The following is a 56,187-nucleotide window of genomic DNA, read 5'->3' as shown; positions in this document are numbered from 1 at the left end:
GCGTGTTCGTCGGCACGCCTCGCTATCTCGGCCAGGAAAGTTGCGAGATCAGCTTTCGTTCATATCTGCGCGAGCATGCACCAGGATTGCGCGTGCTCGACACGCAAATCAATCTCGAGGACAAGCAACTCGCGTATGAAGCGACGCTCGCCATGCTCGCGCGTCATGCGGATCTCGCCGGGCTCTACATTCCCGGCGGCGGCGTGGGCGGGGTAATCCGCGCGCTGCGCGAGGAAGGCGCGGGACGGCGGATCGTGACCGTATGCAGCGATCTCATGCCTGATCGCTACGAAGCGCTCGTCGAAGGCGTGATCGATCTCGTCATCGACACGCCGCTTCAGCGCATCGCGGAGACCGCGATCCAGGCGATGCTGCGGGCACTGCAGGCGCTGCCCGGCGAGTCCGCACTGGCGAGCCAGTATCCGCTTCCCGCGCCGCTCTATACACCCGAGAACGTCTGAACAAGCCTCACGATCTTCTAATTTTTCGCGTCTAGTCTCGTGAACGTAGTCCAACCGTTCAAGGAGAACGATCGTGAAGAAGATCCTGGCATTGATGTGCGCGTTCGCTTTCATGGCCCCCATGCTTTCATTTGCACAAGCCGTACCGCTGACGCGCACCGAATCGGCGCAGCCGGCCGCGCAAGCGAACCACGATGGCGTTTCCCATCAGCCCGACGCCTATCGTCCCCAGACGAACCTGGATCATATGGATCGGGATTACGGAGCGAGCACGGACAGCGTCGTGCAAAGCGGATGGGCCACGCAACCGTCCCCGCAAGCGCTCGGGCAATCCCTCTTCGTCCATCATTAATGGAAGATTTCGCATGAAGCCTTCGATCGTTGTCCGAACAGCGCGCGGCGAAAATAGCGATTCGGAAGAGGACAACGATCGATGGCATCGCAATTGCTCAAGGACTCGGGCAGCAAGCACGCGCAAGAAAGTTTCGGCAAGGACTCTGTTCCCTCACGGAGGCGAACTTTTTTCATCTCACCCGTGTCAGACCGCGTTCGATATGAAAAATGTGCTGCATCACAAGGGAAATATTTGCATCTTGAAACTGTTTGTCACGATTCAGCGCCTAAGATATCCCTGTCGTGTGTCTGAGCGCACGGAGCCCGCTACACCGCGTCCGGACCATATTGTTCACAGCAATACCGCTGCAATGCGGCTGTCGTGAGCAAGTTTCGTGTTTTGAATCGCATCGCCGGGATACACGGGTGTCACGCTTCGTTTTTTTGGATGGCTAACATGCAACCCACGCAGACGGCTTCTTCGACTAATTGCGCCGAATCTGCGTTTTCGCATTGCCTCGCCTATCATTCGAGCTGGGAGACCGGCGTTCGCATGAATGCGTGACGCCAGGGAACCTGCTCCGACGAAGCCACTCTATTTGCGTTTGTTCTGCTTTTTCGACCGACATGCACGTCAGGCCGGGCATCCGGGGCCGGCCAGATGATGTGACATGCGCCAACTATAAGCGTGGCAAGACCTTTCATGCGGAGTGCCCGAGCGGCCGTTTCGCGTGAATGCTTGCATCGCACGGCAATTCGAATGGCTCTTCCCCGTCGCCTATTCGGTGATCGAGCCAGCCGCATTCCAAAGACCATAGCGTGACCCGCCGTGCCGCGTGTCGCACGAGCCTTGGCGCATTCGCGCGCGGCACGCGCATTCGCGGCATGCCAGGACATACACGACGGCTCTTCGCATTCAGCATGCGAAGAGACAGAGCCCAATCATCGACGGAGAGCGTCATATATGCCGTTTGAGAGTGACTCCTTGCGAGACACGAGCCCGCTGCTCAGCATCGTCGTGGCGGCGTACAACATCGAGGGATACATCGAGGAAGCACTCGAATCGTTGCTGTCCCAGCCTTATATCGACGCGATCAAGATCATCGTCGTGGACGACGGTTCGCGCGACGAGACTTACGCCGCAGCGCGCGCGATCGCCGAACGCGACCATGGCGCGCACATCGAACTGCTGCGTCAGGAAAACGGTGGCCTGAGCGCGGCGCGCAATACCGGCATGGCTGCCGTGCGCACGCCCTATGTCGGCTTTCTCGATGGCGACGACATTTACCTCAAGGGCTTCACCGACGCCGTGATTCCCCTGCTGGCGGAAGGCGTGTGGGATCTGGTCGAATACAACGTCAAGATCATCGACGACGATGGCCGTGAACTCGACGAGATCGATGTCGCGAACTCGGTCGCGAGCGGTGGCCGGCCGATGAGTCGCGCGGCGCTCCAGCAGTTCGCGGATGGTTTCCACACCTTCGCATGGGCGCGCGTGTATCGCACCGAACTGTTCGACGAGGCACCTTTCCCCGTGGGCCGTCACTACGAGGATATGGCGGTCGTGCCCTCGACCTACCTTCGCGCAAACAGCATCTATCACATTCCGACGCCATTGATCGGCTATCGGCGGCGCTTCGGCAGCATCACGCAAATGGCGTCGCTGCAGGATGTGGAAGACTTGCGCATCAACGGCACGGAAGCGCTCGCGCGTTGCGATGGCGGCGAGATGGACGACTACTGGCTCACCGTGTTCGACAAGCTGTTTCACCGCGCCTGCTTCGTCTGCGCGCGGGTTGATCGCGGCGCGTTCAAGCAGGCGTCGGAAACGCTTTCGGCCATGGCGACAGATCACCGCAAGGCGCGCATGCGTCTCGCCGAGGGCGGCGGACGTGAGGTCGTGGAACTCAAGCCGTTCGATCTGAACGTGCGTGCGGACCGCTCGATCCACTTCCTGAAGGGGCTCGTGAAGAAGATGTTGAGGCGTAGCCTCGATCATCATCAGCGCGCGCGACGGCCCGGTACGTCGAATCAACTAAGCGGGTGAGGGTGCAGGTGCAGGGTCACGCTTCTTCGATCGCTCGCAGGCTCATGCGCTTATAGGCGTCGACCAGCAACGCACCTTCGCCCCGCTTGTGCGCGACGGCGAGCCGCATCGTCTCCTCGCCTAACTGCCAGATCAGAAACGCAAGCGCGTTCACGCGCTTGCTGTCCACCCGAGGCATCACGCGGCGAATGGCCGCCGCGAGCAGCGCGCCGCAAGCGCGGCTCTCCGCAATCTCGATGTTCATCAACTCCTTGTCCGAGCGCAGCGCCGACGAGATGTCGCGCATGACGGGCTTGTCAATCACGATCTCATAGTACTGGTCGACCAGCGCGGCGAATGCGTCGAGTAGTTGCGCCTTGCTCTGCACGGCCTCGAAAGCCTCACGCACGCAGCGGCGGCTCTCGGCCGCATACAACTCCGCGAGCGTGCGCACGATCGCCCGCTTGTCGGGGAAGTATTGATATAGCGAACCGATCGAGATTTCCGCCAGTTCGGCGATCTCGCTCATCTTCACGTGCTCGCTGCCCTTCTCCGCGATCAGCTGCTGCGCGACTTCCAGAATGCGATCCAGACGCTCGCGGCTGCGTTGCTGCGCGGGTTGCCTGCGCGCGACGCTTTTATCCGTGCCCGGTCTTGGCGGCTTCTCTTGCATCACGCTCTCCTTCGAATTTCCTTGACAGCCAAATGTGAGTATCTATCATGTTTAAAACGTGAGCAACTCTCACGTTTTAACTTCAGGAGACGGTCATGGCTCATTTGGATTTCGACGACGCGCCCATCCTCGTTCTGGGCGCGCATGGCAAGACGGGACGTCGCGTGGCGGAGCGGCTGCACGCGCAAGGTCTCGACGTACGCGCTTGCGCGCGCTCGACGCAGCCGCGTTTCGACTGGAACGATCGAACGAGCTGGCCTGCGGCGCTCGCCGGCGTGAAGCGTGTCTATGTCACCTACCAGCCGGATCTCGCGATACCCGGCGCGCTCGACACGGTCCGCGCATTCTTCGACGCGGCGACGACGCAAGGCGCCAATCGCATCGTGCTGCTTTCCGGACGCGGCGAGGAAGAGGCCGAGGCAGCCGAACACGCGCTGCAACGCTCGGGAGCAACGTGGACGATCCTCCGGTGCAGCTGGTTCATGCAGAACTTCAGCGAAAGCTTCCTGCTCGATCCGGTTCGCGACGGCACGATCGCGCTGCCGGTCGGCGATATCGAGGAACCGTTCGTCGATGCCGAGGATATCGCCGATGCCGCCGTCGCCGCACTGACGCAAGCGGGTCATGAGAATGCGCTTTATGAACTCACCGGGCCTCGCGCGATCTCGTTCGCCGAAGCGATCGCTTGCATCGCGCGCGAGACGAGACGCGATCTGCGTCTCGTGCCCGTGCCGCCCGATGCGTTTCGTGCCGGCTTGCTCCAGGCCGGCGTGTCCAGCCCCGAGGTTGATCTGATCATGTATCTCTTCACGACCGTACTCGACGGACGCAACGAGAAGCCCGCCAACGGCGTGCGCCTGGCGTTGAAGCGCGAAGCGCGCTCGTTCGAGGATTATGCGCGGCGCACCGCATCGGACGGCGTGTGGGATGTCTGACGCACGCGAGAGCCGCCACGGTTTCGCGGTAGACTTGATGGATGGAAAAATGTCCCTACTGTGAGCGAATCCGTGACGAATGGGATTGTCACGGGCAGGAATGCCGCACCAACATCGCCCGCGCATTGCGCCGGCAGCGCATGGGCCTGCCCATGGTGCCGAAGGTCATCCGCAACGAAATTCCGCCCGGCGCCTCGACTGGCGAAGTGATCGCCCAGTTGTCGCGTCAGCGGCTGCGCGCGCGTCGCGCCAATGAAGAACGTCGCGCGCGCAAGGCGGCCGATGATCTCGATCTTTAGGTCGGCGGCCTACACCTGCGCGGGCGGATCGGCATTCGATCCCCCCGCGCGCCATTCCCGCCGCGAATCCCGCATCTTCATGAGCGCCATTCGCGCGACCTTGAGCCAGCCATAAGGACGTGGATCGGCGACCATGCTGAGCGCGCGTGCATAGTCGAGCGTGAGGCCGGGCGTCCAGGCCATCGTCACGGCACGCTTGCGAATCTGCGCCGCGACCCAGAGCTCGGGCGTGACGATCATCCGCAACAGCGCGCCCCAGCCGGCGCGCGCGCCGTACAGCCTTCCCGCCGCGCCCTCGAGCGCCGCTTCGAGCGCGCGCGACACACTGCTCGAACAATTGCGATACGTGAGGTTATAAGTCTTGTCCTCGCGATAGGTGCTCCAGAATCGGGCGAGACGAAGCGCATCGTAATTGCGGATCCGCACGCGCACGGTGGATGGACACCACGCCTTCGATTCGATCGCATAGCTCGGCTGAAACAGACCCGGCACGTCGTTCTCGCGCGTGGCGCGCAAGAGGCGCGCGAAATCATCGGGCGAGCGGTCGATCTCGACCGCCGGATACAGGCTCACATAGGTGCCATCGGGCGCTTCGAGCGCGGCATGACCCGTGGAGATCACGCCGTTGCGGTCGACCGCCGCGATGTAGCGATCCACGATCGGATGCCATTGCGTCTGTGCCTTCGACGATCCCACCGGCGTCCATACATGCACGGTGAGCGCGGGTTCATCGTCCGCGGGCGGCCCGTCCCATTCGCGCGTCTGCAGGGCGTGACGTGGCTCGTCGCCAGCATTGCCCGCTACGCTCGCCGCTTCCGCGCTGGGGTCGCCCCATACGGCCGGGTTGCTCGCCAGCTTGCGCACGCGCGAGGCGACCACGATCAGGTTCCATCCGGCGAAGATGAAGAACGCGCCCACGCAATACGGCACCGTGCCCTTGTAGTGCGTCGGGTACGGCTGAATCATGAACACGCCCAGAAGAATCTCGAAGACCGCAAAGCCGAGTGCGACCTGATAACGCCGGTAACGCACCACGAGAGCGGAGGTCGCCTGCAGCAGACCATCGAGCACGAAAGCGATGCCGATCAGGATCGACAAGATGAAGTGGCCATGATGATTGCCCTCGAAAATCAGCGCCGCCGCGAGCGCGAACGCGATGCCCTTCGCGTGACGCAGCCTGCGCTGCCCGCCCACGCCCGCCCACGCGACCGCGAGCGTGAGCGCGCTTTCGATCAGCAGCAGCCAGCCGACCAGCGTAATGGGAAAGCCGAGTGCGCCGTCGAGCGCATCGATGAACACGCCCATGCCGACGACGAGCAGCAGCCAGCCGACCGCCATCAGGCTGCGCCAGCGATTGCGCAGATACTCGACGCCCAGCAGGATCATCATCAGCCTGACCATCGTTCTCCCTTTCCAAAAAACAGGACGACACGTGTTCGTTCATGTTAGTGCAGCCGCCGCATAAAACCATCTCGTATGCGCACTCAACTCGCTGCGCCGCATCATGACGACGCATGGCGCCGTGCCATACTGGCGCACCATCCACGCGACGGAGACGCCATGTTCGAGCAATGCCGATGGATCAACGAGCCCGCGCAATGGCGCGTCGAGAACGAGACGCTCCACGTCACCACCGACACGAACACGGATTTCTGGCGCAAGACGCACTACGGTTTCGTGCGCGACAACGGCCATGTCTTCGCGGTCAGCGTGGACGGCGACTTCACCGCCGAAGTGGCGGTCGATGGCGATTTCGCCTCGCTCTATGATCAGGCCGGCCTGATGGTGCGCGAGAGCGCCGAACGCTGGATCAAGGCCGGCGCCGAATACAGCGACGGCGCGCTCAGCTTCAGCACGGTGCTGACGAACGACCTCTCCGACTGGTCGCCCGGCGCGCGCGCTGACACGAACCGCTTCCGCCTGCGCATGACCGTCGCACAAGGCGTGCTCAAAGCGCAATGCAGCGCCGATGAACGCCACTGGACGCTGATGCGCCTCGCGCCCTTCTCCACGAACACGCGCCTGCTCGTCGGACCGATGTGCTGCACGCCCGAACGCGGCGGGCTGACCGTGCGCTTCTCGGACTTCAGGATCGGCCCGCCCATCGTCAAGGATCTCCACGACACCTCGATGTAAGACGCGCACGGGCTCGGTAAAAACACTCACTTGCCCGACGGGTCCGCGCTTTCTAATATTCTGAAACGTTTCAGAATATCGACGATATCGCGCCTTGGACTCACGAAAAAAATCGACCACCACGCTCAAGGATGTCGCGAATGCGGCAGGCGTGTCGCTTGGAACCGCATCGAAGGTCATGGCGGGCGCGGAAGGCGTGAGTCCGGCGCGGCGTCAACAAGTGTGGGATGCGGCGCGCCAGCTCGGCTACCGGCGCAACAGTCTCGCGGCAGAGTTGCGCAGCAGCCGCTCGACCTCCATCGGCTTCGTCGTGCCCGATCTGACGAACTCGTTCTTCATCGAGCTGCTGTGCGTGGTCGAGGATCACGCGCTCGCGAGCGGCTATCGCCTGCTGCTCGCGCACGCGCAGGAAGACCCCGAGCGCGAGGCCGAACGCATTCGCTTCGTGCTGTCGCGGCAGGTGGCGGGCATGATCATCATTCCGTGTCACGGCTACGCGCATGCGATCGACGAGCTGCGCGAATGCGACGTGCCGCTCGTCATGGCCGACCGCGTCGATAACAGCTTTCCCGCGAACACGGTAACGACCGACAGCCGCCGCGCCGCGCGCGACGGCACCGATCATCTGATCGCGCTGGGGCACAAGCGCATCACGTTCATCGTCAATGCGCTCGATCTCGTCAACAGCCGCGAGCGCGCGGACGGCTACATGGACGCGATGAAACGCGCGGGGCTCGAGCGTCACGCGCGCGTCGTCGTGTGCGGCATGACCGATACCGAAAGTCACGCCGCGACGCTCGGGCTGCTGTCCGAGCGCGAGCGTCCGACGGCGCTGTTCACCGGCGCGAACGTCGCGACGCTCGGCGCATTGCGCGCGATACGCGATGCCGAACTGCGCCTGCCCGACGACGTCTCGCTGCTGTCCTTCGACGACGCGCCGTGGATGTCCGTGCTGCATCCGCGCATCAGCTCGATTCATCAGCCGGTGGAAGCGGTGGGGCGCGCGATCTGGCAACTGCTGCACAAGCAGCTCGAGGGTGAAGCCTCGGAGCCCGTGCATCTGCGAATGAAAGCCGATTTGCGCGTGCGCGAAAGCACCGCGCCGCCAGGCAGGACGACGGGCAAAGGCAGCAAGGACACCGCCACCGCGCAACAGAACGCCGGACGCGCGCGCAAGCGGACCGCGCTCGCGGAGCGCGAGTGAACGACTGACGAAGCGCACTGTAACGTTTTATTTTTCATCGATCAGAAACGATCAGAACCAGCGAGAGCAACACGAAACCCGAAAGCCGAATCCGAAGCTGGCAACCAAAACAGGAGAGACGCAATGGACAGCAAACGACGCATCATCACCGCGAGTCTCATCGCCGCCCCGCTGGCGGGTGCGGTCGGCACCTTCTCGGCGCTCATCGCCCAGCCGGCGTTCGCGCAGCAGAAGAAATATCGCTTCGGGTTCTCGCAGGTCACGACGGTCGAGCCGTGGCGCGTACAGTTCAACAAGGACATGAAGGCCGAGGCCGCGAAGCATCCCGAGGTCGAACTGATCATCGCGGATGCGGGAGATCGCACCGACAAGCAGAACGCCGACATGGAGAACTTCATCACGCAGAAGATGGACGCGATCTTCATTTCGCCCAAGGAGTCGGCGGGTCTGACGGGTGTCGTCGAAAAGGCCTACAAGGCGGGCATTCCGGTGTTCGTGCTGGATCGCGAAGTGAACGGCGATCAGTTCACGCAGTTCATCGGCGGCGACAACGTGCAGATCGGCGAGGAAGCGGGCAACTTCATCGTCAAGCTGATGGGTGGCCCGGGCAAGGCGCAGGGCAATCTGGTCGAGATCTGGGGCGGCTTCGGCGCGCAGCCCGCGCACGACCGTCACGACGGCGCTGACAAGGTCATCAGCAAGGAGAAAGGCATCAAGCGCGTGGGCGAGCGCGTGGACTGCGACTGGAAACAGGACAAGGCCTACGACTATATGAAGACCGTGCTGCGCGTGCAGCCGAAGATCGACGTGGTCTACGGCCACAACGATCCGATGGCCTATGGCGCGTATCTTGCCGCCAAGGACGCGGGCCGCGACAAGAGCATCAAATTCGTCGGCATCGACGGGCTGCCGCAGGAAGGCGCGACCTGGGTCGAGCAAGGTCTGCTCGCGGGCACGTTCATGTATCCGACGCCGGGCGCCGAAGGCATCCGCCAGTCGCTCAAGGTGCTGCACGGCGACAAGGTGCCGAAGAAAGTGACGCTGCCGACGCAGGGCATCTTCGCGGACAACGCGAAGCAATACATCGCGAGTCACTGAGCCACGGGCCAGGCACGAGATGGCAACCGTCATCGCGCCGCTCATCGAAGCCTCGGGCCTGTCGATTTCGTTCAACGGCAGCGCCGCGCTGTCGGGCGTCGACTTCGATGTGGCCTCGGGCGAGGTTCATGCGCTCGTCGGCGAGAACGGCGCGGGCAAGTCGAGCCTGATGAAGATACTCGGCGGCCTCTATTCGCCCGATGCGGGCAGCATCCGCGTGCGCGGCGAGACCACGCGCATGTCGAGCGTGAACGACGCCGCGCGCGCGGGCATCGCGACCATTCATCAGGAACTGAATCTCGTCGATACGCTGTCCGCCGTCGACAACATCTTTCTCGGCAAGGAAGTGCGCACGCGCATGGGCTTTCCCGATCGCCGCGCGATGCGGGCGGCGGCGGCGAAAGTGCTCGCGCAGCTCGGCTTTCGCGCCACGCCGGACGTGCTCGTGGGCGCCCTGCGTGTCGGCGAGAAACAGCTCGTCGAGATCGCCAAGGCGCTGCTCGCGGACGCACGCGTGCTCATCATGGACGAACCGACCTCCGCGCTTTCCGACACCGAAACGCAGGCGCTGCTCACGCTCACGAAAGACCTGCGCGAACGCGGCATGGGCATCGTGCTGATCAGTCACCGGCTGGGCGAAGTGTTCGCGGTCGCGGACCGCGTGACCGTGTTGCGCGACGGACGGCGCATTGCGACGTTGCCTATGCGGCAGGTCGAGTCATCGTCGGCGCTCGTCTCGATGATGATCGGAAAGGACTTCGCGCCGCCCGAGCGCACCGAAGCCGACGCGCCGCAGGAACGTCCCCTCGCCGTCGACGTGCGCGCCCTCACGTTGCGGGGACCGGCGCGCCCGCTGGTGTGGGACGTATCGTTCGCCGTGCAGCAGGGCGAAGTGTTCGGCATTTCCGGGCTGCTCGGCGCGGGCAAGACGGAGATTCTGGAAGCGATCTTCGGCGTGTCGCCGTATCGGCGCGAGGGCGAGATTCATGTCGCGGGACACTCGCGCACCATCGATTCGCCCGATCGCGCGGCCGCCGCGGGACTCGCGTTCGTCACCGAAGACCGCAAGAAGGACGGGCTCGTGCTCGATCAGTCGCTCGAAGCGAATCTGGTTTTGCCTTCGCTGTCGCGCGCGCCGGGCTTTCCTTTTTATCGGCGCGCTCGCATGCGTGCGTGGGCGGATCGCCAGGCGCGCGCATCGAACGTGAAGCATCGCAGCCTCGCACAGGATTCGAGCACGTTATCGGGCGGCAACCAGCAGAAGCTCATCATCGGCAAATGGCTGATGACGAAGCCGCGCATTCTGCTGCTCGACGAACCCACGCGCGGCGTCGATGTCGCAGCGAAAGCCGAGATCTATCGGCAAATTCTCGCGGCGGCTCGCGAGGGCGTGACGGTGATCGTCGCGAGTTCGGAGATCGACGAACTGATGCTGCTGTCCGACCGCATCCTCGTGATGTGCGAAGGTCGCGCGCGCGGCGTGCTGACGCGCGAGCGGTTTTCGGGCGCTGTGCTGATCAGAATGGCGTCGCCCTGAAGCGATAAACGGAGACTCGAATCATGCTGCAAGCGCAGGACCAACTCGCCGAGCACGCGGCCACCGCACGCCAGCGACACCTGAGCACGTTTCTCACCTATCTCAAGTATTACCTCGGGCTCATCGTGCTGCTCGTGGTGGGCGCGCTCACGTCGCCGCACGCAGCGGACGGCGGCAACATCTTTCTGTCGAGCGCGAACATCTCGGACGTGTTCCGGCAGGTCGCGAACGTCGGCGTGATTTCCATCGGCATGACGCTCGTGATCATCACGGCGGGCATCGATCTGTCGGTCGGCGCGATCATGGGGCTCGGCAGCGTGCTGGCCGCGATGCTGCTCACGACCGACGGCTGGAATCGCGCGACATATGCATCGCTCGTGCTCGATGCGATCGCCGTGTTCGCGATCGTGTTCGCCGCGCTCGGCGTCGTGCGCGGCATCATGCGTGCGCGCGAAACGCAAGCGGCGCGCGTTGCGAATCGCGGACCCGTGGCGCTGCAGGCGGGCGTCGCGGTCGTGATCGCGACGCTCGCGTGCGCGTATGTCGCGTTGCATGGCGGGCATCGCATGCCGCTACTCGCGGTGTTGTGGATCGTGCCGCTCGCGGGCTTCACGCTCGGCGCGCTCAACGGCTGGATCATCACGCGCGGACGCATGCAGCCCTTCATCGTCACGCTCGCCGCGATGGTCGGCGTGCTCGGCGCGGCGCGCCTGATCGCGGGCCAGGACACGGCCGTCTACTCGATCTACAGCGGCACCAACGCCACCACCGACATCGAAGCGCTGCGCGCGCTGCTGTTCAACGTGGTGCCGGTGCCCGCCCTCTTCTTTCTGGTGATCGCGATCGTCGTCGGCTTCGTGATGAACCGCACCGTGTTCGGCAAGTATCTCTATGCGATCGGCGGCAACGAGAAGTGCGCGGTGGTGTCGGGTCTCGATGTCGCGCGTCACAAGATGGCCGCATATGCGATCTCGGGGCTGCTGTCGGCGCTGGTGGGCGTGCTGTATGCGGCGCAGTACCGGCAAGGCAAGGCCGACGCCGGCATGGGCTGGGAGCTGGATGCTATCGCCGCCGTGGTGATCGGCGGCACGAGTCTTTCGGGCGGCGTCGGGCGCGTGTCAGGCACGGTCGCGGGCGTGCTGATCTTCGGCTTTCTGAGCAATATCCTGCTGCTCAACGATATCGACAGCAACACGCAGCTCGTGCTCAAGGGGCTGATCATCGTGATCGCCGTGTTTCTGCAGCAGACCGACATGGGCAAGCGCGGCTGGTTCAGGCGTCCCGGAGGGCGCAAGTAGTCACGCCTCGAACCGGATGCCCTTTGCGCTCAACTGCCGCATGCCGCTCGCCAGATGCGCCCGTGCGCTCTCTGCATCGCCCGCGCGCATCTGCTCGTAAGTGCGCTGCGCGATCTCGTGCGGCACGGCCCTGAGCGGCCGGTTCGCGCTCATCGCGCGCAATTGCACTTCGGCGGCGCGCTCCAGATAGTAGAGATCGTCCCAAGCTTCCGCGATGCTCGCGCCCGCCACCATCACGCCGTGGTTCTTGAGAAAGAGGATATCGGCGTCGCCCATCGTGCGGGCGATGCGATCGCCTTCGGCGGCATCGAGCGCGAGTCCGTTGTAATCCTCGTCGACGGCAGTACGGCCGTAGAACTTGAGCGCCGTCTGGCCGGCCCAGACGAGCGGCGGCCCCTCGAGCAGGCACAGCGCGGTGGCGTTCGGCATATGCGTGTGAAAAGCCGCCTTCACGCGCGGCATCTGCTTGTGCAGGCGCGCGTGAATATAGAAGGCGGTGGCTTCGGGCTCGCCTTCTCCATCGATCACATTGCCGTCGAAATCGCAGATCAGGAGACGCGGCGCCGTGATCTCGCTGAACGCATAGCCATACGGGTTGACGAAGAACAGATCGTCGTGGCCCGGCACCGTCGCCGAGAAATGATTGCAGACGCCTTCCTCGAAGCCATGCAATGCCGCGAGCCGAAAACAGGCGGCCAGTTCGCGGCGAGCCTGCCTGATGGCCGGCGTATCCAGCAGTCGAGCCCCCTGCGCAGCGCGTGAGGCGGTGTTGGAGAGCGTGTGTGCCATGTTTTTTATCCGTCGTGTGCGGGTGTCAACGTCGAGGATAATGGAAGGCGTGAGAAGATAAATGTCCCGGTCAAAAACAATTCGGCCGGCGCAGCAGCGGCGACACGAGTATGACGCGCGTATGTCGCGTCTCTTAGCAAAAACGCTTATTTGAACTCTGCGTTCTGGCATGGTAAAACTCTGTGTCGCTTGAACTTCAAAGCGCAACTTCAACGAAATTCGTCTCAAAAGGGTTTGGAAAAATGGCAACAGGTACGGTCAAGTGGTTCAACGATGCAAAGGGTTTTGGTTTCATCACGCCGGATGACGGCGGCGAGGACCTGTTTGCACATTTCTCCGAAATCCAGTCCAAGGGTTTCAAGTCGCTCCAGGAGAACCAGAAGGTGAGCTTCGAAGTCAAGCAAGGCCCGAAGGGCAAGCAAGCTTCGACGATCCAGCCGCTGTAAGACCAGCGTCTAGCCTTCAGGCAGGAAACGGCCCTCACGGGCCGTTTTTGCGTTGTATGCACCAAAAGCGTTCATGTATTATTCGCCCGCTTAATCGCCGGTTCTCTTTCGAATGCGAACATGGCTTTACCGCGACCGGCCACTTAAAACAGTAGAATCGATGCCGGTTTAAATGCCAGACGAATTCGAAACGACGCGAAATTATTTCCTCCCCATTCGTGTGAACACGGTCTGCAATAGTAAAAAGTGCCGCGCGAGCGTCCGGCGCAAAATAAATGCGTTGTTCGTTTCATTCTGGTTTCTGATCGGCGATGCACATGCGCAATCGTTTGCGCCGAATGCGAAAGCGGCGCGCTTCGTCGCCGCCGTCGTCATGAACGATTTTCATACGGCGCAGGCGGGGGGCGGCTACGTCTTTTCGTACGACAGCCACGAGACCGAAGCCTCGCTTTCGGCGAGGCTGGACCGCTGGCTCTCCGGCGCCGATCCACAAGCCATCTCGATGGACCCGGCCGAAAAGCAGGCGCTCTTCGGCTTCTACTGGGCCGCCACCGTGATGTCCGCGAATTCCGTGTGTTTCCGCGATATCGCCGACCCTGCTTGCGGCGACGATCTTTCGAAGTGGATGGCGCGCGAACTCAACGACGATCCCCGCTTCGTGCGCGCCTACGAGTCCGCACGGAAGCCGCTCGGCCTGCCGCCACTCGAACGCGACGCGCACGAGAGCGGACACTGAACCGCGCGCAAACGACCCTTCACGCCCGGCTGCGCGTACGCGTGGATTGCGGTTTCCGGAGCGCGTGGTCGACCCGTCCGGCAACGCATCGCGCGCGGCGCTCCCGGTGATGGACTTCGTGCAGGCGCCCGGCGTCGCCTGACCGCTGCTTTTGCCGGCAGCACGCGGCGCACGCATGCCGAACCGGCGCATCGGCCTCGCTGTCTTCATCGAGCGCAACGCGCAACAACGCGACCTTCGCCACGACGCTCACCAGCAGCGACAGCGCACCGATCGTTTCGAGCAAGGCGGGAATCATGGTGGTGTCTCCGGGCAACGCTCCGTGGCGCTTCGCGCATCATCGATTCGCCAGCATGGGCCCGTAGGTCTTCACAAAGAATGCAATCGTGATGCCCGCACTGACGAGCAAGGTGCCGGTGCGTATCCAGTGCGTCGGCGCGCGCCGGCCGATTTGCGCGCCGCTGTATCCGCCCACGATCGCCGCCAGCAGCATGACGATCGTCTCGGGCCAGCGCACCGCCTGCGCCGCCGCGAAGGTCAGCACGGCCACCGAATTGGCGGCGCTCACGAGCAGCGTGCGCGGCGCGTTCAGGCTCTTCAGGTCGCGCGCGTCGAGCAGGCCCCACACGGCCATCATCATGATGCCGACCGCGCCGCCGAAGTAGCCGCCGTAGACACCGAGCACGAACTGGATCGACAGCACGGCCGCCGCGCCGATATGCCAGCGCCGCCGCAGCGCCTCACCCAGCTTGCGGCCGAAGGCGAGCGTGAAACTCGCGCACAGCAGCAGCCAGGGCAGCACGAAGGAAAACGTCTTAGACGACGTGGACAACAACAGCGCCGCGCCGACGAATCCGCCGATGAGCGTCGTCACGAGCATCTTGCGAATCGACACCGAGCCGACCGGACCGAGCCCGTCGCGATAGGCCCACGCACTGACGACGCCGCCCGGAAACAGCGCGACGGTGCTCGAAGCATTCGCCTGAACCGGTGGCAAGCCGGCGGCGATCATCGCGGGCAGGCTCACGAACGAGCCGCCGCCGGCCAGCGCATTCATCGCGCCTGCCAGAAAACCCGCGCCAATGACGAGAAGAAAGGGTTGCATCCGACAGATGCTAACGACGCCGCAGCCCGCTTACAATCTGGCATTTCCAATGCGAGGCTTCGGCTCAGCCGAAGGATGCGGCATGCGATTCGATCTGACCGACATGCGGCTCTTTCTGACGGTGATCGAGCGCGGCAGCATCACGGCGGGCGCGCAGGCGATGCATCTGGCGCTGGCCTCGGCAAGCGAGCGCATCGCCGGAATGGAAGCCGCGCTAGGCGCGCCGCTGCTCGAGCGCAACCGGCGCGGCGTGCAGGCCACCGCCGCCGGCGACGCCTTCGTGCGCCACGCGCGCGCGATCCTGGGTCAGGTCGAGCAGATGCGCGGCGAGTTGCGCTCCTTCGCGACCGGCCTCAAGGGGCGAATCCGGCTGCTGTCGAATACGGCGGCGCTCGCGGCCTTTCTGCCGCCCCGTCTCGCGCGCTTTCTCGCGGCCCACCCTGATTTGTCGATCGATCTCGACGAGCGCCCGAGCGTGGACATCGTGCAGGCGATCGCGGAGGGCCGCGCCGATCTCGGCGTCGTCTCGGACACGGCCGACCTCGGCCGGCTGAAAACGCATCTGCTCGCGCAGGATCAACTCGTCGTGGTGGCGAGCTGCGCGCATCGCGTGGCGGAGGAAAGCGCGGTGGCGTTCGCGGAAGTGGTCGGCGAGCCGTTCGTCGGACTCTCCGACGCCGCTCTCGAAATGCATCTGGCCGAACGCGCGTCGCGGCTCGGCAGGCAGATCAGTTACCGCATTCGCATGCGCAGCGTCGACAACGTGGGCATGCTCGTGGAGGCGGGAATCGGGCTCGCGATTCTGTCGGAGGCTTCGGCGCGCGTGCTGGCGCGCCCCGGCCTTGCGATCCTGCCGCTGTCCGAGCCTTGGGCGACGCGCCGCCTGCATCTGTGTGCGCGCGACTTCGACACCCTCACACCGCACGCGCGCCTGCTCGCGCAGGCGCTGATGGCCGCCGGCACAAGCGAGAACTAGAACGTTCCGCCCGACGATGAACGGCTCGACTGGGCCGATCGCTTTCGGATCGCGATTGGCGTAAGGAAGCGTGTGCAGCACGTAGCGCAACGCGTTGAGCCGCGCGCGCTTCTTGCAATCTGAGCGCACGAAGGTCCAGGGCGTCCCGGCGCTGTTGGCGTGGGCGAACCTCGCTTTTTTCGCTTCGCCGCCTGTAACCGATATTCTTCTCTCTCGTAGCTACGGCGCGCCGTCAGATCTTCAGACGGCGGTGTCTGCCTTGCGCAAGACGGCGTAGAGCTTGTCCTTCAACAGCAACTTTTCCTTCTTGAGCGATTCGATCGCGAACGCATCGGCGGGCGTCACGCCCGTCTCCATGTTGTGTACCTCGTGATCGAGTTCGTTGTGACGCTCGAAGAGTCGTGCAAAGTGCGCGTCTTCGGACTTGAGGCGGGAGATGAGATCGCGGTATTCGGGAAACATGCTTGCGGTCCTCGCAAATAGATCAAATGAGTGGTGCGATGCACATATTACCGATCGAACCCGAGAAATTTCTGGGTAAGTTCCAAAGATTACAATCAGGTCGCTGGATGTCTGGACGTCCGGACAAACCCTCTTTCTCGCAGGCACCATCCTTGCGCACAATGAGGTGATCCATTGCATAAAAAGGGAGGCCGTCATGCAGAAGAATCGAAATCGCGCGCTATGCGCGGCGCTCGTCACAGGCATTGCCGGCTTGTGCTTCGCCACGGCGGCCAGCGCGGACAGTCAGGCCGCGAAGAAGATGGGGCAGATGGGCGTCATCAATCAGACGCTTCAGTCGAAACCCGCCCGGTCGTCCAACGCGTACTCCAATTCGAACAACGCCAATACCGCGAATCCGAGCTACAACGCCAATTCGACCTATAACCCGAACGCGGCCAATGCCGCGGACGCCAACACCAATGCCGGAGCCACAGGCGCCAAAAAGTAGTTTCCCAAGCCAATACCTTCGATATCGCGCCTGTGCTGCATGCGTCCGGCACAGGCGCGATTGCTTTTACCGCACCACGCACCTACCCACGTCCGACCACTTTCGATCTTTTATACTCTGGCTCAAGTCCCAGCATCACGCGCCCAAAAAACTGAGCCCATGAAAAAGATCAAGCCCGGTCTCGTGCTCGAACTCGTCGCCAATCTGCTGCTACCGTGGCTCGCGTATCGGCTGGCGCTGCCGTATTGGGGCGATGTCGGCGCGCTGTACGCGTCGGCGGCGCCGCCGCTCGTCTGGAGTCTCGTCGAATTCGCGCGCTCGCGCCGCGTCGATGCGCTTTCCGCACTCGTGCTGTTCGGCATCGCGCTGTCGATCGTGATGCTCGCGATGGGCGGCAGCCCGCGCATCCTGCTCGTGCGAGAGTCGCTCGCGGCGGGCGCGACGGGCATCGTGTTCCTATGCTCGCTGCTGTTCGAGCGCCCGCTCGTCTTCTATCTCGCGCGCGCGACCGTCACGCGCGAGCAGGAAGGCGGCGCGGAACGCTTCGAGGCGTACTGGAGCGAGAGTGCGTCGCTGAGAGCGTCGTTGCGGCTCATGACGCTTGTATGGGGTGTCGGCCTCACGATCGAAACCGTGCTGCGTTTCTGGTTCGCGTGGACGTGGCCGGTCGAGCGTTATCTGGTGCTCTCGCCGGTCGTCAGCTACGTGATCTACGGCGGGCTGCTTGCGTGGACGTTCTGGTTTCGCGCGCGGCTTATCGAACGTCAGGGCGGGTCGGGCGAGCGCGCGCCCTCGCGCGACGGCTTACCCGGTTAGGGTCTCGTCCGCGCGCGAATCGCACGCTTCGATATGCCGCGCGATCGCCGCGTTCACCGCGTGCGCGTGCGTGAGCGGCCCCATGTGTCCCGCATCCGGCACGACGATCAGCTGCGCCGACGGCAACAGAGCGGGCAGCGTCTCGGCGATCAGGCGCGTCGGCGCGGGCGCATGCTCGCCGCGCATCACGAGCGTCGGAATGCGCAGGTCGGCATATGCGCTCGCAGGCGTCGGCTCGTGAATCAGCGCGCGAAAATCGAGTGGTGCTTTCGGCACCCAGCGCGTCAGCATGGCCTGCACGGAAGGCCGCAGCGCCGACCAAGCGCCCCGCCCGCCCCAATAGTCGACGAACGAACTCGCCGCGCCGCGCAGATCGCCCGCCACCACGCCTTCCGCCGTCAGCGAAGCGATCGCGAGAATCTCCGCGAATTCCGCGGCGCCGCGCGCACCCATGCCCTTCAGCAAATGAAACGCCGACGGCTCGTAGAGCGTGATGCTGGCGACGCCGTGCGGCCGTTCCAGCGCCGCGCGCAGCGCGACGCCACCGCCATATGAATGGCCGACGAGATGCACCTTGCCGCGCTGTTCGTCGATGATCGCGACGGTCCGCGCCGCTTCGTCCGCAAGTGTGAATGCGCGCTCGCCGCTCCACGGCCCGACGCTGTCGCAGCCGTAATGCTCGGGCGCGATGAGCGCGTAGCGGCCGCTCAACGAGTCGAGCGTTTCGCCGAGTTGACGCCATTGATTCGCGCCCGCGCCCGAGCAATGCAGCGCAATGACCGGGGCGGCGCGGCTTTCATCATCGAGAGTCGTCATCGTTCGTTCTCGCTGTTCGTTAACACGTACCGCTCAGAAATCGAACTCGCACGCGCGCATGCGCCGCTCGAGTTCGCCGATATCCGCGCTCGAAGCCAGATAGGCGTCACGCCGGCCATGTTCCGCGCGATCCAGCATCAATTCGGTCCAGCAGACCAGCAGCGGCAAGAAGATGTCCTTGGCCATATTGATCAGGTATCCCAACATGATTCGCTCCACATGCACCATCGATCGTTCAATGACATGCCGGCTGAGCGATCCAGTGTGTCGGGCAACTTGCGCAATTCGCTGAGGCGGCGGGTAGCGGCTTGCAACGCAGCGACCGTGCCAGTTGCCCGTGCGCCTTGTCAGGCAAGGCTTGGCGCGAGTTCAGCCGCGTGCCGTACGACACGGATGTCGGGCGCGAGCCAACGCTTTCGATGACGAAAGACGGTGCGACGCGAACAGCACGGCCGCCGCGTCCGCTGCCGGGCATCTGCCATCGATACGGCCGGCAACATGGAAATATTCCGCGGCGCGGGGTCAAGCTCGCGCGCGGCTGCGCCGTTAAACAGGGCTGACCGGCACGCAAGGCGCCGCGCAGCGGCTTGCCGATGGCGCGATAAGATACGGCAGCGTTCGATTCCCGCGCCCCGCCGGGCGCCTCGCAATCGCTCATTCGGAGACCAACGGCGTGCTCAATCGCCAATCGCTCACCTTCAGGATGACGGTGTTCATCGTCGTCGTCTGCGTGCTGCTGGTCAGCACGGACGTGTGGCGCAGCGTCGCCGCGCGCCGCGTGCAGATCGACGAGATGACCACGGCGACCTCGAATCTCTCGCGCGCGATGGCGCAACACGCGAACGACACCTTCAAGGAAGCCGATACGACGCTGATCGGCATGGTCGAGCGCATCGAGGAGGACGGCACGTCGCCGGAGGCGCTCGTACGGCTGCATCGCTCGCTCGCGACGCGCGTCGCGCAGTTGCCGCAGTTGAACGGCCTCTTCGTCTACGACAGGGACGGCGCGTGGGTCGTCAACTCGCAGCCGGCGCTCGAATCGCGCTTCAACAACTCCGATCGCGAATACTTCGAATATCACCGCACGCACACGGATCAGGGCACGCATATCGGCCCGCCGGTGCAGAGCCGCTCCACCGGCAGATGGATCGTGCCGGTGTCGCGACGCATCGACGCGCCCGATGGCAGCTTCGCGGGCGTCGCGCTCGCGACCATCGACATCGAATTTTTCTCGCGCTTTTACGACAGCCTCGATCTCGGGCAATCCGGCGCGGCGGTGCTGGTGCTGAACACAGGCGTGATGGTGGTGCGCCGGCCGTTCGAGGACCGCTTCGTCGGCAAGAACGTGATCCACACCACGCTCTTTCGCGCTCATCTCGAACCGGGCCGCGCGGGCATCTTCACGACGAACTCCTCGCAGGACCACATCACGCGCCTGAACAGCGTGCGCGAGTTGCAGGACTATCCGCTGTTCGTCGCGGCCGCGCTCGCCGAGGACGAAATCCTCGGGCCGTGGTGGCGCGACACCCTCTGGCACGCGTGCGTGACCGGATTGCTCGCGCTCGTGCTGGCGCTGTTCGGCGCGTCGCTCGTGCGCCAGGTCACCGCGCGCACGCGCGTCGAGCAGGAACTCGCGCGCAGTCTCGCTACAACCCAGACCGTGCTCGACACCGCGATCAGCCCGATCATCACCGTGGACGAACGCGGCGCGATCCGCTCGTTCAATTCGGCCGGCGAGAAAGTGTTCGGCTACAAGGCGAACGAGGTGATCGGACAGAACATCCGGATTCTCGTGCCACCGCCGCATCTGGATGCGTACAACGAATACATAATGCAATTCAAGTGGGACAACCGGGCGACTGCGGAATGCGAGCTGGCGGGCTTGCGCAAGGACGGCACGTCGTTTCCCGCGCACGTATCCACCGGCGCGATGTATCTGGATGGCGCTTTGCATTTTGTATCGGTAATTACGGATATTTCGCGCCAGAAGAAGGAGCGCAGCGAGCTCGCCGACGCGCGCGACCAGTTGCTGCTCGCGGCCGATATCGCCGAACTGGGCATCTGGTCGTGGGACCTCGCGACGGGCAAGCTGCACTGGAACGCGCGCATGTTCGAGATCTATCAGTACCCGCACGAGCTGCTCGACAACGGCCTGCATATCGAGCACTGGCGGCTGCGCGTTCACCCGGAAGATCGCGACGCCACTTTTACGGGTCTGCGCGAAGCGGTCGCCGGACGCACCGGCGACTTGCCTCCGTTTCGCATCGTCCTGCCGGACGGCACGACGCGGCGCATCCAGAGCGGCATGCGCACACAGCGCGATGCCAACGGCACGGCCGTCGTCATGACGGGCGTGAATTACGACATCACGGATCAATACGAGCTCGAGTTCCATCTGCGCAACGCGAAGGAACAGGCCGACGAGGCCAGCGCGGCGAAGTCGTCGTTCCTCGCGAACATGAGCCACGAAATCCGCACGCCGATGAACGCGGTGCTCGGCATGCTGCATCTCGTGCAACTGACGACGCTCGACGGCCGTCAGCATGACTACGTGAGCAAGGCCGAGACGGCCGCGAAGTCGCTCCTGAATCTGCTCAACGACATCCTCGATTATTCGAAAATCGAAGCGGGCAAGCTGCAGCTCGACAGTCATCCGTTCGAGCCGGAAAAGCTGATGGAGGAGCTGGCCGTCGTGCTCTCGGGCAATCAGGGCGAGAAGGACGTTGAAGTGCTGTTCGACCTCGATCCTTCCCTGCCCGCCGTCCTTATCGGCGACGGCTTCCGGCTGCAGCAGGTGCTCATCAATCTCGCGGGCAATGCACTCAAGTTCACTTCGACCGGGCAGATCGTCGTGAGCGTGCAGCGGCTGGACACGTCGAACGATGCGGTGCGCGTGCGTATTTGCGTGAGCGACAGCGGTATCGGCATCAGCGAAGAACAGCTCGAACGCATCTTCGAGGGCTTCACGCAGGCGGAAGCGTCGACATCGCGGCGCTACGGCGGCTCGGGCCTCGGGCTCGTGATCTCGAAGCGCCTCGTCGCGATGATGGGCGGACAGCTCGAAGTGCAAAGCCGCATGGGCGAAGGCAGCCGCTTCTGGTTCGACATCACGCTCGGCGTGGACGCAAGCCAGCCGCGTATGCATGACGAAGGCGCGATTCCCGGACAGGGCGCGCGCATTCTCATCGCGGACGACAATGCCATTGCCGGCGAGATCATGTCGCGCACGGTGCGCTCGCTCGGCTGGCAGGCCGATGTCGTGACCAACGGCGTCGCGGCGATCGAGCGTATCGACGCCGCGGCGCGCGGCGGTGCGCCCTATGATGTGGCGCTGCTCGACTGGCGCATGCCAGTTCTCGACGGTCTCGACACCGCGCGGTTGATCGGCACGATGACCAGCTCGCAGAGCCTCTTAGCGCCACCGCTCGTGCTGCTCGTCACGGCGTTCGGGCGCGAGGTGCTGAACGATTCGCAGGAAGCCGGCGACGCGCCTTTTGCCGGCTTCCTGACCAAGCCCGTGACGCCGAAGCAGCTCACGGCCGCGATCCGCGCGGCGGTTCCCGGTCATGGAGGCGCGCTGCCCGCCGACGCACGGCCATCGCTACGGAAAGCGCGGCGGCTCGCCGGACTCTCCCTGCTCGTCGTCGAGGACAACGCGCTCAACCGGCAGGTCGCGGAAGGCGTGCTGCTCGCGGAAGGCGCGCACGTGACCTTGGCCGATGGCGGCCGCGAAGGCGTCGATATGGTGCTCGCAGGCGCCGCGCGCTTCGACGCCGTGCTCATGGACGTGCAGATGCCCGATCTCGACGGACTCGAAGCAACGCGCATGATTCGCGCGGACGGCCGTTTCGCCGCGCTGCCGATCGTCGCGATGACCGCGAATGCTTCGGGCTCCGATCGCGACGCGTGCATCGAAGCAGGAATGAACGATCACGTGGGCAAGCCGATCGACGTCGAACGGCTGGTTACCGTGCTGCGCGCGCGTACCGGGCGCATGCCAGCCGACGCGCACGCGCAGGAAGCAGGCGCGCATGACGCGGCGGCTTCATCGACGACCGAGGCGCGGGATTCGATCGTCGCGCGCTTTGGCGGCAATCTCGAACTGATCCGCAACGTGGTGGATGGCTTCGGCGCCCAGACCGAAAAGCAGCTGACCAGGCTCGCCGCGAAACTCGCGGCGCAGGACGTGAAAGGCGCGGCGTCGGTGCTGCACGCTATCAAGGGCAGCGCGGGCACGGTCGGCGCGGCGGCGCTCGCGAAGCTTGCAAGCGCACTCGAAAGCGACCTGCTGAGCGGCGAGCACGACGCGCGCGGCCTCGCCACGAGCAGCGCGAACGTGCCGCGCATGCAGCAGTTGCTTGCATCGAGCGTCACGCAACTCACGCAGGAATTCGCGCGGAGGCCGTCGATACCAGCGACACGGTCGAACGAAACGCCGCTCGACGACGAGGACTGGCGCGTGCGCCTCAGCGACATCGTCACGCTGCTCGATGCGTCGAATCTGCAGGCGATCGCCCTATCTGAAAATTTGTCGCCGCATGCGCCCGCCGGGCATCGCGAGGACTTCGAGCAATTTCTCGCGCGCGTGCGTGCGCTCGACTTCGCGCGCGCATCCGAGATCGCGCGCGAGATGCTGGAGCAAGCCTGAAGCGCGCGTGGCGCGCAGGCGGCCGAAAGCGATTCAGTCGTTGCGCGTGTCGCGAGCGAACACCGGAAATTGATGCACGCTCGCACCGGGTTGCGCCTCCAGCCACGCGCGCAACTCTTCCCGCGCACGGCGCGCCGAATCCAGCGCCGCCCGCACACGCGCCTGCAGGACAGCGGGCCGCGCCGGCTTCGCGATGACATCCGCCGCGCCGGCATCGAGCGTGGACTGCTCGGTCTGAATGTCGCGTGAATCGGCGAGCACGACGATAGGTACGAGCGGATGACGCGCGAGCAATGCGCCCACGACAGCGCAAGACTCCGTGCAGCAGCCTGCATCCAGCACGATGACGGCGGGCTCATTGCGTTCGGCCGCGCGCAGCGCCGCCTCGCAATCGGTCACGAGTTCGAGCGCGCCAATGGCTTCGAGCGCGTGACGATGCGCATCGGCCGTGTCGTTCGCGAGAATGCCGAGCACCCGCACGCCCGTCGCCTTCGGCGTCGCCGGTTGAGCGCCCTGCTGTTGCAGGCGCGCATGCGCTTCCAGCAAACGGCTCTTCACGCGCAACTGCGCGCGCACGCGCGCCTGCAGTCGCGGCGCGACGAGCGGCTTGATCACGTAATCGGCCGCGCCCATGCGGAACGCGTCGACTTCGAGCGCGGGCGCGTCGTGACTCGTGACGAAGATCACCGGCACGCGCGCGAGTTGTTCATCGCGCTTGAGGAGCTCGCAGACATCGAAGCCCGTCATGTTCGGCAGATTCGCGTCGAGCAGAATCAGGTCCGGCGTCGATTCACGCGCCAGTGCGAGCGCGGCCTCGCCGGTGGTGGCAAAGCGCTGATTGGGGAATTCGGCCAGCATCTCGCCGATGATGCGGATCATCGCAGGATCGTCGTCGACGAGAAGCAAACGCGGCTGATAAGTTGAAGTGGAGTTTTCTGCCTGGTCCATGTTCGAACTGTTATTCATCTGACGATACGTATCTGCGGACTCTACACCCGCGCTGCCCGCATCGCACAATGTACATGAAGGTATTAATTATCTGATATTTCACGGCCCGCCAATTTTGAATGTACAGATAGTTCCGCGCCGAATCATATTCATAAGCGGATAAGTAATTCATTCCGATATCCTCAAATGGTCTGGGCTCCTTGCGCCGCAACGGGCAAGCCCTTGAAGCACGGGCGTTCGCTCGAGGATTCGAACGAACGTGTCGCAAAAAATTCTCTGACGTTTTTAATCGGAATCACCCGATCAATGTAAACATTCAAAATCGGCTTATCGTTTGCGGGGCTTCTTGCGGCGACATATCCGGGCGCATACTTGTCGCTACACTTAAAAAGCCGGGAAAAAGCCATGTACGGGGATACCAGAACACTCTACTTCGTCGGGCGCGCGGTGTCCGAGGATCTGGCCGAGCGATTGCACGCTCGCGGCTGGTCCATCGAGCGCATCGATCCGGCCAAACCCGGCAAGTCCGCAAAGCACGCAAGACGCGCCGCCGCGGGGATCGTCGATCTGACGAGCCGTGGCTTCGCGAACGTGGCGGCCACGCTCACCGAATTGCTCGCGAGCTACCCGATCGGCTGGGTTGCGACGGTCGATGCCGAGCATGTCGAGAATCCCGAGATCTGCCGTCTCATCCGCGATTTCTGCTTCGACTTCGTGACGGTGCCGTCCACGGCGGATCGCATCGTCGATGCGGTCGGGCATGCGTACGGCATGGTGTCCCTGCACGACACGGCTTGCAACGATCCGCGCAAGGACGATTGCAAGGAAGGCAGCATGGTGGGTTCCTGCGACGCGATGCAGGCCCTGTACCGGTCGATCCGCAAGGTCGCGATGACCGATGCGCCCGTGTTCATCTCCGGCGAGTCGGGCACCGGCAAGGAACTCACCGCGGTCGCCATTCACGAGCGTTCGGTGCGGCGTGAACAACCGTTCGTCGCGATCAACTGCGGCGCGATTCCACCGCACCTGCTGCAATCCGAACTCTTCGGCTATGAGCGCGGCGCATTCACCGGCGCGAACCAGCGCAAGATCGGCCGCGTGGAAGCCGCCGATGGCGGCACGCTTTTTCTCGATGAAATCGGCGATTTGCCGCTCGAAAGCCAGGCGAGCCTGCTGCGCTTCCTGCAGGAACGCAAGATCGAGCGCCTGGGCGGACAAGGCTCGACATCGGTCGATGTGCGCATCATTTCCGCGACCCACGTCGACATGCAGACCGCGATGCTCGAAGGACGTTTCCGCGCGGACTTGTACCATCGTCTGTGCGTATTGCAGATCGATGAGCCGCCGCTGCGCGTGCGCGGCAAGGATATCGAGCTGCTGGCCAATCACATGCTCGAGCGCTTCAGAAAGGATGCGAGCCGGCGCCTGCGCGGCTTCGCGCCGTGCGCCATTGCCGCGATCCATAACTATGGATGGCCCGGCAATGTGCGCGAACTGATCAATCGAGTGCGGCGCGCAATCGTCATGTCGGAAGGCCGGCAGATTCTCGCCAGCGATCTCGAACTCGGCGAATACGCCGAAGCCGCGCCGATGACGCTCGCGCAAGCGCGTGAGGCGGCGGAGCGCCAGGCTATCGAAGTGGCTTTGCTGCGCCATCGCGGACGCCTGGGTGAAGCGGCCGATGAACTCGGCATCTCGCGCGTCACGCTGTATCGCATGTTGACGGCTTATGGATTGCGCAAGGCGGACCGGCCGCTGGAGGCATCGGGTACATAAGCGCGCGGTGCGTGCGTGAATCATGATTCGCTTAACAGCGATTCGACGGAACCTCCCTTCACGTTCCGCGCTCCAACCCTCGCATCGCAATCGATGCAGCGTGAAATCCTGAAGCGCCGTTCGCGCATCATGCGCCGATAGCCCGTCATGCATTTCTTCTCGTAGCCCGCTGGCGTATTCTCGCGCCGCCAGATCGCGCGCTACGCAGTCTCGTTTCGATCTTTGCGCTCATGTCGCTTCTTATAGCGCTCATGCGCCATGCCATGCGTTCGACTCGCACGCCCTATAACATTGCGTGCCCGTATTGGCGTGTTCAGCGAGTAACGTGGGGTTTGTAGTCCATGCTTTCGAATAATAATGCTTCCCTCTTCCGCCAGTTCTCAGGCTATGCCGTGCCGACCGTGCTCGCCGCATGGGTTTATTGCATGCATTCGGTCATCAGCGGCATTTTCATTGGCCGCCATGTCGGCGCCGATGCGCTCGCCGCGCTGAACCTGCTCGTCCCTCTGCTCTATTTGCCTTATGCATTCAGCGTGATGATCGGCGTCGGCGGTTCGACGCTGGTATCGCGGCTCCTCGGCGAACGGCGCGAGCGCGACGCCGCCGCCGCTTTCACGCAGGCGTTATGGCTGCTGGCGGCCTGTGGAATCGCGTTCGCGCTGGGCATTTTTTGTTATGCCGACACCTTCGTGCAATGGACCGGCGCGCGCGGCGAGCTCGCGATTCTCGCCCGCGAATTCCTGCATGCCTATGCGCCTTTCGTGTTGTTTCCAACGGCGTGTTACGCGCTCGAACTCTTCCTGCGGATCGAAGGCGCGGCGAAGTTCGGACTCGCCTGCCTGATCGCGGGCGGTATCGCCGATATTGCATTGACATGGTGGATGGTCGGCCACATGCAATGGGGCATGCGTGGCGCGGCGCTCGCGTCGGGCATCAGCCAGGCGTTGGCGTGCATGCCGATGCTGGCTTATCACTTCGTCAAGGCGCGTCGAGTGCGGCCCATTGCTCATGCGTTCGCCCGACCCGACCACGCGTGGCGCATGGCGTATAACGGCGTGTCGGAATTCTTCGGCGAGATCGCCCCGAGCGTCACGCTTTTCGCGTTCAATCATGCGGTTTTACGCTGGCTGGGCGACACGGGTCTCGTCGCGTTCGCGGTCGTCGAATACATGACGATGATCGCCTCGGTCACGATGGTCGCGCTCGTGCAGAGCATGCAGCCGATCGTGAGTTTCGAGCGCGGCGCGGGCAACGCGCAAGCGGTTGCTTCCTCGTTCAGGATCGGCATCGCCGTTACGGCGGGATTCGCGCTCGCGGCATCCGGCGCCATCCTCACGCTCGCGCAACCGCTCGGCGCGCTCTTCGTCCCGGACAGCGGCGCCGCGCAGGCACTATTGCGCGAGGCCTTGCCGTGGTGCGCGCTCGCGTTCATGCCCGCCGCGCTCAACCTCGCGATCAGCGGATATCTGACCGCGATCGAGGCGCCGCTCGCCTCGATGATCGTCGCGTTGCTGCGTAGCTGGCTCCTGCTGCTGGTAATGCTCTGGCTGCTGACGGAATGGCTCGGGCCGCGCGGCATCTGGATGACCGTCGCGGTGACGGAACTGGCGACTCTCATCGCGAGCATCGTGCTGTATCGCACGCGCGGCAGACGCCTCTATCCGCCTGCATCCGCGACGGCGAGCCCGGCACAGCCGCTCTTGTAGGCGATGCTCGCGACTACGCGTCGCGCGTCAGGTGAAAGCGACGATCGACCGATGCCAGAAGACGCCTCGACAATCGCGTGGCGCGTCCTTGTATCAGCCGGTCAGAGACGCGCGAAAGACCATAAGACACGAACAGCACCGCGATCAGCGTCGCGCCGAACAGCGCAATCGACGTCTCGCCGTTCTTTTCTCCAAAGCTATGGTCGAAGAAATGGAACGTCATATAAACGCAGATGAAGTGCCACAGATAAATTCCATAGCTTTCGCGGCCGAGCGCGGCGGCGCAACGTCGAATAAAGGTGCTGCGCGAAGCGGCGGGCAGCCTGATCCGATGCTTGCGCGCATGACACGAGCACACGAACAACAGAAACGAAACCGCGCTGCATGCGGCGAAAATCGGCGCGAACACGTGCGCCTTGTCGAGCCAGACGCCGAGCGCGCCCGTCATCAACGCAAAACCCAGCGCGAGCGACAGATACAGCCACGACACGCGCTTCGTCACATCGGACGCGCCCAGCAGATGCGAACGGAACGCATACCACGCCCACATGCCGACGATGAAGCACGGCCCTTGCACCGGCGGCCAGAAGTAGCTGAAGGTGTTATTCGCGACATTGCAGTCGAGCGTGCCGTTGCAATCGCTCATCGACGTGACGGCGAGCGACAGGCCGAGCAGCAGAATCGTGGCCAGCAACAGACGCGCGCGATTCATGGCCAGGAAGAAAAGCAGCGGCGCGATCATGTAGAAGAGCATTTCCACGCCGATCGACCAGCCTCCCGGCACCACGTTATTGATCGCCGTGGGCGACAGCGCGTGAAGAAAGAAGATGTTGAGCAGCACGTCCATCGGGCCATGCGCGCCGAGGACCCACGCGCGCTCGACGCCTGAGCGCATTGCGCCATAGCTGATCAGCCCGTACACGGCGATCGCCGCGTAATACATGGGCGCGATGCGAAAGAAGCGTTTGATATAGAAACGCAACGTCACGTGCCGCGCATCCGCACAGCGCGCGTGATCCATTTCGAGCGTCATGAAGATCGTGATGGCGCTGATCACGAAAAACAGCTGGACGCCGTACTGGCCCATGCGCGCAAGCAGCGTCACGGCGCCGGGCAGATTGGGGAACTGAAACGACAGGTGCACAGCGACGACCCCGACGATCGCGAGCGCCCGGCCTGCGTCGAGCGCGGCAACACGTCCTTTTTCCATCGATACTCTCCTCGCGGTTCATTCCGACCATCAAAGGCCGCGAGGCCCGTGGACAAAAAGCGGTCCGGCAAAGTTCCGCGAACGCAGCGTGTGCAAACCAACAATTACAAGAAGAAACTTCATACACGTAAAGATACACTTTCGTGTTTGCTTGCCGCATCTCGAATAGATCGGGATCAAATAACGTTTGCGCGAATTCCGTCGAGCCGATGGCTGATTCGATTCTCGGAATCGAAAGCGATTTTTTATTCTTCTAGCTTGAAAAAGCCTTCTAATTCGCTGATATCCGCCAAGCTAAAAAAGTTGGTGGAATAGCTAACAGTGCAGCGCTCTTCATGGTCAAATATGAAAGCTTTCTGTATGATTTGATCATTAGACTGTTGCTGAAGTTGGCAAAATAACGCTTAAAACAAGTGGTTTTCCCGGAAATTTGCGCAGAATTCACGCGTTCCGTGGCGTCTTTCCGCGCTGCACGCAATATACCGACACCGCGTGAAAGCTGTGCACCACAGCTTTTCCAGCCTCGCTGCGTTAAAGAACCAGATTAAATAGCGAATTGGCGGAATTGCCGATGTATTCGAAGTAAGGGGCGGCGTAATGTGCGAAATCGTACATTGCGTTGATTTGTGTGCTGTTCCACTTGGCCGGATTAATCATTTCCCGGTCCAGCGGGAATCCTTTTAAACGGGCGACAGGGGAAATGACAACAATATCCCAATCGCAATGCGGAAGCTTCTGGAAAGATGGGTTTCTCCGTCTGCCGGATGTCGCTACGCATTCGGAAGTACAGACCTTGCGCAGTGTGGGTGACCGCCTTCTGCGCGAGAAGGCCGGTTTCACCGAAGGCCTGCTGTTCGATTTCTACCCCGAGGGAGAGGGACCGGACAAGCCGAAGCTTGCGCAATTGCATCATCCTTCGCATTTCGAGCGCAGCTTGCTGGAATCGGAACTCGTTCATCGCGTACAGCGCGTGGCCATGCAACTGCTCGGCCCCAAAGCGCGCTTCGTCAGCGACAGCTTCTTCCACAAGCCCGCACATACGGACGCCGTCACGCCCTGGCATCAGGACGAGGCTTTCACCGATCCGCGCATCGAGCATCGTGAAGTCAACTTCTGGTTCCCGCTGCAACCGGTATCGCTCGTCAACGGCTGCATGCAGTTCATTCCAGGCTCGCATCTGGGCCCGGTTCTGCAACACGGACCGATTGGCGGCGACCCGACGACGCACGGTCTGGAATGCGTGAACGGCTTCGACCTGAAGGAAGCGGTGGTGTGTCCGCTCGAACTCGGCGATTGCACCATTCACGCGGGCCGCACGCTGCATTTCGCGGGACCGAACAACTCGGACGCGCCACGTTACGCGTATTCGCTCGTGTTCGGCTTGCCGCGCCGCGCATCGCGCGAAGTTCGCACGTTCCCGTGGAACGATAATCGGCATCTGTCGCGCGATGAACGCGTGCATGATTCGCGCCGCGCGCAACGCAATTTCTGGCCGTATCTATATCGCAAGGTGCGCGAGTTCGATTACACGAACCCGTATGAATGGCGTCTGGGCGCTCATCGTGTGGCACGTCTCATCAAGGGACGCACCACAGCGAAGTGACTACGCAAGGGGGTGTTCCGCCAGCGGGCGGGCGCGTCCCGTCTCAGGAATCCTGTCTCAGGAACCGAAGGATGCGGCTGACCACCGTGACCGGCTGTTCCTGTTGCACCCAATGCCCTGCTCCTTCGATCACGTGCGCGGCGCGAAAGTCCGTGCAGGCCAGCCTGCGCATCGCTTCGAAATCGCCTGGACGCTGGTAATAGCCCCAGTCGCTCGCGCCCGCGATGAAGCATGAAGGCACATCGATCGTGCGCCCGGACCACGTTCGCAACGCATCCGAACATGCCGGGTCCGTCATGCAGCGATACCAGTTCAGGCCGCCCTGAAAACCTGTGCGTCCGTATTCGCTCACATAGACGTTCAATGCCTGATCGGGCAGCCACGTGCAGGCCGCAATTTCATCGCCGCCCGGCATATGTTCGGCGACGGTCTGCGCCATCGTCGCGTCCTGATTCATCACGTAATAGGTCGGCAGCAGCGCGAGTTGCTCTGCCGTGACGGACGTGAGCGGATGCGGGCGATTGCCCGCCCAGTCCGCGCTCTTGACGTGGTAATACGCACGCATGAAAGCCGCGAGCCCTTGCGGCGCGCACCACATGTCCTCGTTGGCCTGCGCGCCCGAGTAATACCACTGATAGTGCTTGCGCGGCGGATCGAGCGACGCGAGCGCGTTCACGGCCTCGCTCATCAACGACGAAGCAGTCTCGACCCGCGCGAGACTCGCATCGTGGGTTGCGGTATTGAACGGGAACGAGGGCGGTCCCGCGAAAGGCGCGCTCATCATGACGACGGAGGCGAACACGTCGGGACGGATCAACGCGCACCACGCGGCGACCGTCGAACCGAAGTCGTGTCCGATCACCGCCGCGACGCTGCGATAGCCCAAAGCCGACACCAGACCCAGCACATCGCGCACGAGATTCGGGAACGTGAATTCGTGCAGGTCGACATCGAACGCGGCAGCGCCGCCGATAGTGCGGCCATAACCGCGCTGGTCCGGCGCGATGACATGAAAGCCCGCGTCCGCGAGCGGCAACATGGTCTTGCGCCAACTGAAGGCCAGTTCCGGGAAGCCGTGCAGCAGCACGACGCAGGGCCGTCCCGGCGTATCGAATCCGGCTTCGAGCACGTGCATCGACAAGCCATTGCCGTTATCGATCATGCGCGCGCGAATGCCGTCGGGCAAAGGCAGATCGTGCAGCGGTTCGTTCATGTGCTGCTCCTGATTGATGATGACTTCATCTTGCGGGGGATCATGCTTCGAGCAAGGCCGCGAAGCGATCCGCGAGTGTCGGGCGCGAACGCATCGGCCATATCGCGCTGAGTTCGAACGGCGGCAGGTTGTCGCCGTCGCGCACGTCGCAGAAGCGCACGCCCGCGAATTGCAGCGCGGTGACCGATTGCGGCAGCAACGACGCGCCACATCCCGCGGCAACGCACGCAAGCACCGTCAACGAACGATTCGCGTCCTGCACGACATTCGCCTCGCAACCGGCCTTGCGAAACGCGCTCAGAATGCCCGCGCGCACCACCGGCAACTGATCGCCGGGAAACCACACGAGACCCGCCTCCGAGAGATCGCGCAAGCCGACCTTGCCGTCGTCGCCGAGAGGAAACGACAGCGGCAGCACCGCGAGCAAACGTTCGCGCACGATCAGCTTCTCGCGCATGCGTCCTCCGACAGCGACGGGCGTATGCAGCAGCCCGATGTCGATGGAACCCTTCTCCAGCGCGCTCGCCTGCTCCGCATTGCTCATTTCCCTGAGCATGAGTTCGACATTAGGCACTTCATCGCGCAATGCCGCGATCGCACGCGGCAAAAGATTGAAGAGCGCCGCCGATGCGAAGCCGATGGTCAGCCGCCCGCCTCGCTGCGCGCCGATCTCTCGAGCGCGATGCGATGCGGCGTCGATGCGCGCGACGCTCAGACGTATGTCCTCGACGATGGCCTCGCCCGCCGCCGTCAGTTGCGCGCCGCGTCGCGTGCGCTCGAAGAGCTTGACGCCGAGATCGCGCTCCATGCGCGAAAGCGCCTGACTCAGCGCGGGTTGCGCGATGTCGAGAACTTCGGCCGCGCGCGTGACGCTGCCTGCATCGACTACCGCCAGAAAGTATTTGAGGTTGCGCGTCTCCATCCGGCGAGCATATCAAAATGCAATGAAAGATAAACACATCCATAGTATGCGGCACCTGGTTTCGTTTCTAGAATGCAATGACAAATGAAACGAGCGCCGGGCGCGAGCCCGCACAGGAGACGCAAGATGAGTTGGTACCGTGAGGTTTCGACGGCGGAAAAACGCACGCTGTGGGGATGTTTCGCCGGCTGGGCGCTGGATGGCGTCGACACCCAGTTGTTCAGTCTGGTCATTCCCACGCTCATCGCGACGTGGGGCATCGGCAAGGGGCAAGCGGGTCTGATCGGCGGCGCGACGCTTGTCGCGGGCGCATTGGGCGGCCTCTTCGCGGGCGTGCTGTCGGATCGCATCGGCCGCGTCAAGGCGCTGCAGGTGACCGTTCTGTGGTTCTCGCTGTTCACGTTTCTCAGCGCCTTCGCGCAGAATTTCGAGCAATTGCTCGTGCTCAAATCGCTACAGGGACTCGGCTTCGGCGGCGAATGGACCGCGGGCGCGGTGCTTTTGAGCGAGACGATTCGCGCGAAGCATCGCGGCAAGGCCATGGGCATCGTGCAGAGTGCATGGGGCTTCGGCTGGGCCGGCGCGGTGTTGCTTTATACGATCGTATTCTCGTGGGTGTCGCCCGATTGGGCTTGGCGCGTGTTGTTCGCAGTCGGCCTGATTCCGGCGTTGCTCGTCATCTACATGCGCCGCAATATCGAAGAGCCGCCGCGCGAGGCCAAATCGAACGAAGGAGGCGAAACACAGCGTCAGGGTGCGTTCGCGATCCTCGCCGGCATCTTTCATCCCTCGGTGTTGCGCACGACCATCGTCGGCGGATTGATCGGCCTCGGCGCGCATGGCGGCTATCACGCCATCACGACATGGCTGCCCACTTATCTCAAGACCGAGCGACATCTGTCGGTGCTCGGCACGAGCGGCTATCTGGCTGTCGTGATCAGCGCGTTCATCGTCGGATGCTTCGTCAGTGCGTGGCTGCAGGACAAGATCGGCCGCCGCAAGAACGTGATTGTGTTCGCGATCTGCTGCGCGGTCACGGTGAACGTGTATGTGTTCCTGCCCATCGGCGATGTCGCGATGCTGATCCTGAGCTTCCCGCTCGGCCTCTTTTCCGCGGGCATTCCCGCGACGCTCGGCGCGCTCTTCAACGAGCTCTATCCGCAAGGCGTGCGCGGCACGGGCGTAGGCTTCTGCTACAACTTCGGACGCGTGGTGTCCGCGGTGTTTCCGGTGCTCGTCGGACACATGGGCAACTCGATGCCGCTCGGCCAGGCGCTCGGCATCGATGCGGGCATCGCCTATGGTCTCGTCGTGCTGGCCGCCTTGCTGTTGCCGGAAACGAAGGGACGCCGCATCGCTGCCTCGTCCGCGCAAGCTCAATCGGGCGAAGCCTCGCCCAAGCATGTCTGAATCATCATCCATGACGCCTACTTCCAACGCGGCGCTCGCCGATGACGAGCAATGGCTCGATGCGGCGAGCACATCGATAGACGCGATCGACGCTCACGCGCATGTCTTCGTGCGCGGCCTTCCGCTCGCGCCGCATCGCCGCCACGCACCCGACTACGACGCAACGCTCGATGCCTACGCCGCCCATCTGCGCGCGAACGGCGTGTCGCATGCCGTGCTCGTGCAGCCCAGCTTTCTCGGCACGGACAACTCATTCTTCCTCGACGTGCTGCAACGCTATCCGCAACGCTTTCGCGGCGTGGCCGTCATCGATCCCTCGATCAGCGACGAGGAACTGCAGCGCCTCGCGCGTCTCGGCGTGCTCGGCATGCGGCTGAACCTGATCGGCCTCGTCTTGCCCGATCTGCGCGAAGCAGCATGGCGCGAGTTGTTCGTTCGCATCAACGCGCTTGGCTGGCATGTCGAGATTCATCGCGATGCGGTGGATTTGCCGATGATCATCACGCCCTTGCTCGAACAAGGCTGCACTGTCGTGATCGATCATTTCGGCCGGCCCGATCCGGCTTTCGGCGTGGACGATCCGGGCTTCCGTTATCTTCTGACGACCGCGCAAAGCGGCCGTGTGTGGGTCAAACTTTCGGCAGCGTATCGCAACATTCATGGCGATGACGGCGCCGCGCTCGGGCAAACACTGACGTCGGCTTTGCTCGATTCGTTCGGCGCATCGCGGCTAGTGTGGGGCAGCGACTGGCCCCATACGCAGCATCAAAAGCTCATCGATTACGACAGCTCGCGCGATGCACTCGACCGCTGGATTCCGGACGCGTCGCTGCGTACCATCGTGTTGCGCGATGCGCCGCGCAAGCTGTTTCGCTTCGACCGATGACCGTGCGAAAGCGAGCATCGAAGCGCTCCTCGCGTTAGCATGGCAGACGCAGGCGCACGTCGTCGCCGATACGAACTCACTTTCCGGAACCGAGCCATGACCACTTCTTCCTCCCGCCGCCGCGCCGCCTTCCGCGAAGCGGTCAATGCCCGGCGCGCCCTGCTTCTGCCGGGCGCGTTCAACGCGATGAGCGCGCGCGTGGCTGCCGACCTCGGCTTCGAGGCGATCTATATCACGGGCGCGGGCGTCACGAACATGTCGCTCGGCATGCCGGATCTGGGCTTCATCGGTCTTGCGGAAGTCGCGGAGCATACCTCGCGCATTCGCGATGCGGTCGACCTGCCACTCATCGTCGATGCCGATACGGGCTTCGGCAATGCGCTCAACGTGCGTCATACGGTGCGCACGCTCGAGCGCGCGGGCGCCGATGCGATCCAGCTCGAAGATCAGGTGATGCCGAAGAAATGCGGCCACTTCGCGGGCAAGGCAGTCGTTTCGACGAGCGAGATGGTCGGCAAGATACGCGCAGCCGTGGACGCGCGCGAAGACGAGAACTTCCAGATCATCGCGCGCACCGACGCCTGCGCGGTAGAGGGTTTCGATGCGGCGATCGAACGGGCGCGTGCGTTCGTCGAAGCTGGCGCGGACATTCTGTTCGTCGAGGCAATCGAAACGCCGGAGCAGATCGCGTCCTTGCCCAAGCTGCTCGATGCACCGCAACTCATCAACATCGTGATCGGCGGCAAGACGCCGGTCACGGATCAGGCGGACTTGCAGCGTCTGGGCTTCAGTCTCGTGCTGTATGCGAACGCCGCATTGCAAAGCGCCGTGCGCGGCATGCAGACGGCGCTCGGCGCGTTGAAATCGCAAGGACGTCTCGATGAAGATCCTTCGGTCGTCGCGCCCTTCGCGGAGCGTCAGCGGCTCGTGAACAAGCCGCTATTCGACGAGCTGGATCGCAAGTACGCGGCGGACTGAAACCACCGCTCAACGCTCGACGCTCAACGCGAGTACATCGAGTTCCAGTCCGCTTGCGACACGCGCGGGCCGCCCGCTTGCGACGTGCCGTTTGCATCGCTGCCGTAAGCGGTCTGTCCGTTGCGTGCGGCGAGCTTCGCTTCGGCTGCCTGGATCGCTTCCGGATAGTGCGCCTGATCGCCATCGCCCACGTGATAACCGACGCTCGCGAGTTCAGCCATCTCGGCGCGCACCTGTGCCCGCGTGATCTGGCTCTGCGCGAACGAAGCGACGGGAATGACGAGAGCGGTTGCAACGAGCGCGGCGCGGATGATCGACTTCATGATGAAACTCCAGTGTTGTTGGGTGCCTGGCTTTCGAACGACCTGCCGTTCGAAGCAGTGAGAGCAGTCTATGACTGCCGCTCTCACGGGTTAACCCCTAGCACAGGAAAGCACCTTTCACTGAAACACGCACAATCGCCGCGATAACACGCGTGTTTGCCTCGCACGAGAATTTGCTATGCTGGCCGCCGTAACCGGATGCGCCGGCGCATTGCGCGCGTTGCATTCGGCTCATGGCGCAAGACGCCCGTCAATCACTGGAGATGCAGATGGCAAAAGGATATTGGGTCAGCGTGTACACGAAGATCTTGAAACCCGAACAAGTCGCCGAATACGCGAAGCTCGCGACGCAAGCTATCGCGGAAGGCGGCGGCCGCCCGCTGGTGCGTGGCGTCGCGTCGATGGTTCAGGGCGAAGGCGTGCTCGAGCGCACCGTGGTCATCGAATACGATTCGCTCGAAGCCGCGATCGCGGCGTATAACAGCGCGACCTACCAGCAGGCGCTGAAGGTGCTCGGCGATTCCGTGGTTCGCGATTTCCGCATCGCGGAAGGCGTCGCTTAAGGCAAGGCTCTTGATTGGCCGATGTCCGCGCGCCGCTCAGGCGCCCACGGCATCGGCCAATGCATTCATGTCGTTTGCCACGACATCCCAATCGCTCTCGGCTTTCGTGTCCTTCGTCTGACCGGGACCGCGCTCATACGGACGCGCGACGAACGCAGTGCGCAGGCCGCACTTTCTTGCCGCAGCGAGATCGTCGTTGTGCGCGGCGACGAGACAAAGCTCTTCCGGCTTCAGCATCAACACCTCGGCCGCGCGCAGATACGCTTGCGGATCGGGCTTGTACATGCGCGCGACTTCCGCGCCGAGAATCGCATCCCACGGCAAGCCGGCCCGCTTCGCCATATCCACCATCAGCCTGATATTGCCGTTCGATAACGGCGCGATGATATGGCGCGCCTTGAGTCTTTGCAGACCCGTTACCGAATCCGGCCACGGATCGAGCCTGTGCCATGCGAGATTCAGTTCGTCGATTTCCTCTGAAGCGATAGCGTTCTGATCAATGCCGAACTCCGGCAGCACGTCCAGCAGATTCTCGCGATGCAGCACGTCGAGTTGCTCGAACGGGCGCTCGCCGCTGATGACCTTGCGCATCGCCGGCACATAGCGATTGCGCCACGCATCGGCGAACGCTTCGGGTTGCGCGCCCGTCGCGCCATGCCGTCGCAGGAACGGCGCGGCCTCGCGCGCGACGCCGCCGCGCCAGTCCACCACGGTGCCGAACACGTCGAATACGAATGCTTTTACCTGGGGCAAGCTCACCGGTTTCCTCCTGTTCAATTCATCCGATGGATAGCTTTCGCCGCGCATTTGTTCCTCGCGCGCAAGACTGATTGTCCACCGCGTGTGTACGCAACGAACGTCGAAAAGCCTAGATTACGAGCCATCGGAGCCGTCGGTCCGATCCGCATCAGACCCAATCTTCTACTTTCGAGGTTCATCATGAGCAACGTACAAAAAGTCGCTATCGTCACCGGTGCATCGCAAGGCATCGGCGCGGAGATCGTCAAGGCATTTCGCGCGCAAGGTTATCGAGTCGTCGCGACCGCGCGGTCGATTCAGCAGCCGGACGATCCGAATGTTATCGCGGTCGCGGGCGATATCGGCGAACGCGCCACCGCGCAACGCGTGATCGAAGCAGCGATTGCGCGCTTCGGCCGCATCGATACGCTCGTCAACAACGCGGGCATTTTCATCGCCAGGCCCTTCACGCAATACACGCAAGAGGACTATGCTGCGATCCTCAATGTGAACGTGAACGGCTTCTTTCATATTACGCAACTCGCCATCGAGCAGTTGGAAAAGAACAAGAGCGGGCATATCGTCAGCATCACGACGAGTCTCGTCGATCACGCGGTGAACGGCGTGCCTTCGGTGCTGGCCTCGCTGACGAAGGGAGGTCTGAATTCCGCGACGAAGTCGCTCGCGATCGAATACGCGAAGTCGGGCATTCGCGCGAACGCGGTGTCGCCCGGCATCATCAAGTCGCCAATGCATGCGCCCGAAACTCACGAAGCGCTCGGCGCGCTGCATCCGGTCGGACATATGGGCGAAATGAGCGACATCGCGAACGCGGTGCTGTATCTTGATTCGGCTCCGTTCGTGACCGGCGAGATCCTGCACGTCGACGGCGGTCAGAGCGCGGGACATTGATTGCATGTCGATGGCGCATGCGCCCCTCGCGGGGCGCTTCGTTACGTTCAACTGCAAGGAGAAACGCGATGCCGATCGTTACGATTCAGGTGACACGCGAAGGCAACAAAGCCGGCACGAACGCCGTCACCGCCGATGAAAAAGCACAACTCATCAAGGGTGTGAGCGAACTGCTTCTCGAAGTTCTCAATAAGCCGCTCGATACCACATTCGTCGTGATTCAGGAAGTGGAACTCGAGAACTGGGGCGTAGGTGGCGTCCCCGTGCCCGAATATCGGCGGCAAAAGCAGGCGAAGAAAGCCTGAATGCGCCGTGAATGAAGATGACATCGCCGCATGTTACCGATGTGGCGGCGATGTCGCTCTTATCGCAGGTTCACTGCCCCGGCGCGTAGAGATCCAGCAGCTTCAGCGTAACGCCGTTGGTCCAGCCGAAACCGTCCTGCAACGGATACTCGCCGCCGCCTCCACCACCCGTCCCCTCGCCCTCCACGATGTACTTCTCCACCAGCTTTTGCTGCGTCTTGTAGACGTTGTTCACATCGGCGAGGAACAGCGTGCCGATCTGCTGTGCGAGATCGCCGCGCCCATAGCGCCGCAGGCTTTGCACCGCGATCCAGTGTAAGGGCGCCCAGCCATTGGGCGCGTCCCATTGCTGCGTCGTGTTGTAGGTGGTGGTGGCGAGACCGCCTGGTTTAAGCAGAAGCGCCTGAACGGTCTCGGCGGTCTTGTGCGCGCGATCCGGCCACGCGGCGTTCGCGAACAACGGATAAAGCATTGCCGCCGACGGATTGTTGCGCGGCTGCCCGAGTTGCCAGTCGTAGTCGCCGTAGTAGCCGTTGTGATTCCACAGATACTTGTTGATGCCGATGGCGCGTTTCGCCGCGCGCCCGACGAACTCGCCGACGCAGCCGAAGTTGCGCGCCTCGCCACAACCGATCGCGATGGTCGTTTCGAGGTGGAACATCAGGCTGTTCAGATCCACGGGAATAATCGACGTCGTGCGAATGGTCGCGAGCGTCATGTTGTCGCCGAACCAGCGCGAGCTGAAATCCCAGCCGCTTTCCGCCGCCGCGCGAAGATCGCGATACACCTCGCTGGCCGGACGGTTCGTGACCAGCTTCGCGGTATTGACGTCTTCCAGATAGGACTCGTCACGCGGCGTGTCACGCTCGTCCCAGTAACGATTGAGCACCGTCTTGTCCGGCAGCATCACGACGTTGCGCACCGCGCCGCCCGGTTGCACCGAATTCGCTCCCTGCATCCAGTAGTCGTATTCACGGCGCAATTGCGGCAAATACTTCTGATAGACGCGTCCGCCCTCTTTCTGCGCGGCAAGTTCGACCATATAGGAGAAGAACGGCGGCTGTGAACGGCTCACGTAATAGGTGCGATTGCCGTTGGGAATATGGCCGATGGTGTCGATCAGATAAGCGAAGTTATCGAGCATGTTATCGACGAGATCTTCGCGCCCCGCTTCCTGAAGGCCCAGCATCGTGAAATACGTGTCCCAGTAGTAACCTTCGCGAAACCGTCCGCCGGGCACCACGTATGACTTGGGCATCGGGATCAGCGAGCTGTACTGAGGCACGTTCGCCGTGGTCGTCAAGCGGGTGAGTTCTGGCCAGAGCCAGTCGATATGTTCGCGCAGTGTCTGATTCGGCGGCGGCGTGACGCTCTGGTCGGCAGGCGGAATGAAGTATTGAGTGACGAAGTCCTTGAGATTGAATCCGGGCACGCCCATCTGTTGATGGTAAGCCTGCACGATCTGCGCAGGATCAATCTTCGGCGTCGCATCGACGAACGTCTTCTGATCCGGATAAACGCCCTGCGTCTGCACGGCGACGAAAAGATCGCCGTATAACTCGCTGGGAGGAGGCAGAAGCGTAAAACCGGTTTGCGCGTCGGCATGCGCGAAGCCTGCGGCCGTGCCCAGAATGAGCCAGGCGCCTAGCATTCCGCGTGCCTTGAACTGGAAGCGCTTCGACGCCTCATGCGCTGTGCGATGCGATGACAGTGCGACCATACTTCCTCCACAGAAGGATGATTGAGCCGGACTGGTCTCGCTCGGGCCGTGTTCTGATTCTTGTGTTTCACGGCACGGCGAAGGATCGCACGCTTGCACGCGCGTGGCAACCCTCGTTATTGAATCGCCAATGCCTTGTGCGCTTCAGCCTGGAATTGCGTCGGCGTGACGCCGGTCTGCTTGCGGAAATAGCGGCTGAAATAAGCGATATCCGCAAACCCGAGACCATGCGCGATCTGCTTGACCGACATGTTCGAATAGACCAGATCCCGCTGCGCCTCCCGCACGAGATGCTCGTTGATCATTGCGAGCGGCGAGCTCGACAGCGCCTCGCGGCAGATGCGCCCGAGCTGTGTCACGGTCATGTCGAGCTTCTCCGCGTAGAACTCGACGGGCCGATGCTCGCGAAAATGCGTCGCCACCAGCTCACGAAAGCGTTTGATCTGTTGCGCGCGTCTTTCAGTGGACGCGACGCCCGGCGTCGATGCGCTTTCGCAAAGCCGCGCCACATGCACGAAAAGTGCAATCAGGAGCGACATGCCCGCCGCCATGTGCCCGCGATCGGTCGCGCGAAATTCCTTTTCCAGCAATTCGATGATCGGAATGAAAGCACTCTGCCTGACGGCCTGCGCGCTCATGCGAATGAGGCCTGCCCGCTGCAGCACGGGAATGAGTCCCGGCGCCGCGATGGCTGCGAGCGCTTCGATCGATCGCTGCGCGACGGTCACGACGAGTCCGTCGATGTCCGGCGCGAAGTTGAAACCGTGTACGGTCTGCGCGGGCAGCATGATGACGCAAGGCGGCGCGATCTCGATCATGCTGTTCTCGATCAGCACCTGCCCGCCGCCGCCGCGAATGTACAGAAACTGCAAGAGCGCGTCGTGCCGATGCGCGTCGATATGCCAGTCGTTCGGGGCGCTGCGCTCGACGATCCATTCGAAGTTGAACGCGTCATACCACGGCGGACGCGCCGATTCTCCGTACAGGTTGTAGTTAGGGATTTTACGCATGTCGTGCCGTCTCCTGATGCACAAATTGTCCTGTCGTCTGCCGCCTTTGTCCAATTTTTCGTGCACGCCCGTGAATATACTTTTTTCACAGGGAAGGCTGCGCAAGGCCTTCGAATCGAAGGGACTCAGGAGACAAGGATGACTAAGGAGATTGCGCGCGACGCTGTCGCGCCGCATTGGCTCGGCCTCGAATCGAGCGTATGCGTGGTGACGGGAGCGGCGGGCGGGATCGGTCGCGCAATGGCGTCGGCATTCGCGGATGCGGGCGCATGCCTCGCCCTGGTGGATCGCGATGAAGCAGGCTGCCAGGAAGCGGCCGATGCGCTGCGTTCGAGCGGCGTGGAGGTAATCGCCGTCGCGTGCGATATCAGCGATGCAGCGAGCGTGAACCGAGCGCGCGATCAGGTCGAACGCAGATTCGGTCATGTCGATGTGCTCGTCAACAACGCGGGACTGCTGCGCCCGGGCGGCATCGAAGATATCGGACTCGATGCATGGAACGCCATGCTCGCCGTGAATCTCACCGGCTACATGCTGTGCGCGCAGGCGTTCGGTCGAGGCATGCTCGCGCGTGGCGCGGGGAGCATCGTGCATGTCGCGTCGGTGGCGGCGCATCATCCGCAAACGTGGAGCGGCGCGTATAGCCCGAGCAAGGCCGGCATTGCGATGCTCTCGCGTCAGATCGCCGCCGAATGGGGCCCGCGCGGCGTGCGCAGCAACACGATTTGCCCCGGCATGATCCGCACGCCGCTTTCGAAGGCGTTCTATGAGCAAGGCGATGTCGAAGCCCGCCGCAGCGCGATGACCGCGAGCCGCCGCATCGGGGAGCCGCGCGATATCGCTGAAGTAGCGGCGTTTCTTTCCAGCCGTCGCGCAGCGTATGTCAACGGCGCGGAGATCGCAGTCGATGGCGGCCTCGAATGCATGCTGATGGACCTCGTTCCGCGTCCCGGCTTCGAAGCGGCGCGCGGCGCCTGAACGCACTCAATCAATCAAAGGACATCATCATGACTACCGTGACGCGGTCGTCCGATCTCGCTTGCGATGTGCTAGTGATCGGCTCGGGCGCCGGCGGCCTTTCCACGGCCATTACAGCGAAGAAACAAGGGCTCGACGTGATCGTCGTCGAGAAGGAAGAATACTTCGGCGGCACGACCGCGTTCTCGGGCGGCGTGCTGTGGATACCCGGAAATCGCCACGCAAGGCAGGCGGGCATTCACGACACGCGCGAAGCGGCGATCGAGTATCTGCGCGGCGAGACCGGGGCGATGTACGACGAAGCCGCCGTCGATGCGTTCCTCGACGCGGGCCCGCGCATGATCGATTTCTTCGAGCGGGAGACTTCGGTCGAGTTCCTGCCGACGCTCTATCCCGACTACCACCCCGATGCGCCGGGCGGCGTCGACGTCGGACGCTCGGTCGTCGCCAGGCCATACGACGCACGCGCGCTCGGCAAGGACATCGCGCGCCTGCGGCCGCCGCTCAAGACGATCACGTTCATCGGCATGATGTTCAATTCGTCGAGCGCGGATCTCAAGCACTTCTTCAACGCGACGAAGTCGCTGGCTTCCGCGTGGTATGTGACCAGGCGGCTCGCGAGTCACATCAAGGAACTCGCGCTCTACAAACGCGGCGTGCAGATCACGAGCGGCAACGCGCTCGCCGCGCGTCTCGCCAAATCGGCGCTGGAACTGGGCATTCCGATCCACACGCGCACCGGCGCGAAGGAACTCATCACGGTGAAAGGTCGCGTAGCCGGTGCGATCGTCATCGCGGACGGACACGAGGTACGCATCAGTGCACGGCGCGGCGTGGTGCTCGCATGCGGCGGCTTCTCACACGATGTCGCGCGCATCGCGAAGGCTTATCCGCATGTGCGCCGTGGTGGCGAACATAGGTCGCCGGTGCCGGCGGGAAATACCGGCGATGGCGCGCGCATGGCCGAACGCGCGGGCGGTCGTGTCGAGATTCGTTATCCGCAGCCTGCAGCGTGGATGCCGGTCTCGCGCGTGCCGCTGAAAGACGGCGCATACGGCGTGTTCCCGCATCTGCTCGATCGATACAAGCCGGGCGTGATCGGCGTGACGCGCAGAGGCGTGCGCTTCACCAACGAATCGAACTCATACCACGATGTCGGCGCGGCGATGATCCAGGCCTGCAGCGACGACAAGGAAACGGCAATGTGGCTTGTCTGCGATCACGCGACCATCCGCAAATACGGTCTGGGCTTCGCGAAGCCCGCACCGTTGCCGCTCGGCCCTCATCTGAAAAGCGGCTATCTCCACCGTGGCCGCACGCTCGCGGAACTCGCGCAGCGCACGGGCATCGATGCCGCCGCACTCGAAGCTACGGTGCGCGAATACAACCGCGATGCGTCGGACGGAAAGGACGTTGCATTCGGTCGCGGCACGACGTCGTTCAACCGCTATCTCGGCGATCCCGCGCATCAGCCGAACCCGTGCGTCGCGCCAATCGGCGACGGGCCGTATTACGCGCTCAAGCTCGTGATGGGCGATCTCGGCACGTTCGACGGCATCGCGACGAATCCGCATGGACAAGTGCTCAAGGGCGATGAAGTCATCCCCGGTCTTTATGCCGTGGGCAACGATCGCGCGAGCGTCATGGGCGGCAACTATCCCGGCGCGGGCATCACGCTCGGCCCGATCATGACCTTCGGTTATCTCACCGGATTGCATCTCGCGGGCCGCATCGACGCACGCGAGCAGAACAGCGAATTGAGGAGCGCAGCATGAGCAAGCCTTTCGTCGATCACCGCATCTACACGATCAAGCCGCGTGGCATGGCCGAATTCATCGACGTATTCGATCGTCTCGCCATGCCGATTCAGCTCAAGTATCTTGGCGCGCCCGTCGGCTTCTACATGAGCGATATCGGCGCGTTGAACCAGGTCGTGCACTTGTGGGCTTACGAAAGCATCGCGGATTACGACCAGCGACGCACCGCGCGCGACAACGATCCCGAATGGCCGGCTTATCTGCAGGCGTCGGCGCATCTCATCGTGGCTCAGGAGAGCCGCATCATCAAACGTGTGGATTTCAGGAGCCTTTCGCCGGCAGTGCGTTGAGTGACGCGGGTGCGTCACCGTTATACATAAATGAATGGAGACATAGCGGCATGGAAACGAATCGTGGGACCATCGAGGTCCAGGGCTTCATCGACGGCGAGCGTTTCTCGCCGTATCAATGGGTCATTCTGATCCTGTGCTTTCTCGTGGTCGCGGCCGATGGCTTCGACACCGCGGCAATCGGTTTCATCGCGCCGTCGTTGATCGGCGACTGGGGCGTCACGCGCGCCGCGCTTGGCCCGGTGATGAGCGCGGCGCTCGTCGGCCTGGGGATCGGCGCGCTCGCGGCGGGACCCGCCGCCGATCGCATCGGACGCAAAGCGGTGCTCGCGTTGTCGGTGTTCTTCTTCGGCGCGTGGAGCCTCGCGTCGGCGCAGGCGGGTTCGATCGAAGCGCTGACCGCGTGGCGCTTTCTCACGGGCCTCGGGCTCGGTGCGGCCATGCCCAACGCGGTCACGCTGATGTCGGAGTACGCGCCCGCGCGCATTCGCGCGGTCGCGGTCAACGCCATGTTCTGCGGCTTTTCCGTCGGGCTTTCCATCGGCGGGTTGTGCGCGGCGTGGCTCATTCCGCATTTCGGCTGGCAGAGCGTGCTGGTCGCGGGCGGTGCCGGTCCGATCGTGCTGACGGTGCTGCTGCTCGCGCTGCTGCCCGAGTCCGCGCAGTTCATGGTCATGCGCAAGCGCCCCGCCGAGAATATCGCGCGTGTCCTGCGCCGCATCTCGGACGATCCGCGTCTCGCCGATGGCGCATCCGTCTCGTTCGTCGCCGCCGATACGCACACCGAGGGCGCACGCCGGTCGTCGATCGGACTCATCGTGTCGCGGCCGTATCGCTTCGGCACGCTGATGCTGTGGCTCGCGTACTTCATGGGGCTGATGATCTTTTATCTGCTCACCAACTGGCTGCCGACGCTCTTCAAGGATGCAGGCTTCTCGGCTGAACGCGCCGCGCTCACCACGTCGCTCTTTCCGCTCGGCGGCATACTCGGCAACCTGTGTCTCGGCTGGGTGATGGACCGTGCGAACCCTCGACGCGTCAACGCATGCGCCTATGTTCTCGCGGCGGCGCTGGTGCTGACCATCGGCCGTGGCGTGACTGATCAGTTCTGGCTCGCCGTGCTCATCTTCCTGACGGGAACGGCGGTCACGAGCGCAGTCACGTCGATGTCGGCGCTCGCCGCATCGTTCTATCCGACCCGGAGCCGCGCGACGGGCGTGGCGTGGATGCTCGGCATCGGCCGCATGGGCGCGGTGGCGGGCGCAATGACGGGAGGCTTGTTGATGAGCATGGGGCTGCAGTTCGGCGCGGTCTTCACGCTGCTCGCACTCCCCGCATTCGTCGCCGCTTTCGCGTTGGGCGCCTTGAGCAAGCGCGATGCGTCGCGTGAATCGATCGGGATCGGGCAGTTCGAATGACAAACCGTTGAGTGGGCTTTTTCGAAAGGCGTCGTATATTACGCGCACGCGGTCCTCAAGTATTCGGACCGTCCGGACGTAATCAATCGCCAATGACCAAAGCCCGCTTTATCGATGACACCCGTTCGAACCCACGACGCGTCCCCCGGAATGACCCGCCTCATCGTCGCGACGGTGATCGGTAATGGCTTCGTCGCCTACGACTTCACGGTGTACGGGTTCTCGGCCGCGATCATCGGACGGCTGTTCTTTCCCACGCACGACCCCACTGCATCGCTACTGCTGTCGCTCGCGACATTCGGCGCGGGTTTCGTCATGCGTCCGCTCGGCGCGATACTGATCGGCCGATACGCCGACCGTCACGGCCGCGACGCCGGCATGCGGCTCTCGATCGGCCTGATGGCGGCGGGCACCTGGCTCATCGCATGTCTGCCGGCGCACGCCGCGATCGGCGCGAGCGCAACCGTGCTGATCGTATTCGCGCGGCTTCTGCAAGGGCTCGCGGCTGGCGGCGAGATCGGCCCGGCGTCGGCGTTGCTGATGGAATCCGTGCCGTACGAGCGGCGCTGCTTCATGGTGAGCTGGCGCGGCGCGAGCCAGGGCGCGGCGGCATGCGCGGCGGCGCTCGTCGGCGCATGCACATCGGCGTTTCTGTCTCCCGCAGAAATCGCGCAATGGGGATGGCGCGTGCCTTTCGTCGTCGGCGGACTGATCGCGCCGCTCGGCTGGTTTCTGCGGCGCGTTCCCGGCGCCCCGCTTTCCGTCGCTGATCGGCCCGCACGCACGCCGCTTCCCGTTGTGCTGCACGAACACGCTCGTCCGCTCGCATGCGGCATCCTGATGATGGCCGCGCCATCGTCGAGCATCTACATCGCCGTGCTGTACATGCCGAGCTATCTGACGCACACGTTGCACCGCCCCGCCACGATGAGTCTCCTGATCGCATCGCTTTCGGGTTTCGTGATTCTTCTCGTGACGCCGCTCGTCGCGCTCGCCGCCGACCGGCTGACGAGCCGCAAGACGCTGCAATACGCATCGCTCGTGGCGGCGCTCATGACCGCGTATCCGGCGTTTCATGCACTAACGCGTGGCGCACCCGACACGCTCGCGCTCGCGATCATCCTTCTCTATGTGGCGATCGCGCTGAACAACGCGGGCGCGGGCTCGGTGCTGATGCTCGAAGCATTTCCAAAGCATCGGCGCGCGGCGAGTCTCTCGGTGATCTACACGTTCGGCGTGGTCATCTTCGGCGGATTCTCGCCGCTCGCGGTCGCGTGGCTGATCGATGCGACCGGCAACGCGATGACGCCCGCATGGTATCTGCTGGCCGCGAACTGCCTGGCGCTCTGCGCGCTCAGCCGCTTCCCCGAGCGCCCGTTGAGCGCGCGGCGCGTGCTCGCGTGAGATGACCGGCGGGCTGCGCGCGCAGCAATTCGAGCGCGCACATGCGCATCTCGAGCGGACTCACATCGAAGGCGCGCCGGAACGCGCGCGTGAAATCCGACGCGCTCTTGAAGCCGAGACCGAACGCGATATCCGCGATCTGCAAGTTTGGCAGCCGCACGAGTTCGTCGGCGGCTTCACGCAAGCGGCGCTCGCGAATGTACGCGGCAAGACCGCCCTCCCGCTCGAACCAGCGATAAAGGGTCGCCCGCTTCACGCCGAGCGCGTCGACCACGTTCATCGGCGTGAGATCTGCCTCGTGCAGATGCGTTTCGACGTAGCGCTTCGCCTGAGCCTTCACGGCCGTTTGCAGCGCGGTGCGTGCGTCGGGCGATGCGTGCGGTTTGCCGGCGAATGCCGAGAGCAGGAGCTGCGCACCGGCGTCGAGCAGGTCGATGGCGTCGGGCCGCTCGAGCGTCGGCAGCTCGCGCGCGGTGGCGTCGAAATGCTGGAGCACGAACCCTGCGAGCGGCGCGTCGAATGACAGCACGCGCCCGTGCAACGCTTCGCAGTCGCCGATATGCGCGGCCACGATCGGGCGCGGCACGAACATCGTCAACACGCGGCATGCCGGACGTTCGAGCCGAAAACGCTGGTTCAGATCGAACGCGACGATGCCACGCACCGAGCCCGGCTCGCTGCGCTTCAGGTTCACGCCGCCGACATGGCCGGTCTCGCCCTCTGCGTACACATGGAAGGCGAAATCGCGCCGCGTGTCCGTGGAAACACGCGCGATGGATCGTTCGAGCACCAGCGCCTCGGTGCGCGCTTCGGTGAACACGAGGCCGCCAGCCGCATGCAGATCGATCTTGCCCTCGAAGCCGCGCTCGACCTGAGCCTTGTCCGGCAGCACATCGACGACATGCCCCACGCGATCGCGCCACGCGAGCAGTTGCCGCTCGCGCGGGACCGCTTGTGTCGAAAAGCGCGTGAAGAAGGTGGGTGTGTCGGAATCGGCAGGCATGGGCAGCGGGTTCGGTCGGATCGTCCTTTCATTCGATGGCGCACACGACGCGCGCCGCGCAAGTGCGGCAAATGAGACGCATGGTAAAGCGAATTCAAAATGCAGGGTTATCGTGGCGGGTGAGGAGCGGCGAGTGCGGCATCGCGGCTGGCGGGTCGGCGATTCCTGCCTTCATGCTGCTGTCACATCGCCGTCTCCTTGCCTCAAGAGTGGTTTACGGCCGCTCGACACATAAAACGTAGCCAAAGGCACGCGAAAAGACGTTTCGGGGCGTCAACATGGGAAAGTCGAAAGCCTTGCATATTACCCGCGCAGCGAGCGCGGCACTTAAACCGGCACGCGTTGCGGACGCCGAGCTCGATCATCTCGAGCACATGATCAGGTCGATCTCCCGGTCGGCTGACCGGAAGGCCTTCGCCTGTCTCAATCGCGCGTACTGGAAGCGACGGCTCGCCATCCTCGGCGACGAGAGCGATCTCGTCTCGACGCAACGGGCTCGTGTGCTGCAACTGCTGGAGTTGCTCGCACAGGATCATGCCGGCGCGGCTTCGAAGAAGGTGGCGGCGTAGCCGCTAGTCGTCGGGGCGCGGGTTCGCCGTCCGCCTGCATGGAGCACGCGGCATGCAAAACACCAAAAGGCATGTCGCATTCAAAACGCAAAATTACAAGACGCAGGAAGCAAAACCCAAGGCGAGGGCTGCCTGAGAGAGCACGATCGAAGCATGGTCCGTTTTCGGCCCGCGTAACGAAAGTGCTATTACGAAGGGGCTTCGCGTCCCGCGCATGTTTCGCACGATGATGGCGACGACGTGCGCGGGACGCGAAAGCTCTCGTATTCGAATCCGATGGCGTTTGAGAAAGGACTTAGCCCGACGCTTTCTCGCGCGCGCGATCGCCGATGCTGGCGGCGGGCGCATCGCCCTTCGCGCGCGTGAGCACGGCGAGCACTTCGCGCGCCGTGTTGCGTGAATGTTCGCGCAGGATCTCGGCCAGGCCTTCGTGCGCGGGATCTTCGAGCGCAGCCAGAATGGCATCATGCTCGTTGGCGGATTCGGCCCAGCGCAGGGTGTCGGCATTCGCGGCACCGCGTCCGCGATGCACCTTCGCCATCAAGGTCGAATAGACGTTCGCGAGCACCGGGTTGCCGGCGGCGTCGACGATCATCTGGTGAATCTGCTGATTCAGCTTGAAATACTCGACGCGTTTGCCCGCGTCGTGACACTCCACCATGCGCCGATGCTTCGCCGCAATTGCCGCGACCTGCGCATGGGTAATGCGCTCCCCTACCAGCTCGCCCGCCATCGCTTCGAGGCCGTGAAGCAGTTCGAACGTGGCGGCGAGATCGCCGAGATCGATCTCAGCGACGCGATAACCGATGTACTGCCGATGCGTCACGCGCCCCTCCGACACCAGCACCTTCAACGCCTCGCGCAGCGGCGTCTTCGAGACGTCGAACGCGGTGCTCAGTTCTTTTTCGTCGATGCGCGCACCGGGCGGCAACTCGCCCTCGTCGATCATGTCGCGCAGGCGCGCGGCAATCTCCGCGGCCATGCCGCGCGTGCGCAAAAGGAGGGGGCTTTTGGTGGTCTGGTTCATCGCAGTGCAAGCTTATCACGATCTTGGTGAAAACCCTGCACCGTCAACGTGCAAAATGAATTTGTTTAAAACCAATGGTTTACACTGTTTGTAATTATAAATTTCTAATCCTATACTCTCTTCAACGTTGCGCGACGTCACGAAAACATCCGCCTATCCAGGAGCCTGTTCATGTCTTCAACATCCGGTGTAGCCGCAATGACGGTGGGTAAATCCACCGTTCGCTGGAAGATTTTCGTCGTCATGCTGAGCCTCATCGCGATCAACTACATCGACCGCGCGTCGCTGTCGGTCGCGATGCCGCTCATTTCGAAGGAGTTCGATATCGGTCCGGCGATGGAGGGGCTCATCCTTTCCTCGTTTTTCTGGACCTACGCGGTCATGCAGATTCCCGGCGGCATGCTCGCCGACCGCTTCAAGCCGCGCGTGGTGATCGCCTCCGCGACCGTGTTCTGGGGCTTTTTCCAGGCAATCGCGGCGGTGTGCACCAACGCGCCGAGCCTGTTGCTCACGCGTCTGGGCCTCGGCGCATCCGAAGCGCCGATCTACCCGGCGGGCGGCAAGCTCAACGCGATCTGGATGACGCAGACCGAGCGCGGCCGCGGCGCGACCCTGCTCGACGGCGGCGCGCCGCTCGGCGCGGCGCTGGGCGCAATCCTCATCACCGGACTGATCGCGACGCTCGGCTCGTGGCGCCTCGCGTTCGCGGTGGCGGGCGTCGGCACCGTGCTCGCGGGCATCCTCGCCTGGTTTTATGTACGCAATACGCCACGCGAGCATCCCGGCGTGAACGAACTCGAAGCGGCGTATATCGAGGAATCGCATGCACGCGACGCCGCCGCCGAACCGCCGTCGCTCTCGGGCCGCACGAGCGATTTCTTCAAGTACCGCTCGGTATGGTGCATGTTCTTCGGCTGGATGTGCTTCAACAGCGTGTTCTATGGCCTGCTCACGTGGATGCCCAACTACCTGCACATGGTTCACGGCTTCGACATCAAGCAGATGGGCGGTTCAAGTTTCATCATCTTTTTCAGCGGCTTCGTCGGCGAGCTGATCGGCGGCTGGATCGCGGACAAATGGAAGGCCGCGGGGGGACGTCCGAATGTCGTGATGCGCACGCTCTTCGGCATCGCGGCGGTCATCGCAACCGTTTCGATCTTTTCGGTCGCGTATGTGACGAATGCGGTCGCGGTCGTCGCCCTGCTCTCCACGACGCTCTTCTTCCTGCGCTGGTGCGGCCTTTACTGGTGCATTCCGTCGTCGATCGGCACGCGCAACAAGATCGGCTTTCTCGGCGGCTTCATGAATCTCGGCGGCAATATCGGCGGCGTTGCGGTGCCGATCATCGTCGGCGCGATCGTGCAGTTCACGCACTCGTACTTCCTCGCGCTGATGTTCTTCGCGGCGGCTGGCATCGGCTTGCTGGTGTGCTCCAGCGCCATCGACTACGAAAAGAAGATTCCCGTCTGAGCGGAATCAGTCTTCACGCAGCAACGCTTCGCTCAATTCACACAGAGACACATGATGAAAAAACGCACCCTGCTCGGCATGCTCACGCCCTCGTCCAACACGTCGCTCGAACCTCTGACGAGCGCGATGGTCGCCAACCTGCCCGGCGTGTCCGCGCATTTCGCGCGCTTTCCGGTGACCGAGATCTCGCTCTCCGATCAGGCGCTCGGCCAGTTCGACGACTCGAAGATCCTGCAAGCCGCGCAACTGCTCGCCGATGCAAAAGTCGACGTGATCGCATGGAACGGCACGTCCTCGGGCTGGCTGGGCTTCGAAGCCGATGAGCGCCTGTGCCGCCGCATTACCGAAGCGACAGGCATTCCGGCCACGACTTCCGTGCTCGCATTGAACGAGATCCTGAAGAAAACCGATGCGCGCGAGTTCGGTCTCGTCACGCCGTATCTCGACGACGTGCAGGAGAAGATCATCGCGAACTATCGCAGCGAAGGGCTGAACTGCATCGCGGAGCGGCATCTGAACCTGAAGGTCAACTTCTCGTTCTCGGAAGTCCAGCCCGATGAAATCCGCCGCATGGTGCGCGAAGTCGCGAAGGACAAGCCGCGCGCGATCTCCATCTTCTGCACGAACCTGAACGCCGCGCATCTCGTGCCCGAACTCGAAGAGGAAACCGGCATTCCGATCTACGACACGATCTCGACGGTCGTATGGAAATCGCTGCAACTCGCCGATTACGACACGCGCAGCGTGAAGGGCTGGGGACGTCTGTTCAGCGAAGTCATCTGAGGGCTATGCCATGTCGAACGATCTCGATTTCGTGATCCGTCACGCCGACGTCGTTACTGCGTCGGACCGGTTTTCGTGCGACATCGGCATTCGCGACGGCCGCGTGGCGATGCTCGGGCAAGGCCTGCCCGATGCGCCGCGCGAGCTCGACGCGAGCGGAATGCTGGTGCTGCCGGGCGGTGTGGACGGCCACTGTCATCTCGATCAGCCGATGCCCGATGGCCTGCGCATGGCCGACGATTTTCTGAGCGGCACGCGCTCCGCTCTATGCGGCGGCACGACCACGGTGATTCCGTTCGCCGCGCAAGCGAAGGGACAATCGCTGCAAGCGGCCGTCGATGACTATCACGGTCGTGCGGAAGGACGCGCGCTGATCGACTACGGCTTTCATCTGATCGTCGCCGATCCGACGCCGCACGTGCTGGCCGAAGAACTGCCGCGTCTGATCAGGAACGGCTATACGTCGTTCAAGGTCTACATGACTTACGACGACCTCAAGCTCGACGATCGTCAGATGCTCGATGTACTCACCGTCGCGCGCGAGCATGGCGCGCTCGTGATGGTGCATGCGGAGAATTCGGACTGCATCGGCTGGCTTACGGAACGTCTGCTGGGCAAAGGCCTGCATGCGCCCCACGCCCATGCGCTCGCGCGGCCCGCGGTCGTCGAACGTGAGGCGACGCATCGCGCGATTGCGTTCGCGGAACTCGTCGATGTGCCGATTCTCATCGTGCATGTATCGGGCGCCGATGCGATCGAGCAGATTCGCTGGGGCCAGTCGCGCGGCCTGCCGATTCTCGCGGAGACCTGCCCGCAGTACATGTACCTCACCGCCGACGATCTCGGCCACGGCGAATACGAAGGCGCGAAGTGCGTATGCAGCCCGCCGCCGCGCGATCCGGCGAATCAGAACGCCGTGTGGAAAGCGCTTCGGCAAGGCGTGTTCTCGCTCGTCTCGTCCGATCACGCGCCCTTCTCCTACGACGATCCGCAAGGCAAGAAGCCCGGCGGCAAGGAAGTCGCGTTCGATCACATTCCGAACGGCATTCCCGGGCTTGAAACGCGCTTGCCGCTGCTTTTCAAGGGCGTGAAGGAAGGACGCATCTCGCTGCATCAGTTCGTCGAGCTGACCTCGCTCGCGCCCGCGAAGCTCTATGGACTCTATCCGAGGAAAGGCACGATCGCGGTCGGCGCGGACGCGGATATCGTCGTGTGGGACCCGGAAAAGCGCGTGCGCATCGCCAACGCGTCCCTGCATCATGCGGTGGATTACACGCCGTATGAAGGCATCGAAGTCACCGGATGGCCGCGTCATTGCTTCTCGCGCGGCGAACTGCTCGTCGAAGACGGCAGGCTGCTCGACGTGCGCGCGGGGCGCGGACGCTTTCTGCCCGCAGGCAAACCCAATCTCGAATGAAGGTGCGAGCGATGAAGCTGATGATGACTTCCATGGCAGCGGCGCTGGTCTGCGTCGCCGCGCATGCGGCGGGCGATGCGTCGAAGGACATGCCGACAGTCGTGCCCGAGTCTGTCGGTGTCGATTCGGCGCCGCTGGTGCGCATGTCGGAATGGATACGCACGGACAGACTGGACGTGCGCAGTCTGGTCATCGTGAAGGACGGCAAGATCGTGTTCGAGCGGTACGGCGACGGCCTCACGCGCGATAACAGCTACGAGTTGTACTCGGTCACGAAGACGATTACCTCGCTGCTCGTCGGCGTGCTCGAAGGCGAAGGGAAGCTGAGTCCATCGACGAGAGTCGCGCCGCTGATCGCCAAGGCGCGGCCCGATCTCGCCGCGCAGCTCGCGGACAAACAGGACATCGAGTTGCGCCATCTCCTGTCCATGTCGAGCGGTCTCAGCCATCAGACACGCGAAGGCACCGATCCACTGTACTACGGCGCACCGGATCGGCTGCGCGTCGCGGTGACCGCGCGCGCCGCGAAGACGCCCGGCACGGACTTCGATTACATCGACGTGAATCCGGTGCTGGTCGGCACGGCGGTAAGCGTCGCCGCGCACGAACGCGAAGACGCCTTCGCGAAGAAGAAGCTCTTCGAGCCGCTCGGCATGTCGCACTACCGCTGGACCGGGGTGGACGATAAAGGCGCGGTCGCGGGCGGCTGGGGCTTGCGTCTGCGCGCGGTGGACATGGCGAAGATCGGCATGCTGATGCTCGACAACGGGCGCTGGCGAGGCAGGCAAGTCGTGCCGCAAGCGTGGATCAAGCAGATGGCGACGCCCTCGCCCGCCGCCGCCGACTATGGCTACTACTGCTGGATTCAGCACGTCGTCGAAAAGGGACAACCGGAATTCGGCGCAATGGGCTTCAAGGGGCAATTCATCACGGTGCTGCCGAAACAGCGTGCGGTCGTCGTGATGACGAGCCTGCTGCCCACCGATGGCGGATTGCGCGACGCCACGTACCTCAACCAGTATCGGCGCATGGTGAACGACTTCATCCTGCCCGCGTTGACGCCTTCGGCGCGACCCGTCGTCACGGCGACCAAAACGGAAGCCTTGAAGCAAGAGCTTGAACGCAGCAACAAGACTCAAGGCGTGCCCGGCACCGCTGCCGCATTCAACGACGCACCCGAGACCTGATCATGAAGCCACGCATGCTGCTGAAATGCATCACGCCGGCCGTCGTTGCGATATCGCTTGCGAGCGCACATGCAGCACAGGCCGCGCCGCTGAACGAAACAGGACTCACGCAAGCATCGCCCGAAGATGCGGGCGTCGATTCGCGCGAGCTCGTGCGCCTTTCTCAATGGATTCGCGAGCAGAAGCTCGAGGTATACAGCCTGCTCGTCGTGAAGGACGGCAAGCTGATTTTCGAGCGCTATGGCGCGGGCGTATCGCGCGATTCGAACTTCGAGTTGTACTCGGTCACGAAGTCGGTAACGTCGATGGTCGCGGGCATACTGATCGGCCAGGGCAAGATCGGTCTCGACGATTCGGTCGCGACGAAGCTTGCCGCATGGCGTCCCGACCTGCGCGCCGATTTCGCCGACAAGCGCAAGGTCGAATTGAAACATGTGCTCTCCATGTCGAGTGGACTGCACTACGACTTCAAGCCGAAAGACGATCCCATCTATTACGCCGCGCCCGATCGACTGAAGCTTGCGGCCGAAACCAATCCCAAAGCCGCACCCGGCTCGGAGTTCGAATACACGGACATCAACCCGATCCTGGCAGCCGCCATGCTGAGCGCCGCTGCCCACGAACCCGTCGAGCAATATGCACAGGCGAATCTGTTCGCGCCGCTCGGCATGAAGCACGCCATGTGGACGCGCGCCGACCGTTCTGGTCTCGTTTCGGCGGGATGGGGCTTGCGGCTACGCGCGGTGGACATGGCGAAAATCGGCATGCTCGTGCTCGACCATGGCCGCTGGCAAGGTCGTCAGATCGTGCCCGAGCCATGGATCGCGCAGATGACATCGCCGGGCGTCGCGCCTTACTTCGGCTACTACTGGTGGATCAACAACGTCGTGCAGAACGAGCCGGAATTCGACGCGATGGGCTTCAAGGGGCAGTTCATCACGGTGCTGCCCGAGCGCAACACGGTGATCGTGATGACGAGCGTCATGTCAGTCGATGGCGGTCTGCGTGACGCGAAGAATCTCCAGATCTTCCGCCAGATGGTCAACAACTATGTGATCCCCGCGCTCGACAATGCGGATCATGCACGGCCCTCGAAGGAACGCAGCGCGGCCTTGCGGCGTGAACTCGACATCAGCGCGCGCACTCGAGGCATACCCGGCACACAGGTCGATCCTGCCGACCGGCCCCGGCTCTGACGCTAGCGCACACCGATCTTCCATACGGTGACTTCGTGATACTCGTCGCCGGGCTTGAGCTCGGTCGACGGGAATGTGGCGTGATTCGGCGAATCGGGGAAATGCCCGGCTTCGAGTGCGA

Annotated in this window: 55 protein-coding genes and 1 pseudogene (2 of these 56 cut by a window edge); 36 read left to right on the top strand and 20 right to left on the bottom strand. The window is 63.2% G+C overall.

The genetic code is table 11. From position 1 onward, the window contains the following. The 3 genes from AWB79_RS04810 to AWB79_RS04800 all read left to right on the top strand — a co-directional run. A protein-coding gene (locus AWB79_RS04810) for a LacI family DNA-binding transcriptional regulator (RefSeq protein WP_061166235.1) crosses the window boundary here: on the top strand, positions 1 to 461 show its 3' portion. Its footprint begins 592 nt before the window's first position; the window shows 461 of its 1,053 coding nt (coding positions 593–1,053); the start codon falls outside the window, past its left edge; it ends in the stop codon at positions 459 to 461. A gap of 73 nt (positions 462 to 534) precedes the next feature. Next, positions 535 to 813: a hypothetical protein gene (locus tag AWB79_RS04805; RefSeq protein WP_061166234.1), complete on the top strand. Its 279-nt coding sequence runs from the start codon at positions 535 to 537 to the stop codon at positions 811 to 813. Between the two features lie 966 nt (positions 814 to 1,779). Next, complete coding sequence (locus AWB79_RS04800) at positions 1,780 to 2,841, top strand: glycosyltransferase (RefSeq protein WP_232470824.1); 1,062 nt, start codon at positions 1,780 to 1,782, stop codon at positions 2,839 to 2,841. Positions 2,842 to 2,857: 16 nt separating this feature from the next. Here the strand turns inward: AWB79_RS04800 and AWB79_RS04795 are convergent, their stop codons facing one another. Next, positions 2,858 to 3,493, bottom strand: a complete 636-nt coding sequence (locus AWB79_RS04795; protein WP_061166232.1) for a TetR/AcrR family transcriptional regulator — start codon at positions 3,491 to 3,493, stop codon at positions 2,858 to 2,860. Between the two features lie 95 nt (positions 3,494 to 3,588). On the opposite strand from AWB79_RS04795, the gene AWB79_RS04790 reads away from it, so the two are divergent. Beyond that, positions 3,589 to 4,428 (top strand): NAD(P)H-binding protein, encoded by an 840-nt coding sequence (locus AWB79_RS04790; RefSeq protein ID WP_061166231.1) that lies wholly within the window; start codon positions 3,589 to 3,591, stop codon positions 4,426 to 4,428. A 41-nt stretch (positions 4,429 to 4,469) separates the two neighbouring features. Continuing rightward, positions 4,470 to 4,727, top strand: coding sequence for a hypothetical protein (locus AWB79_RS04785; RefSeq protein WP_061166230.1), 258 nt, complete (start codon positions 4,470 to 4,472; stop codon positions 4,725 to 4,727). Positions 4,728 to 4,736: 9 nt separating this feature from the next. Here the strand turns inward: AWB79_RS04785 and AWB79_RS04780 are convergent, their stop codons facing one another. Then, on the bottom strand, positions 4,737 to 6,128 hold the full coding sequence (locus AWB79_RS04780) for an HdeD family acid-resistance protein (protein WP_061166229.1): 1,392 nt from the start codon (positions 6,126 to 6,128) through the stop codon (positions 4,737 to 4,739). 159 nt (positions 6,129 to 6,287) lie between these two features. Between AWB79_RS04780 and AWB79_RS04775 the strand changes: the two genes are divergently transcribed. From AWB79_RS04775 to AWB79_RS04755, 5 genes are all read left to right on the top strand, one after another. Beyond that, positions 6,288 to 6,863, top strand: a complete 576-nt coding sequence (locus AWB79_RS04775) for a DUF1349 domain-containing protein (protein WP_061166479.1) — start codon at positions 6,288 to 6,290, stop codon at positions 6,861 to 6,863. A 94-nt stretch (positions 6,864 to 6,957) separates the two neighbouring features. Then, complete coding sequence (locus tag AWB79_RS04770; RefSeq protein ID WP_061166228.1) at positions 6,958 to 8,067, top strand: LacI family DNA-binding transcriptional regulator; 1,110 nt, start codon at positions 6,958 to 6,960, stop codon at positions 8,065 to 8,067. A 123-nt stretch (positions 8,068 to 8,190) separates the two neighbouring features. After that, entirely contained in the window at positions 8,191 to 9,165 is a 975-nt protein-coding gene (locus AWB79_RS04765) for a substrate-binding domain-containing protein (protein ID WP_061166227.1), read from the top strand. Between the two features lie 19 nt (positions 9,166 to 9,184). Next, on the top strand, positions 9,185 to 10,702 hold the full coding sequence (locus AWB79_RS04760; protein WP_061166226.1) for a sugar ABC transporter ATP-binding protein: 1,518 nt from the start codon (positions 9,185 to 9,187) through the stop codon (positions 10,700 to 10,702). A gap of 23 nt (positions 10,703 to 10,725) precedes the next feature. Beyond that, entirely contained in the window at positions 10,726 to 12,000 is a 1,275-nt protein-coding gene (locus AWB79_RS04755) for an ABC transporter permease (protein ID WP_061166225.1), read from the top strand. Here the strand turns inward: AWB79_RS04755 and AWB79_RS04750 are convergent, their stop codons facing one another. Beyond that, complete coding sequence (locus AWB79_RS04750) at positions 12,001 to 12,789, bottom strand: aldolase (RefSeq protein ID WP_061166224.1); 789 nt, start codon at positions 12,787 to 12,789, stop codon at positions 12,001 to 12,003. Positions 12,790 to 13,031: 242 nt separating this feature from the next. On the opposite strand from AWB79_RS04750, the gene AWB79_RS04745 reads away from it, so the two are divergent. After that, positions 13,032 to 13,235, top strand: a complete 204-nt coding sequence (locus AWB79_RS04745; RefSeq protein ID WP_008347993.1) for a cold-shock protein — start codon at positions 13,032 to 13,034, stop codon at positions 13,233 to 13,235. Positions 13,236 to 13,515: 280 nt separating this feature from the next. Beyond that, positions 13,516 to 13,971, top strand: a complete 456-nt coding sequence (locus AWB79_RS04740) for a hypothetical protein (protein WP_061166478.1) — start codon at positions 13,516 to 13,518, stop codon at positions 13,969 to 13,971. Positions 13,972 to 13,990: 19 nt separating this feature from the next. On the opposite strand, the gene AWB79_RS04735 is transcribed toward AWB79_RS04740, so the two are convergent. After that, the gene (locus AWB79_RS04735) at positions 13,991 to 14,257 is read right to left on the bottom strand and encodes a hypothetical protein (protein WP_157695689.1); all 267 of its coding nucleotides are present in this window, start codon (positions 14,255 to 14,257) and stop codon (positions 13,991 to 13,993) included. A gap of 51 nt (positions 14,258 to 14,308) precedes the next feature. After that, the gene (locus tag AWB79_RS04730) at positions 14,309 to 15,076 is read right to left on the bottom strand and encodes a sulfite exporter TauE/SafE family protein (RefSeq protein ID WP_061166222.1); all 768 of its coding nucleotides are present in this window, start codon (positions 15,074 to 15,076) and stop codon (positions 14,309 to 14,311) included. Positions 15,077 to 15,158: 82 nt separating this feature from the next. Between AWB79_RS04730 and AWB79_RS04725 the strand changes: the two genes are divergently transcribed. Then, the gene (locus AWB79_RS04725) at positions 15,159 to 16,052 is read left to right on the top strand and encodes a LysR substrate-binding domain-containing protein (protein ID WP_061166221.1); all 894 of its coding nucleotides are present in this window, start codon (positions 15,159 to 15,161) and stop codon (positions 16,050 to 16,052) included. A 6-nt stretch (positions 16,053 to 16,058) separates the two neighbouring features. Here AWB79_RS04725 and AWB79_RS40755 read toward each other — a convergent pair. Continuing rightward, positions 16,059 to 16,238, bottom strand: a pseudogene (locus tag AWB79_RS40755) (polyphosphate kinase 2); the annotation flags it as partial. A gap of 54 nt (positions 16,239 to 16,292) precedes the next feature. Then, positions 16,293 to 16,514 (bottom strand): HP1242/YdcH family protein, encoded by a 222-nt coding sequence (locus AWB79_RS04720; protein ID WP_061166220.1) that lies wholly within the window; start codon positions 16,512 to 16,514, stop codon positions 16,293 to 16,295. A gap of 196 nt (positions 16,515 to 16,710) precedes the next feature. Between AWB79_RS04720 and AWB79_RS04715 the strand changes: the two genes are divergently transcribed. Further along, positions 16,711 to 17,004: a hypothetical protein gene (locus tag AWB79_RS04715; RefSeq protein WP_061166219.1), complete on the top strand. Its 294-nt coding sequence runs from the start codon at positions 16,711 to 16,713 to the stop codon at positions 17,002 to 17,004. A gap of 159 nt (positions 17,005 to 17,163) precedes the next feature. Further along, positions 17,164 to 17,820, top strand: a complete 657-nt coding sequence (locus AWB79_RS04710; RefSeq protein ID WP_061166218.1) for a VC0807 family protein — start codon at positions 17,164 to 17,166, stop codon at positions 17,818 to 17,820. On the opposite strand, the gene AWB79_RS04705 is transcribed toward AWB79_RS04710, so the two are convergent. Continuing rightward, on the bottom strand, positions 17,809 to 18,636 hold the full coding sequence (locus AWB79_RS04705) for an alpha/beta fold hydrolase (protein ID WP_061166217.1): 828 nt from the start codon (positions 18,634 to 18,636) through the stop codon (positions 17,809 to 17,811). The two genes, AWB79_RS04710 and AWB79_RS04705, sit on opposite strands and share 12 nt — an antisense overlap. Positions 18,637 to 18,669: 33 nt before the next feature. Further along, positions 18,670 to 18,843 (bottom strand): DUF3563 family protein, encoded by a 174-nt coding sequence (locus AWB79_RS04700; RefSeq protein ID WP_232470823.1) that lies wholly within the window; start codon positions 18,841 to 18,843, stop codon positions 18,670 to 18,672. Between the two features lie 466 nt (positions 18,844 to 19,309). Between AWB79_RS04700 and AWB79_RS04695 the strand changes: the two genes are divergently transcribed. Further along, entirely contained in the window at positions 19,310 to 23,284 is a 3,975-nt protein-coding gene (locus AWB79_RS04695) for a response regulator (protein WP_232470822.1), read from the top strand. A gap of 33 nt (positions 23,285 to 23,317) precedes the next feature. Here the strand turns inward: AWB79_RS04695 and AWB79_RS04690 are convergent, their stop codons facing one another. After that, positions 23,318 to 24,232 (bottom strand): response regulator, encoded by a 915-nt coding sequence (locus AWB79_RS04690; RefSeq protein ID WP_061166477.1) that lies wholly within the window; start codon positions 24,230 to 24,232, stop codon positions 23,318 to 23,320. Positions 24,233 to 24,637: 405 nt separating this feature from the next. Between AWB79_RS04690 and AWB79_RS04685 the strand changes: the two genes are divergently transcribed. Further along, on the top strand, positions 24,638 to 26,008 hold the full coding sequence (locus AWB79_RS04685) for a sigma-54 dependent transcriptional regulator (RefSeq protein ID WP_061166214.1): 1,371 nt from the start codon (positions 24,638 to 24,640) through the stop codon (positions 26,006 to 26,008). Positions 26,009 to 26,349: 341 nt separating this feature from the next. Next, positions 26,350 to 27,714, top strand: a complete 1,365-nt coding sequence (locus tag AWB79_RS04680) for an MATE family efflux transporter (protein ID WP_061166213.1) — start codon at positions 26,350 to 26,352, stop codon at positions 27,712 to 27,714. Between the two features lie 13 nt (positions 27,715 to 27,727). Here the strand turns inward: AWB79_RS04680 and AWB79_RS04675 are convergent, their stop codons facing one another. Further along, positions 27,728 to 28,924 carry an acyltransferase family protein gene (locus AWB79_RS04675; protein WP_061166212.1) on the bottom strand — a complete coding sequence of 399 codons (1,197 nt, stop codon included), beginning with the start codon at positions 28,922 to 28,924 and terminating at the stop codon, positions 27,728 to 27,730. A gap of 700 nt (positions 28,925 to 29,624) precedes the next feature. Between AWB79_RS04675 and AWB79_RS04670 the strand changes: the two genes are divergently transcribed. Then, positions 29,625 to 30,527, top strand: a complete 903-nt coding sequence (locus AWB79_RS04670) for a phytanoyl-CoA dioxygenase family protein (RefSeq protein WP_061166211.1) — start codon at positions 29,625 to 29,627, stop codon at positions 30,525 to 30,527. Positions 30,528 to 30,570: 43 nt separating this feature from the next. Here AWB79_RS04670 and AWB79_RS04665 read toward each other — a convergent pair whose 3' ends face one another. Continuing rightward, entirely contained in the window at positions 30,571 to 31,740 is a 1,170-nt protein-coding gene (locus AWB79_RS04665; protein ID WP_061166210.1) for an alpha/beta hydrolase, read from the bottom strand. A 40-nt stretch (positions 31,741 to 31,780) separates the two neighbouring features. Beyond that, positions 31,781 to 32,662, bottom strand: coding sequence for a LysR family transcriptional regulator (locus tag AWB79_RS04660; RefSeq protein ID WP_061166209.1), 882 nt, complete (start codon positions 32,660 to 32,662; stop codon positions 31,781 to 31,783). A gap of 126 nt (positions 32,663 to 32,788) precedes the next feature. On the opposite strand from AWB79_RS04660, the gene AWB79_RS04655 reads away from it, so the two are divergent. From AWB79_RS04655 to AWB79_RS04645, 3 genes are all read left to right on the top strand, one after another. After that, positions 32,789 to 34,072, top strand: coding sequence for an MFS transporter (locus tag AWB79_RS04655; protein ID WP_061166476.1), 1,284 nt, complete (start codon positions 32,789 to 32,791; stop codon positions 34,070 to 34,072). A 10-nt stretch (positions 34,073 to 34,082) separates the two neighbouring features. Further along, complete coding sequence (locus AWB79_RS04650) at positions 34,083 to 34,958, top strand: amidohydrolase family protein (protein WP_082862267.1); 876 nt, start codon at positions 34,083 to 34,085, stop codon at positions 34,956 to 34,958. A 96-nt stretch (positions 34,959 to 35,054) separates the two neighbouring features. After that, the gene (locus AWB79_RS04645) at positions 35,055 to 35,936 is read left to right on the top strand and encodes an isocitrate lyase/PEP mutase family protein (RefSeq protein ID WP_061166207.1); all 882 of its coding nucleotides are present in this window, start codon (positions 35,055 to 35,057) and stop codon (positions 35,934 to 35,936) included. Positions 35,937 to 35,959: 23 nt separating this feature from the next. Here the strand turns inward: AWB79_RS04645 and AWB79_RS04640 are convergent, their stop codons facing one another. Further along, positions 35,960 to 36,259, bottom strand: a complete 300-nt coding sequence (locus tag AWB79_RS04640; protein WP_061166206.1) for a DUF4148 domain-containing protein — start codon at positions 36,257 to 36,259, stop codon at positions 35,960 to 35,962. 269 nt (positions 36,260 to 36,528) lie between these two features. Here AWB79_RS04640 and AWB79_RS04635 point away from each other — a divergent pair, with 269 nt between their 5' ends. Then, positions 36,529 to 36,822 (top strand): DUF1330 domain-containing protein, encoded by a 294-nt coding sequence (locus tag AWB79_RS04635; protein WP_061166475.1) that lies wholly within the window; start codon positions 36,529 to 36,531, stop codon positions 36,820 to 36,822. A 36-nt stretch (positions 36,823 to 36,858) separates the two neighbouring features. Here the strand turns inward: AWB79_RS04635 and AWB79_RS04630 are convergent, their stop codons facing one another. Next, complete coding sequence (locus tag AWB79_RS04630) at positions 36,859 to 37,581, bottom strand: haloacid dehalogenase type II (RefSeq protein WP_061166474.1); 723 nt, start codon at positions 37,579 to 37,581, stop codon at positions 36,859 to 36,861. A gap of 180 nt (positions 37,582 to 37,761) precedes the next feature. Here AWB79_RS04630 and AWB79_RS04625 point away from each other — a divergent pair, with 180 nt between their 5' ends. Beyond that, positions 37,762 to 38,472, top strand: a complete 711-nt coding sequence (locus AWB79_RS04625; RefSeq protein WP_061166205.1) for an SDR family NAD(P)-dependent oxidoreductase — start codon at positions 37,762 to 37,764, stop codon at positions 38,470 to 38,472. A gap of 68 nt (positions 38,473 to 38,540) precedes the next feature. Continuing rightward, positions 38,541 to 38,777: a tautomerase family protein gene (locus tag AWB79_RS04620; protein WP_061166204.1), complete on the top strand. Its 237-nt coding sequence runs from the start codon at positions 38,541 to 38,543 to the stop codon at positions 38,775 to 38,777. Between the two features lie 70 nt (positions 38,778 to 38,847). Here the strand turns inward: AWB79_RS04620 and treA are convergent, their stop codons facing one another. Both treA and AWB79_RS04610 read right to left on the bottom strand, forming a co-directional pair. Next, positions 38,848 to 40,497: an alpha,alpha-trehalase TreA gene (treA, locus tag AWB79_RS04615; protein WP_061166203.1), complete on the bottom strand. Its 1,650-nt coding sequence runs from the start codon at positions 40,495 to 40,497 to the stop codon at positions 38,848 to 38,850. A 116-nt stretch (positions 40,498 to 40,613) separates the two neighbouring features. Then, positions 40,614 to 41,507 (bottom strand): helix-turn-helix domain-containing protein, encoded by an 894-nt coding sequence (locus AWB79_RS04610; protein ID WP_061166202.1) that lies wholly within the window; start codon positions 41,505 to 41,507, stop codon positions 40,614 to 40,616. 138 nt (positions 41,508 to 41,645) lie between these two features. Between AWB79_RS04610 and AWB79_RS04605 the strand changes: the two genes are divergently transcribed. From AWB79_RS04605 to AWB79_RS04585, 5 genes are all read left to right on the top strand, one after another. Then, entirely contained in the window at positions 41,646 to 42,485 is an 840-nt protein-coding gene (locus AWB79_RS04605) for an SDR family NAD(P)-dependent oxidoreductase (protein ID WP_061166201.1), read from the top strand. 29 nt (positions 42,486 to 42,514) lie between these two features. After that, positions 42,515 to 44,260: an FAD-dependent oxidoreductase gene (locus AWB79_RS04600; RefSeq protein WP_061166200.1), complete on the top strand. Its 1,746-nt coding sequence runs from the start codon at positions 42,515 to 42,517 to the stop codon at positions 44,258 to 44,260. Continuing rightward, entirely contained in the window at positions 44,257 to 44,592 is a 336-nt protein-coding gene (locus tag AWB79_RS04595; RefSeq protein ID WP_061166199.1) for an NIPSNAP family protein, read from the top strand. The genes AWB79_RS04600 and AWB79_RS04595 overlap by 4 nt, the downstream gene beginning before the upstream one ends. A gap of 50 nt (positions 44,593 to 44,642) precedes the next feature. Then, positions 44,643 to 46,010: an MFS transporter gene (locus AWB79_RS04590; protein WP_061166198.1), complete on the top strand. Its 1,368-nt coding sequence runs from the start codon at positions 44,643 to 44,645 to the stop codon at positions 46,008 to 46,010. A gap of 150 nt (positions 46,011 to 46,160) precedes the next feature. After that, complete coding sequence (locus AWB79_RS04585; protein ID WP_232470821.1) at positions 46,161 to 47,414, top strand: MFS transporter; 1,254 nt, start codon at positions 46,161 to 46,163, stop codon at positions 47,412 to 47,414. On the opposite strand, the gene AWB79_RS04580 is transcribed toward AWB79_RS04585, so the two are convergent. After that, entirely contained in the window at positions 47,365 to 48,417 is a 1,053-nt protein-coding gene (locus tag AWB79_RS04580; RefSeq protein WP_061166196.1) for an AraC family transcriptional regulator, read from the bottom strand. The genes AWB79_RS04585 and AWB79_RS04580 overlap by 50 nt on opposite strands. Positions 48,418 to 48,695: 278 nt before the next feature. Here AWB79_RS04580 and AWB79_RS04575 point away from each other — a divergent pair, with 278 nt between their 5' ends. Beyond that, the gene (locus AWB79_RS04575; protein ID WP_061166195.1) at positions 48,696 to 48,986 is read left to right on the top strand and encodes a hypothetical protein; all 291 of its coding nucleotides are present in this window, start codon (positions 48,696 to 48,698) and stop codon (positions 48,984 to 48,986) included. 295 nt (positions 48,987 to 49,281) lie between these two features. Here AWB79_RS04575 and AWB79_RS04570 read toward each other — a convergent pair whose 3' ends face one another. Next, the gene (locus AWB79_RS04570; protein WP_061166194.1) at positions 49,282 to 50,013 is read right to left on the bottom strand and encodes a GntR family transcriptional regulator; all 732 of its coding nucleotides are present in this window, start codon (positions 50,011 to 50,013) and stop codon (positions 49,282 to 49,284) included. Between the two features lie 171 nt (positions 50,014 to 50,184). On the opposite strand from AWB79_RS04570, the gene AWB79_RS04565 reads away from it, so the two are divergent. From AWB79_RS04565 to AWB79_RS04545, 5 genes are read left to right on the top strand one after another with little or no spacing between them, the layout of a single operon-like run. Further along, positions 50,185 to 51,483 (top strand): MFS transporter, encoded by a 1,299-nt coding sequence (locus AWB79_RS04565; protein ID WP_061166193.1) that lies wholly within the window; start codon positions 50,185 to 50,187, stop codon positions 51,481 to 51,483. Positions 51,484 to 51,537: 54 nt separating this feature from the next. After that, a complete protein-coding gene (locus AWB79_RS04560) occupies positions 51,538 to 52,266 on the top strand; it encodes a maleate cis-trans isomerase family protein (RefSeq protein ID WP_061166473.1) in 729 nt (242 codons plus the stop codon). A gap of 10 nt (positions 52,267 to 52,276) precedes the next feature. Beyond that, a complete protein-coding gene (gene hydA, locus AWB79_RS04555) occupies positions 52,277 to 53,683 on the top strand; it encodes a dihydropyrimidinase (RefSeq protein ID WP_061166192.1) in 1,407 nt (468 codons plus the stop codon). 11 nt (positions 53,684 to 53,694) lie between these two features. Then, entirely contained in the window at positions 53,695 to 54,870 is a 1,176-nt protein-coding gene (locus tag AWB79_RS04550) for a serine hydrolase domain-containing protein (protein ID WP_082862282.1), read from the top strand. A 2-nt stretch (positions 54,871 to 54,872) separates the two neighbouring features. Then, positions 54,873 to 56,066 carry a serine hydrolase domain-containing protein gene (locus tag AWB79_RS04545; RefSeq protein ID WP_232470820.1) on the top strand — a complete coding sequence of 398 codons (1,194 nt, stop codon included), beginning with the start codon at positions 54,873 to 54,875 and terminating at the stop codon, positions 56,064 to 56,066. A gap of 2 nt (positions 56,067 to 56,068) precedes the next feature. Here AWB79_RS04545 and AWB79_RS04540 read toward each other — a convergent pair whose 3' ends face one another. Continuing rightward, positions 56,069 to 56,187, bottom strand: partial view of an aldose epimerase family protein gene (locus AWB79_RS04540; protein ID WP_061166471.1) — the 3' portion only. 1,036 nt of this gene lie beyond the right edge of the window; only the last 119 of its 1,155 coding nucleotides appear in the window; its start codon lies off the right edge, out of view; its stop codon occupies positions 56,069 to 56,071.

It is taken from the genome of Caballeronia hypogeia, from assembly GCF_001544875.2.
GTDB classification, from domain to species: domain Bacteria; phylum Pseudomonadota; class Gammaproteobacteria; order Burkholderiales; family Burkholderiaceae; genus Caballeronia; species Caballeronia hypogeia.
The sequence above is the reverse complement of the archived record's forward strand: the minus strand, read 5'-3'. Positions and strand labels throughout refer to the sequence as shown.

Coding starts and splice junctions, on each gene's coding strand:
- AWB79_RS04795 (WP_061166232.1), bottom strand. CDS start 3,493: ATGCAAGAGAAGCCGCCAAGACCGGGCACGGATAAAAGCGTCGCGCGC.
- AWB79_RS04790 (WP_061166231.1), top strand. CDS start 3,589: ATGGCTCATTTGGATTTCGACGACGCGCCCATCCTCGTTCTGGGCGCG.
- AWB79_RS04785 (WP_061166230.1), top strand. CDS start 4,470: ATGGAAAAATGTCCCTACTGTGAGCGAATCCGTGACGAATGGGATTGT.
- AWB79_RS04780 (WP_061166229.1), bottom strand. CDS start 6,128: ATGGTCAGGCTGATGATGATCCTGCTGGGCGTCGAGTATCTGCGCAAT.
- AWB79_RS04775 (WP_061166479.1), top strand. CDS start 6,288: ATGTTCGAGCAATGCCGATGGATCAACGAGCCCGCGCAATGGCGCGTC.
- AWB79_RS04765 (WP_061166227.1), top strand. CDS start 8,191: ATGGACAGCAAACGACGCATCATCACCGCGAGTCTCATCGCCGCCCCG.
- AWB79_RS04760 (WP_061166226.1), top strand. CDS start 9,185: ATGGCAACCGTCATCGCGCCGCTCATCGAAGCCTCGGGCCTGTCGATT.
- AWB79_RS04755 (WP_061166225.1), top strand. CDS start 10,726: ATGCTGCAAGCGCAGGACCAACTCGCCGAGCACGCGGCCACCGCACGC.
- AWB79_RS04750 (WP_061166224.1), bottom strand. CDS start 12,789: ATGGCACACACGCTCTCCAACACCGCCTCACGCGCTGCGCAGGGGGCT.
- AWB79_RS04745 (WP_008347993.1), top strand. CDS start 13,032: ATGGCAACAGGTACGGTCAAGTGGTTCAACGATGCAAAGGGTTTTGGT.
- AWB79_RS04730 (WP_061166222.1), bottom strand. CDS start 15,076: ATGCAACCCTTTCTTCTCGTCATTGGCGCGGGTTTTCTGGCAGGCGCG.
- AWB79_RS04725 (WP_061166221.1), top strand. CDS start 15,159: ATGCGATTCGATCTGACCGACATGCGGCTCTTTCTGACGGTGATCGAG.
- AWB79_RS04720 (WP_061166220.1), bottom strand. CDS start 16,514: ATGTTTCCCGAATACCGCGATCTCATCTCCCGCCTCAAGTCCGAAGAC.
- AWB79_RS04715 (WP_061166219.1), top strand. CDS start 16,711: ATGCAGAAGAATCGAAATCGCGCGCTATGCGCGGCGCTCGTCACAGGC.
- AWB79_RS04710 (WP_061166218.1), top strand. CDS start 17,164: ATGAAAAAGATCAAGCCCGGTCTCGTGCTCGAACTCGTCGCCAATCTG.
- AWB79_RS04705 (WP_061166217.1), bottom strand. CDS start 18,636: ATGACGACTCTCGATGATGAAAGCCGCGCCGCCCCGGTCATTGCGCTG.
- AWB79_RS04700 (WP_232470823.1), bottom strand. CDS start 18,843: ATGTTGGGATACCTGATCAATATGGCCAAGGACATCTTCTTGCCGCTG.
- AWB79_RS04690 (WP_061166477.1), bottom strand. CDS start 24,232: ATGGACCAGGCAGAAAACTCCACTTCAACTTATCAGCCGCGTTTGCTT.
- AWB79_RS04685 (WP_061166214.1), top strand. CDS start 24,638: ATGTACGGGGATACCAGAACACTCTACTTCGTCGGGCGCGCGGTGTCC.
- AWB79_RS04680 (WP_061166213.1), top strand. CDS start 26,350: ATGCTTTCGAATAATAATGCTTCCCTCTTCCGCCAGTTCTCAGGCTAT.
- AWB79_RS04675 (WP_061166212.1), bottom strand. CDS start 28,924: ATGGAAAAAGGACGTGTTGCCGCGCTCGACGCAGGCCGGGCGCTCGCG.
- AWB79_RS04670 (WP_061166211.1), top strand. CDS start 29,625: ATGACAACAATATCCCAATCGCAATGCGGAAGCTTCTGGAAAGATGGG.
- AWB79_RS04665 (WP_061166210.1), bottom strand. CDS start 31,740: ATGAACGAACCGCTGCACGATCTGCCTTTGCCCGACGGCATTCGCGCG.
- AWB79_RS04660 (WP_061166209.1), bottom strand. CDS start 32,662: ATGGAGACGCGCAACCTCAAATACTTTCTGGCGGTAGTCGATGCAGGC.
- AWB79_RS04655 (WP_061166476.1), top strand. CDS start 32,789: ATGAGTTGGTACCGTGAGGTTTCGACGGCGGAAAAACGCACGCTGTGG.
- AWB79_RS04650 (WP_082862267.1), top strand. CDS start 34,083: ATGACGCCTACTTCCAACGCGGCGCTCGCCGATGACGAGCAATGGCTC.
- AWB79_RS04645 (WP_061166207.1), top strand. CDS start 35,055: ATGACCACTTCTTCCTCCCGCCGCCGCGCCGCCTTCCGCGAAGCGGTC.
- AWB79_RS04640 (WP_061166206.1), bottom strand. CDS start 36,259: ATGAAGTCGATCATCCGCGCCGCGCTCGTTGCAACCGCTCTCGTCATT.
- AWB79_RS04635 (WP_061166475.1), top strand. CDS start 36,529: ATGGCAAAAGGATATTGGGTCAGCGTGTACACGAAGATCTTGAAACCC.
- AWB79_RS04625 (WP_061166205.1), top strand. CDS start 37,762: ATGAGCAACGTACAAAAAGTCGCTATCGTCACCGGTGCATCGCAAGGC.
- AWB79_RS04620 (WP_061166204.1), top strand. CDS start 38,541: ATGCCGATCGTTACGATTCAGGTGACACGCGAAGGCAACAAAGCCGGC.
- treA (WP_061166203.1), bottom strand. CDS start 40,497: ATGGTCGCACTGTCATCGCATCGCACAGCGCATGAGGCGTCGAAGCGC.
- AWB79_RS04610 (WP_061166202.1), bottom strand. CDS start 41,507: ATGCGTAAAATCCCTAACTACAACCTGTACGGAGAATCGGCGCGTCCG.
- AWB79_RS04605 (WP_061166201.1), top strand. CDS start 41,646: ATGACTAAGGAGATTGCGCGCGACGCTGTCGCGCCGCATTGGCTCGGC.
- AWB79_RS04600 (WP_061166200.1), top strand. CDS start 42,515: ATGACTACCGTGACGCGGTCGTCCGATCTCGCTTGCGATGTGCTAGTG.
- AWB79_RS04595 (WP_061166199.1), top strand. CDS start 44,257: ATGAGCAAGCCTTTCGTCGATCACCGCATCTACACGATCAAGCCGCGT.
- AWB79_RS04590 (WP_061166198.1), top strand. CDS start 44,643: ATGGAAACGAATCGTGGGACCATCGAGGTCCAGGGCTTCATCGACGGC.
- AWB79_RS04585 (WP_232470821.1), top strand. CDS start 46,161: ATGACCCGCCTCATCGTCGCGACGGTGATCGGTAATGGCTTCGTCGCC.
- AWB79_RS04580 (WP_061166196.1), bottom strand. CDS start 48,417: ATGCCTGCCGATTCCGACACACCCACCTTCTTCACGCGCTTTTCGACA.
- AWB79_RS04575 (WP_061166195.1), top strand. CDS start 48,696: ATGGGAAAGTCGAAAGCCTTGCATATTACCCGCGCAGCGAGCGCGGCA.
- AWB79_RS04570 (WP_061166194.1), bottom strand. CDS start 50,013: ATGAACCAGACCACCAAAAGCCCCCTCCTTTTGCGCACGCGCGGCATG.
- AWB79_RS04565 (WP_061166193.1), top strand. CDS start 50,185: ATGTCTTCAACATCCGGTGTAGCCGCAATGACGGTGGGTAAATCCACC.
- AWB79_RS04560 (WP_061166473.1), top strand. CDS start 51,538: ATGAAAAAACGCACCCTGCTCGGCATGCTCACGCCCTCGTCCAACACG.
- hydA (WP_061166192.1), top strand. CDS start 52,277: ATGTCGAACGATCTCGATTTCGTGATCCGTCACGCCGACGTCGTTACT.
- AWB79_RS04550 (WP_082862282.1), top strand. CDS start 53,695: ATGAAGCTGATGATGACTTCCATGGCAGCGGCGCTGGTCTGCGTCGCC.
- AWB79_RS04545 (WP_232470820.1), top strand. CDS start 54,873: ATGAAGCCACGCATGCTGCTGAAATGCATCACGCCGGCCGTCGTTGCG.